Origin of the sequence: Streptomyces sp. NBC_01217 (genome assembly GCF_035994185.1) — a bacterium.
Taxonomy (GTDB): domain Bacteria; phylum Actinomycetota; class Actinomycetes; order Streptomycetales; family Streptomycetaceae; genus Streptomyces.
The window spans coordinates 6,291,083-6,347,078 of the sequence record NZ_CP108538.1 but is presented as its reverse complement, the minus strand read 5'-3'; the positions used below and the strand labels follow the sequence as shown (position 1 = coordinate 6,347,078).

General features: G+C 69.1%; 54 protein-coding genes, 5 pseudogenes and 1 riboswitch (2 of these 60 cut by a window edge). Of the genes and pseudogenes, 28 read left to right on the top strand and 31 right to left on the bottom strand.

The window, feature by feature from the left end:
- The 4 genes from ligA to OG507_RS28495 form a co-directional block, all read right to left on the bottom strand.
- A protein-coding gene (gene ligA / locus OG507_RS28510; RefSeq protein ID WP_327370007.1) for an NAD-dependent DNA ligase LigA crosses the window boundary here: on the bottom strand, positions 1–431 show its 5' portion. Its footprint begins 1,798 nt before the window's first position; only the first 431 of its 2,229 coding nucleotides appear in the window; its start codon is at positions 429–431; its stop codon lies beyond the left edge, outside the window.
- Positions 432–461: 30 nt separating this feature from the next.
- Complete coding sequence (locus OG507_RS28505; protein ID WP_327370006.1) at positions 462–1,487, bottom strand: methionine synthase; 1,026 nt, start codon at positions 1,485–1,487, stop codon at positions 462–464.
- A 68-nt stretch (positions 1,488–1,555) separates the two neighbouring features.
- Positions 1,556–2,245, bottom strand: a complete 690-nt coding sequence (locus tag OG507_RS28500; RefSeq protein ID WP_327370005.1) for an SDR family oxidoreductase — start codon at positions 2,243–2,245, stop codon at positions 1,556–1,558.
- A gap of 27 nt (positions 2,246–2,272) precedes the next feature.
- A complete protein-coding gene (locus OG507_RS28495; protein WP_327370004.1) occupies positions 2,273–2,812 on the bottom strand; it encodes a TIGR00730 family Rossman fold protein in 540 nt (179 codons plus the stop codon).
- An 89-nt stretch (positions 2,813–2,901) separates the two neighbouring features.
- On the opposite strand from OG507_RS28495, the gene OG507_RS28490 reads away from it, so the two are divergent.
- Positions 2,902–3,237: a DUF427 domain-containing protein gene (locus tag OG507_RS28490; RefSeq protein ID WP_327370003.1), complete on the top strand. Its 336-nt coding sequence runs from the start codon at positions 2,902–2,904 to the stop codon at positions 3,235–3,237.
- A gap of 95 nt (positions 3,238–3,332) precedes the next feature.
- Positions 3,333–4,133 carry an alpha/beta fold hydrolase gene (locus tag OG507_RS28485; RefSeq protein ID WP_327370002.1) on the top strand — a complete coding sequence of 267 codons (801 nt, stop codon included), beginning with the start codon at positions 3,333–3,335 and terminating at the stop codon, positions 4,131–4,133.
- Between the two features lie 84 nt (positions 4,134–4,217).
- Here the strand turns inward: OG507_RS28485 and mnmA are convergent, their stop codons facing one another.
- Entirely contained in the window at positions 4,218–5,354 is a 1,137-nt protein-coding gene (gene mnmA, locus OG507_RS28480) for a tRNA 2-thiouridine(34) synthase MnmA (protein ID WP_327370001.1), read from the bottom strand.
- A 61-nt stretch (positions 5,355–5,415) separates the two neighbouring features.
- Between mnmA and OG507_RS28475 the strand changes: the two genes are divergently transcribed.
- Entirely contained in the window at positions 5,416–6,093 is a 678-nt protein-coding gene (locus tag OG507_RS28475; protein WP_327370000.1) for an N-acetylmuramoyl-L-alanine amidase, read from the top strand.
- A gap of 33 nt (positions 6,094–6,126) precedes the next feature.
- On the opposite strand, the gene OG507_RS28470 is transcribed toward OG507_RS28475, so the two are convergent.
- The 3 genes from OG507_RS28470 to OG507_RS28460 form a co-directional block, all read right to left on the bottom strand.
- Positions 6,127–7,296, bottom strand: a complete 1,170-nt coding sequence (locus OG507_RS28470; protein WP_327369999.1) for a cysteine desulfurase family protein — start codon at positions 7,294–7,296, stop codon at positions 6,127–6,129.
- 180 nt (positions 7,297–7,476) lie between these two features.
- Positions 7,477–7,842: a DUF4190 domain-containing protein gene (locus tag OG507_RS28465; protein ID WP_327369998.1), complete on the bottom strand. Its 366-nt coding sequence runs from the start codon at positions 7,840–7,842 to the stop codon at positions 7,477–7,479.
- Positions 7,843–7,903: 61 nt separating this feature from the next.
- Complete coding sequence (locus OG507_RS28460; RefSeq protein ID WP_327369997.1) at positions 7,904–8,065, bottom strand: hypothetical protein; 162 nt, start codon at positions 8,063–8,065, stop codon at positions 7,904–7,906.
- A 136-nt stretch (positions 8,066–8,201) separates the two neighbouring features.
- On the opposite strand from OG507_RS28460, the gene OG507_RS28455 reads away from it, so the two are divergent.
- A complete protein-coding gene (locus OG507_RS28455) occupies positions 8,202–8,834 on the top strand; it encodes a TetR family transcriptional regulator (RefSeq protein WP_327369996.1) in 633 nt (210 codons plus the stop codon).
- 71 nt (positions 8,835–8,905) lie between these two features.
- On the opposite strand, the gene OG507_RS28450 is transcribed toward OG507_RS28455, so the two are convergent.
- From OG507_RS28450 to OG507_RS28405, 10 genes are all read right to left on the bottom strand, one after another.
- Positions 8,906–9,772, bottom strand: a complete 867-nt coding sequence (locus OG507_RS28450; RefSeq protein ID WP_327369995.1) for a thioesterase family protein — start codon at positions 9,770–9,772, stop codon at positions 8,906–8,908.
- A gap of 119 nt (positions 9,773–9,891) precedes the next feature.
- Complete coding sequence (locus OG507_RS28445) at positions 9,892–10,560, bottom strand: trimeric intracellular cation channel family protein (RefSeq protein ID WP_327369994.1); 669 nt, start codon at positions 10,558–10,560, stop codon at positions 9,892–9,894.
- Between the two features lie 18 nt (positions 10,561–10,578).
- Positions 10,579–11,820: an ABC transporter ATP-binding protein gene (locus OG507_RS28440; RefSeq protein WP_327369993.1), complete on the bottom strand. Its 1,242-nt coding sequence runs from the start codon at positions 11,818–11,820 to the stop codon at positions 10,579–10,581.
- Positions 11,821–11,846: 26 nt separating this feature from the next.
- Positions 11,847–12,947, bottom strand: coding sequence for an ABC transporter ATP-binding protein (locus OG507_RS28435; protein ID WP_327369992.1), 1,101 nt, complete (start codon positions 12,945–12,947; stop codon positions 11,847–11,849).
- On the bottom strand, positions 12,944–13,942 hold the full coding sequence (locus tag OG507_RS28430) for an ABC transporter permease (RefSeq protein ID WP_327369991.1): 999 nt from the start codon (positions 13,940–13,942) through the stop codon (positions 12,944–12,946). The genes OG507_RS28435 and OG507_RS28430 overlap by 4 nt, the downstream gene beginning before the upstream one ends.
- 118 nt (positions 13,943–14,060) lie before the next feature.
- Entirely contained in the window at positions 14,061–15,848 is a 1,788-nt protein-coding gene (locus tag OG507_RS28425) for an ABC transporter substrate-binding protein (protein WP_442811033.1), read from the bottom strand.
- Between the two features lie 61 nt (positions 15,849–15,909).
- Complete coding sequence (locus tag OG507_RS28420) at positions 15,910–16,908, bottom strand: ABC transporter permease (RefSeq protein ID WP_327369990.1); 999 nt, start codon at positions 16,906–16,908, stop codon at positions 15,910–15,912.
- A gap of 353 nt (positions 16,909–17,261) precedes the next feature.
- Positions 17,262–18,047 carry an enhanced serine sensitivity protein SseB C-terminal domain-containing protein gene (locus tag OG507_RS28415; protein ID WP_327369989.1) on the bottom strand — a complete coding sequence of 262 codons (786 nt, stop codon included), beginning with the start codon at positions 18,045–18,047 and terminating at the stop codon, positions 17,262–17,264.
- Between the two features lie 158 nt (positions 18,048–18,205).
- Positions 18,206–18,976 carry an enhanced serine sensitivity protein SseB gene (locus tag OG507_RS28410; protein ID WP_327369988.1) on the bottom strand — a complete coding sequence of 257 codons (771 nt, stop codon included), beginning with the start codon at positions 18,974–18,976 and terminating at the stop codon, positions 18,206–18,208.
- Positions 18,977–19,081: 105 nt separating this feature from the next.
- The gene (locus OG507_RS28405) at positions 19,082–19,759 is read right to left on the bottom strand and encodes an AAA family ATPase (protein WP_327369987.1); all 678 of its coding nucleotides are present in this window, start codon (positions 19,757–19,759) and stop codon (positions 19,082–19,084) included.
- A 162-nt stretch (positions 19,760–19,921) separates the two neighbouring features.
- Positions 19,922–20,019, top strand: a riboswitch (glycine riboswitch).
- A gap of 141 nt (positions 20,020–20,160) precedes the next feature.
- Here OG507_RS28405 and gcvT point away from each other — a divergent pair.
- The 7 genes and pseudogenes from gcvT (at position 20,161) to OG507_RS28370 (ending at position 25,856) form a co-directional block, all read left to right on the top strand.
- Positions 20,161–21,276, top strand: a complete 1,116-nt coding sequence (gcvT, locus tag OG507_RS28400) for a glycine cleavage system aminomethyltransferase GcvT (protein ID WP_327369986.1) — start codon at positions 20,161–20,163, stop codon at positions 21,274–21,276.
- Between the two features lie 91 nt (positions 21,277–21,367).
- Positions 21,368–21,745, top strand: a complete 378-nt coding sequence (gene gcvH / locus OG507_RS28395; protein ID WP_327369985.1) for a glycine cleavage system protein GcvH — start codon at positions 21,368–21,370, stop codon at positions 21,743–21,745.
- A 19-nt stretch (positions 21,746–21,764) separates the two neighbouring features.
- The gene (gene glyA / locus OG507_RS28390; RefSeq protein WP_327369984.1) at positions 21,765–23,024 is read left to right on the top strand and encodes a serine hydroxymethyltransferase; all 1,260 of its coding nucleotides are present in this window, start codon (positions 21,765–21,767) and stop codon (positions 23,022–23,024) included.
- 155 nt (positions 23,025–23,179) lie between these two features.
- Positions 23,180–24,562 carry an L-serine ammonia-lyase gene (locus OG507_RS28385; RefSeq protein WP_327369983.1) on the top strand — a complete coding sequence of 461 codons (1,383 nt, stop codon included), beginning with the start codon at positions 23,180–23,182 and terminating at the stop codon, positions 24,560–24,562.
- A 26-nt stretch (positions 24,563–24,588) separates the two neighbouring features.
- Positions 24,589–24,933: pseudogene (locus tag OG507_RS28380) on the top strand (transposase); the annotation flags it as partial.
- A gap of 141 nt (positions 24,934–25,074) precedes the next feature.
- Positions 25,075–25,254, top strand: a pseudogene (locus tag OG507_RS28375) (MmyB family transcriptional regulator); the annotation flags it as partial.
- A 38-nt stretch (positions 25,255–25,292) separates the two neighbouring features.
- A complete protein-coding gene (locus OG507_RS28370) occupies positions 25,293–25,856 on the top strand; it encodes a TetR/AcrR family transcriptional regulator C-terminal domain-containing protein (protein ID WP_327372132.1) in 564 nt (187 codons plus the stop codon).
- Between the two features lie 102 nt (positions 25,857–25,958).
- Here the strand turns inward: OG507_RS28370 and OG507_RS28365 are convergent, their stop codons facing one another.
- From OG507_RS28365 to OG507_RS28355, 3 genes are all read right to left on the bottom strand, one after another.
- Positions 25,959–26,615, bottom strand: coding sequence for a response regulator transcription factor (locus OG507_RS28365; RefSeq protein ID WP_327369982.1), 657 nt, complete (start codon positions 26,613–26,615; stop codon positions 25,959–25,961).
- 6 nt (positions 26,616–26,621) lie between these two features.
- The gene (locus OG507_RS28360; protein ID WP_327369981.1) at positions 26,622–28,979 is read right to left on the bottom strand and encodes a sensor histidine kinase; all 2,358 of its coding nucleotides are present in this window, start codon (positions 28,977–28,979) and stop codon (positions 26,622–26,624) included.
- A gap of 795 nt (positions 28,980–29,774) precedes the next feature.
- Positions 29,775–31,166, bottom strand: a complete 1,392-nt coding sequence (locus tag OG507_RS28355; RefSeq protein WP_327366649.1) for an IS1380 family transposase — start codon at positions 31,164–31,166, stop codon at positions 29,775–29,777.
- A gap of 252 nt (positions 31,167–31,418) precedes the next feature.
- On the opposite strand from OG507_RS28355, the gene OG507_RS28350 reads away from it, so the two are divergent.
- The 9 genes and pseudogenes from OG507_RS28350 to OG507_RS28310 all read left to right on the top strand — a co-directional run bounded on the left by OG507_RS28350 (position 31,419) and on the right by OG507_RS28310 (position 38,785).
- Positions 31,419–31,784: a hypothetical protein gene (locus tag OG507_RS28350; RefSeq protein WP_327369980.1), complete on the top strand. Its 366-nt coding sequence runs from the start codon at positions 31,419–31,421 to the stop codon at positions 31,782–31,784.
- 136 nt (positions 31,785–31,920) lie between these two features.
- Positions 31,921–32,241, top strand: coding sequence for a hypothetical protein (locus OG507_RS28345; protein ID WP_327369979.1), 321 nt, complete (start codon positions 31,921–31,923; stop codon positions 32,239–32,241).
- A 356-nt stretch (positions 32,242–32,597) separates the two neighbouring features.
- Positions 32,598–33,440 (top strand): annotated as a pseudogene (locus tag OG507_RS28340) (IS5 family transposase).
- 182 nt (positions 33,441–33,622) lie between these two features.
- Entirely contained in the window at positions 33,623–34,342 is a 720-nt protein-coding gene (locus OG507_RS28335) for a response regulator transcription factor (protein WP_327369978.1), read from the top strand.
- The gene (locus tag OG507_RS28330) at positions 34,339–35,088 is read left to right on the top strand and encodes a sensor histidine kinase (protein ID WP_327369977.1); all 750 of its coding nucleotides are present in this window, start codon (positions 34,339–34,341) and stop codon (positions 35,086–35,088) included. Before OG507_RS28335 ends, OG507_RS28330 begins: the two co-directional genes overlap by 4 nt.
- An 88-nt stretch (positions 35,089–35,176) precedes the next feature.
- The gene (locus OG507_RS28325) at positions 35,177–36,421 is read left to right on the top strand and encodes a cytochrome P450 (RefSeq protein ID WP_327372131.1); all 1,245 of its coding nucleotides are present in this window, start codon (positions 35,177–35,179) and stop codon (positions 36,419–36,421) included.
- Between the two features lie 23 nt (positions 36,422–36,444).
- A complete protein-coding gene (locus tag OG507_RS28320; protein ID WP_327372130.1) occupies positions 36,445–36,642 on the top strand; it encodes a ferredoxin in 198 nt (65 codons plus the stop codon).
- On the top strand, positions 36,639–37,823 hold the full coding sequence (locus OG507_RS28315) for an NAD(P)/FAD-dependent oxidoreductase (RefSeq protein WP_327369976.1): 1,185 nt from the start codon (positions 36,639–36,641) through the stop codon (positions 37,821–37,823). The genes OG507_RS28320 and OG507_RS28315 overlap by 4 nt, the downstream gene beginning before the upstream one ends.
- A 359-nt stretch (positions 37,824–38,182) precedes the next feature.
- Positions 38,183–38,785, top strand: a complete 603-nt coding sequence (locus OG507_RS28310) for a DinB family protein (RefSeq protein WP_327369975.1) — start codon at positions 38,183–38,185, stop codon at positions 38,783–38,785.
- 7 nt (positions 38,786–38,792) lie between these two features.
- Here OG507_RS28310 and OG507_RS28305 read toward each other — a convergent pair.
- From OG507_RS28305 to OG507_RS28275, 7 genes and pseudogenes are all read right to left on the bottom strand, one after another.
- Positions 38,793–38,957, bottom strand: a pseudogene (locus OG507_RS28305) (IS5/IS1182 family transposase); the annotation flags it as partial.
- Between the two features lie 289 nt (positions 38,958–39,246).
- Positions 39,247–46,197, bottom strand: coding sequence for a glycoside hydrolase domain-containing protein (locus OG507_RS28300; protein ID WP_327369974.1), 6,951 nt, complete (start codon positions 46,195–46,197; stop codon positions 39,247–39,249).
- 294 nt (positions 46,198–46,491) lie between these two features.
- Positions 46,492–47,865 carry an MFS transporter gene (locus tag OG507_RS28295; protein ID WP_327369973.1) on the bottom strand — a complete coding sequence of 458 codons (1,374 nt, stop codon included), beginning with the start codon at positions 47,863–47,865 and terminating at the stop codon, positions 46,492–46,494.
- Positions 47,862–48,506 carry an ArsR/SmtB family transcription factor gene (locus tag OG507_RS28290; RefSeq protein ID WP_327369972.1) on the bottom strand — a complete coding sequence of 215 codons (645 nt, stop codon included), beginning with the start codon at positions 48,504–48,506 and terminating at the stop codon, positions 47,862–47,864. Before OG507_RS28290 ends, OG507_RS28295 begins: the two co-directional genes overlap by 4 nt.
- Positions 48,507–48,674: 168 nt before the next feature.
- Positions 48,675–49,046, bottom strand: a complete 372-nt coding sequence (locus OG507_RS28285) for a hypothetical protein (RefSeq protein WP_327369971.1) — start codon at positions 49,044–49,046, stop codon at positions 48,675–48,677.
- Entirely contained in the window at positions 49,043–49,327 is a 285-nt protein-coding gene (locus OG507_RS28280) for a DUF7848 domain-containing protein (protein WP_327369970.1), read from the bottom strand. The genes OG507_RS28285 and OG507_RS28280 overlap by 4 nt, the downstream gene beginning before the upstream one ends.
- Positions 49,324–49,548 (bottom strand): hypothetical protein, encoded by a 225-nt coding sequence (locus tag OG507_RS28275; protein ID WP_327369969.1) that lies wholly within the window; start codon positions 49,546–49,548, stop codon positions 49,324–49,326. Before OG507_RS28275 ends, OG507_RS28280 begins: the two co-directional genes overlap by 4 nt.
- Before the next feature lie 170 nt (positions 49,549–49,718).
- On the opposite strand from OG507_RS28275, the gene OG507_RS28270 reads away from it, so the two are divergent.
- A complete protein-coding gene (locus OG507_RS28270; RefSeq protein ID WP_327369968.1) occupies positions 49,719–50,561 on the top strand; it encodes a helix-turn-helix domain-containing protein in 843 nt (280 codons plus the stop codon).
- Positions 50,543–50,830 carry a DUF397 domain-containing protein gene (locus OG507_RS28265; RefSeq protein ID WP_327369967.1) on the top strand — a complete coding sequence of 96 codons (288 nt, stop codon included), beginning with the start codon at positions 50,543–50,545 and terminating at the stop codon, positions 50,828–50,830. Before OG507_RS28270 ends, OG507_RS28265 begins: the two co-directional genes overlap by 19 nt.
- 96 nt (positions 50,831–50,926) lie before the next feature.
- Here OG507_RS28265 and OG507_RS28260 read toward each other — a convergent pair whose 3' ends face one another.
- A complete protein-coding gene (locus OG507_RS28260; RefSeq protein WP_327369966.1) occupies positions 50,927–51,352 on the bottom strand; it encodes a DUF7144 family membrane protein in 426 nt (141 codons plus the stop codon).
- Positions 51,353–51,528: 176 nt separating this feature from the next.
- Between OG507_RS28260 and OG507_RS28255 the strand changes: the two genes are divergently transcribed.
- The 3 genes from OG507_RS28255 (at position 51,529) to OG507_RS28245 (ending at position 52,680) form a co-directional block, all read left to right on the top strand.
- Complete coding sequence (locus OG507_RS28255) at positions 51,529–51,801, top strand: hypothetical protein (protein WP_327369965.1); 273 nt, start codon at positions 51,529–51,531, stop codon at positions 51,799–51,801.
- Entirely contained in the window at positions 51,798–52,190 is a 393-nt protein-coding gene (locus tag OG507_RS28250; RefSeq protein WP_327369964.1) for a type II toxin-antitoxin system VapC family toxin, read from the top strand. The genes OG507_RS28255 and OG507_RS28250 overlap by 4 nt, the downstream gene beginning before the upstream one ends.
- Positions 52,191–52,302: 112 nt before the next feature.
- Complete coding sequence (locus OG507_RS28245; RefSeq protein ID WP_274346434.1) at positions 52,303–52,680, top strand: nuclear transport factor 2 family protein; 378 nt, start codon at positions 52,303–52,305, stop codon at positions 52,678–52,680.
- Positions 52,681–52,752: 72 nt separating this feature from the next.
- Here OG507_RS28245 and OG507_RS28240 read toward each other — a convergent pair.
- A pseudogene (locus OG507_RS28240) lies at positions 52,753–53,751 on the bottom strand (helix-turn-helix domain-containing protein).
- A gap of 193 nt (positions 53,752–53,944) precedes the next feature.
- On the opposite strand from OG507_RS28240, the gene OG507_RS28235 reads away from it, so the two are divergent.
- On the top strand, positions 53,945–54,574 hold the full coding sequence (locus OG507_RS28235; RefSeq protein WP_327369963.1) for a class I SAM-dependent methyltransferase: 630 nt from the start codon (positions 53,945–53,947) through the stop codon (positions 54,572–54,574).
- A gap of 25 nt (positions 54,575–54,599) precedes the next feature.
- On the opposite strand, the gene OG507_RS28230 is transcribed toward OG507_RS28235, so the two are convergent.
- Complete coding sequence (locus OG507_RS28230; RefSeq protein WP_327369962.1) at positions 54,600–54,800, bottom strand: hypothetical protein; 201 nt, start codon at positions 54,798–54,800, stop codon at positions 54,600–54,602.
- Positions 54,801–54,898: 98 nt separating this feature from the next.
- Between OG507_RS28230 and OG507_RS28225 the strand changes: the two genes are divergently transcribed.
- Both OG507_RS28225 and OG507_RS28220 read left to right on the top strand, forming a co-directional pair.
- Positions 54,899–55,405, top strand: coding sequence for a hypothetical protein (locus tag OG507_RS28225; RefSeq protein WP_327369961.1), 507 nt, complete (start codon positions 54,899–54,901; stop codon positions 55,403–55,405).
- Positions 55,406–55,710: 305 nt separating this feature from the next.
- Positions 55,711–55,996 carry the 5' portion of a hypothetical protein gene (locus OG507_RS28220; RefSeq protein ID WP_327369131.1) on the top strand. It continues 47 nt past the right edge of the window, so 286 of the gene's 333 nt are visible here — the first part of the coding sequence; its start codon is at positions 55,711–55,713; its stop codon lies beyond the right edge, outside the window.

Here is a 55,996-nt window from a genome sequence, read left to right as displayed (position 1 = left end):
CGGGTCGCGGCCCGGGTCAGCCGCCCGTGCTCATAGGTGAGGTTGACCGCGAGACCGTCGACCTTCAGCTCGCACAGGAAGTGGTAGTCGGTGGTGCCGACGTCCTTGGCGACGCGCTCGCCCCAGGCCGCCAGCTCCGCGTCGTCGAAGGCGTTGTCCAGCGAGAGCATCCGCTCGCGGTGCTCGACGGAGGTGAATTCCGTCCGGTAGGGCCCCGCGACCTTCTGCGTCGGCGAATCCGGCGTGCGCAGCTGGGGATACGTCTCCTCCAGGGCTTCGAGCGCGCGCATCAGCCGGTCGAACTCGGCATCGCTCACGACCGGCTGGTCGCTCACGTAGTACCGGAAGCGGTGCTCCTCGATCTGCTCGGCAAGGAGCATGTGCTGCTCCCGGGCCTGTGCGGGCACTGCCGTCTGCTGTTCGCCGGCCATCGTCTCGTCCTCCCGTTACCCATTGCCCCGTTACTCAGGGTTGTCTGCGAGCGATCTCGCGGCCCGGGCGCAGTGGGCGAGCGCGGCGCGCGCGTACGCGGGCGAGGCACCCGCGAGCCCGCACGACGGGGTGATCACCACGGACTCCGTCAGAGTCCCCGGATTCAGCCCCAGCCTGCGCCACAGCGTCCTGACACCCATGACGCTACCGCCCGGGTCCGACAATCCGCCCGAGGCCGGGTCGGCGGAGGGCACCACCCCGAGGAAGAGCTGGGTGCCGCCCTCGACGGCTTCCCCGATCGCCTCCTCCTCACGCTCGGTGAGCAAGGAGAAATCGAACGAGATGCCGTCGGCCCCGGCCCTGCGCAGCAGCGCGAACGGCACGGCGGGCGCACAGCTGTGGACGACCGTGGCGCCGTCCCCGGCCGTTGCCAGGACCTCGCGCAGGGTGCCCTCCACGACCTGGCGGTCCACGGCCCGGTAGGTGCGGTAGCCGCTGGCCGTCCTGATCTGCCCGGTCAGTACGCCGGTCAGCGAGGGTTCGTCGAGCTGGAGGATCACGTCGGCGCCGGGCACCCTGCGCCGTACCTCCGCGAGGTGGGCGCGCAGCCCCTCCGCCAGTGAGCCCGCCAGGTCGCGGCAGGCCCCCGGGTCACCGAGCGCGGCCTCACCGCCCCGCCGTTCCAGTGCGGCGGCCAGCGTCCAGGGGCCGACCGCCTGGACCTTGAGCGGGCCCTCGTACCCCTGGGTGAACTCCTCCAGCGCGTCGAGGTCCTCGCCGAGCCAGGACCTGGCCCGGCGGGTGTCCCGTCCCGGCCGGTCGCTGATCCGCCAGCCGCTGGGCTCGACATGGCCGTACATCTCGACGAGCAGCCCGATCGTCCGGCCGATCATGTCCGCACCCGGCCCGCGGGCCGGCAGTTCCGCCAGATACGGCAGGCCCGCGCCGTCCCCGAAGGAGCCGGTGACGGTCTTCGCCGCCTCCCGTGCGTCTCCCCCGGGCATGGAACCGATTCCGGTGGCCGGGCACCCGCTGAACTTGCTCTTCTCGCTCACGTGGGAAGCCTAAGGCCGTGCCCGGCCCCGTCCGTCCCGTCCCGCCTGTCCCGTCCTGCCGGCGGCGGTCAGCGCCCGGGGCGCACCGTGAGGTCGTTGACCTCCGCGTCGCGCGGCAGGTCGATGGCCATCAGGATCGTGGTCGCCACCGACTCCGGGTCGATCCAGCGCGAGGGGTCGTACTCCTTGCCCTCCTGCTGGTGGACCTTGGCCTGCATGGGGCTGGCGGTGCGCCCCGGATAGACGGACGTCACCCGGACGCCGTTCGCGTGCTCCTCGTGGCGCAGCGAGTCGGCGAGCGCCTTCAGACCGTGCTTGCTCGCGGCGTACGCGCTCCACTCGGCGTGCGCGGCGAGGCCGGCGCCAGAGTTCACGAAGAGCACCTGGCCCTGGGCGACCCGCAGTTGCGGCAGGAGGAGCCGGGTCAGCTCGGCGGGTGCGACGAGGTTGGCGTTGAGCTGGAAGTGCCATGCCTTCGGCGTCAGCTCACCGACCTTGCCGAGCTCGACGACGCCCGCGATGTGCAGCAGTGAGTCGACCCGCTCCGGCATCGCCTGCTGGGCGAACGCCCAGGAGAGCCGGTCCGGGTTGGAGAGGTCACCGACGAGCGTACGGGCGCCGGGGTGGAGCTCGGCCAGCTCCTTGGCGCGGCCCGCGTCACGGGCCAGCAGCACGGTCTCGTCACCGCGCTCCAGAAGACGACGGGTGACAGCTGCGCCGATGCCGGAGCCCGCGCCGGTGATGACATGAGTGGACATGGGCCCATGATCGCACCCGCCGCCGCGTCACCGTATGCCGGACCACTCCTCCAGATAGGCCAGGGCGCCCACGCCGTCCGTCGCGAAGAACATCAGTTCGGTCAGCGGGAGGGGCAGGAAGCCCTCTTCCTCCATGCGCAGGAGCTGCTGGTGCAGTCCGTCGTAGAAGCCCGCCGTGTTGAGCAGGACCACCGGCTTGTCGTGCTTGCCGTGCTTCTTCAGCTCCAGTATCTCGGTCGCCTCGTCGAGCGTCCCGGCACCCCCCACCATGATCACGACCGCGTCGGCCTTCTCCAGGAGCAGCGCCTTGCGCTCGGCGAGATCGCGGGCGATCACCATCTCGTCCGCGTCTCTGCGCGCATGCGCGGCCAGGAAGTCGACCGACACCCCGACCAGCCGCCCGCCCGATTCCTGCACCCCGTCGGCGACGACCTTCATCAGCCCGCTCTCCGACCCGCCCCAGACCAGGGTGTGTCCGCCCCGGCCCAGCAGTTCGGCGAATTCCCGGGCGGGCCGGGTGTAGCGGTCGTCCAGGTCGGCGGCGGAGAGGAAAACACAGATGTTCATGCAGCCACCGTAAGGGCCACCACTGACACACACGGTCGAGAAGGCCGGGGAGCGGGAAGAAACCGGCCCGTGGGACGGCTGAACCAGACATGACTTCCACACGAGGACACATCATCACCGTCGAACCCGGTACCGAGCATGTACGTGTGGTCCGCGACGGGCAGGTGCTCGCCGAGAGCCGGCGGCCGCTCGTGCTGCGCGAGACGGGCTGTCCGGTCCGCTACTACCTGCCGCCCGAGGACGTCCGTACGGAACTCCTGACGGCCTCGGACACCCACACCCACTGTCCGTTCAAGGGCGACGCCTCCTACTGGTCGCTGCCGGGCGAAGCCGATCTGGTCTGGGCGTACCCGGAGCCCAAGCCCGAAGTCGCCGCGATCAAGGACCACTTCTGCTTCTACGACACCGAGACCGTCTCCGACTGAGCGTCAGACACCGCTTCGAACGGGGCATTTGAAAAATCTCAGAAATTTCTCGGCGCGGGCGATGACTTCTCGGCGCCGCCGCAGTCCACCTGTACATGGACGAGACTCTCTCCCGCGACGGCACCTCGATCGCGTACCGGCGCCGGGGTGAAGGACCGCCGGTGATCCTGGTCGGCGGGGCACTGAGCACGGCGGCGACCGAGGCTCCCCTGGCGCGCCTCCTCGCGCCGCACTTCGAGGTCGTCACGTACGACAGGCGTGGCCGCGGCTCCAGCGGCGACAGCGGGGCGTACGCGGTGGAGCGCGAGATCGAGGACCTGGCCACGCTCGTCGCCGCGGTGGGCGGCCGGGCCTCGGTGTTCGGCGTCGGAGCCGGCGGGGCACTGGCCCTGGAGGCCCGGGCCGCCGGGCTCCCCGTCGGCCTCCTGGCGGTCTACCAGCCGCCCTACACCCCTGGGGCCTCGGGCGCGCAGTTCAAGGCCTGTTGCACGGCCCGGCTGCACCGGCTGCTGTCCGCCGGGGACCGCGGCGGGGCCGTGGAGCTGTTCCTGTCCGTGACGGGCGTCCCGGCCGACATGATCGCCCGGATGCGGCGCGCACCGCTGTGGCGCGGTCTGGTCTCGCTGGCGCACACCCTCGCGTACGACGACGCGCTGCTCGGCGACGGCTCGATCCCGGCCGAGCGGTTCGCGTCCGTCTCGGCGCGCACGCTGGTGCTCTGCGGCGGCTTCAGCCCCACCCCGGCCAGACAGGCCACCCGCGCCCTGGCGGAGGCCCTCCCCCGCGCCCGCCACCGCACCCTGACGGGCCAGACACGTGACCTGGCACCCCAGTCGGTGGCCCCGGTCCTGACCGAGTTCTTCGGCACGGACATGTACGCGAGCCAGGCCTCCTGACCTCCCGGCCCGGCCCCCGCACGGCCACGCCCGTACAGGGGTCGGACGTGGCCGTGCGGGGTGTCCGCGGGGTCTTTGCGGCGGTCAGCTCGCCGCGGCCGTCTCCCTGTGCTCCCGGCGGCTCGTCGTTGCGATCGTTGCCGAGCCGACCACGCGGGTGCCGTCGTACAGCACGACCGCCTGGCCGGGGGCCACGCCGCGCACCGGCTCGGTGAAGGTGACGTTCAGTGTGCCGTCGACCAGTTCCGCCGTCACCTCGGTCTCGCCGCCGTGGGCGCGGAGCTGGGCGGTGTACGTGCCGGGGGCGGCCGGGGCCGTGCCGCACCAGCGGGGCTTGATGGCGGTGAGCGCGGTGACGTCGAGGGACTCGACCGGGCCGACCGTAACCGTGTTGTTCACCGGGGAGATGTCCAGGACGTAGCGCGGCTTGCCGTCGGGGGCGGGGTGGCCGATGCGCAGGCCCTTGCGCTGGCCGATGGTGAAGCCGAAGGCGCCCTCGTGGGTGCCGACCTTCGTACCCGACTCGTCGACGATGTCGCCCTCGGCCGTGCCGAGGCGGCTCGCCAGGAAACCCTGGGTGTCGCCGTCGGCGATGAAGCAGATGTCGTGGCTGTCGGGCTTCTTGGCGACGGCGAGGCCGCGGCGCTCGGCCTCGGCGCGGATCTCGTCCTTGGTCGTGAGGGTGTCGCCGAGCGGGAACATCGCGTGGGCGAGCTGCTTCTCGTCCAGGACGCCGAGGACGTAGGACTGGTCCTTGGCCATGTCGGAGGCGCGGTGCAGTTCGCGGCTGCCGTCCTCGTTCAGTACGACGGTGGCGTAGTGGCCGGTGCACACCGCGTCGAAGCCGAGCGCGAGGGCCTTGTCGAGCAGCGCGGCGAACTTGATCTTCTCGTTGCAGCGCAGACAGGGGTTGGGGGTGCGCCCGGCCTCGTACTCGGCGATGAAGTCGTCCACGACGTCCTCGCGGAAGCGTTCCGCGAGGTCCCAGACGTAGAACGGGATGCCGATGACATCGGCGGCGCGGCGTGCGTCGCGGGAGTCCTCGATCGTGCAACAGCCGCGCGCTCCGGTACGGAAGGACTGCGGGTTCGCGGAGAGGGCGAGGTGCACACCGGTCACGTCGTGGCCGGCCTCGGCGGCGCGGGCCGCGGCGACGGCGGAGTCGACACCGCCGGACATGGCGGCGAGCACGCGCAGGGGGCGCTGGGAAGTCTGAGTCATAGCCCCACCAGAGTACGGGGCCCCGGGAACCGAACGCTCGTGGATATGCGTTGTGGATCACATGGGCACCAAGGGGACGGCGGACGCCAAGGGTTCCGCGTGGTCGAAGTCCGGGCACGGCATCAGCCGGCGAGGGCTGCTGATCGGCGCTGCCGTCACGGCCGCGGGCACGGCGGCGCTGGCGCGGGAGAAGCTGGAGCACGCCTGGTGGCGGCTGCCCGGGGTGGACAAGCCCCGGACACCGGGCGCGGTGGATTTCGCGCGGGCCGAGTGGATATCGGCGTCCCCGGCGAACTGGCGGCGGGCCGACCGCCCCGCGGACTACCCGATCGACCGGGTCGTCATCCATGTGACCCAGGGCAGCTACCGGGGCGCGGTGAAGGTCTTCCAGGACCCGGGCCACGGCGCGGCGGCGCACTACGTGGTGCGCAAGGACGGTCATGTGACGCAGATGATCCGTGAGCTGGATGTGGCGTTCCACGCGGGGAACAGGTCGTACAACGAGCGCAGCGTCGGCATCGAGCACGAGGGGTTCGTGGACCGCCCGCAGGACTTCACGGCGGCGATGTACGGGGCATCGGCGCGGCTGACGGCGGCGATATGCGAGCGGTACGGGATACCGGCGGACCGCGAGCACATCATCGGGCACGTGGAGGTGCCGGGCACGGACCACACCGATCCGGGGAAGCACTGGGACTGGGACCGGTATCTGAAGCTGGTCAGGGCGGCGGGCGCGTGAGGTCTGCGGGGCCGTCCGCGCGGCCCCGCAGTCTCAGCTGAGTCCCGCCGTCCGCGCCCGCTCCACCGCCGGGCCGATCGCGCGGGCCACCTCGTCGATGTCCTGCTTGGTGGAGGTGTGGCCGAGCGAGAAGCGCAGGGTGCCGCGGGCCAGGTCGGGGTCGGTGCCGGTGGCGAGCAGGACGTGGCTCGGCTGGGCGATCCCCGCGGTGCACGCGGAGCCGGTGGAGCATTCGATGCCCTGGGCGTCCAGCAGCAGGAGCAGGGAGTCGCCCTCGCAGCCGGGGAAGGTGAAGTGGGCGTTGGCGGGGAGCCGGCCGCCGGGGGCCGGGTCGCCGCCGAGGAGGGCGTCCGGCACGGCCGCCAGTACGGCAGCGGCCAGGTCGTCGCGGAGCCCACCGATCTCGTGGGCGAACTCTTCGCGCCCGTCGGCGGCCAGCCGCCCCGCGAGGGCGAAGGAGGCGATGGCGGGCACGTCGAGGGTGCCGGAGCGGACGTGCCGCTCCTGGCCGCCGCCGTGCAGCACGGGTACGGGGGTGTATTCGCGCCCGAGCAGCAGCGCGCCGATGCCGAACGGTCCACCGATCTTGTGCGCGCTGACCGTCATCGCGGCCAGCCCGGACCGGGCGAAGTCGACTTCGAGCTGCCCGAAGGCCTGCACGGCGTCGGCATGCATCGGCACGTCGAACTCACGGGCCACGTCCGCCAGTTCACGTACCGGCATGATCGTGCCGATCTCGTTGTTGGCCCACATCACCGTGACCAGCGCGACATCGTCGGGGTTACGGAGGATCGCCTCGCGGAGCACCTCGGGGTGGACGCGTCCGTACGGGTCGACGGGGAGGTATTCGACGTTCGCGCCCTCGTGCTCGGCGAGCCAGTCGACGGCGTCCAGCACCGCGTGGTGCTCGACGGGACTGGCCAGCACCCGGGTGCGGTGGGGGTCGGCGGCGCGGCGGGACCAGTACAGGCCCTTCACGGCGAGGTTGTCGGCCTCGGTGCCCCCGGAGGTGAAGACCACCTCGCTGGGGCGTGCGCCGAGGGCGTCGGCGAGGGTCTCTCTCGATTCCTCGACGGTACGGCGGGCCCGGCGCCCGGCGGCGTGCAGTGAGGACGCGTTACCGGTGACGGCGAGCTGGGCGGTCATCGCCGCGATCGCCTCCGGAAGCATCGGCGTGGTCGCGGCGTGGTCGAGGTAAGCCATGGTGGGCTCGATTCTACGAGCCCGCGGCGGGGCGTACGGCGGGCGCATCGCGTCCCGGCCCCCGCGCACCGGGCGGATCACTCGGTCACCCGCCCCGATCCGGAGCCCGATCCGGTCGGGGACGGCATCGGCGCAGAACGCCGGTGGGCCGTTCTTGCAGGGCGTGCGTGTGCTGCTCGGTCAGCCGGCGAAGTTCCAGGAGACGGTGCCGGTTCCGGTGACCAGGAAGGCCAGCACCACGAGGTCGGTGATGCCGAGGGCGAGCCCGAGCCAGGCGCGGCCGCGGCGCGAGGTGGAGCGGGACAGGGCGATGATCGCCATGACGACGGCGGCGGGGCCGAGCAGGAGGTTCATGACCAGCAGGCCGACGAGCCCGAGCACGAAGGAGGCGACGGCCAGTCCGTCGGCGTCCCGGGTACGGCCCCGGCGGCTCCCGGGCCGGGTTTCGACAGCGGCTTCGGTTTCGGTTTCGACAGCGGTTTCGACTTCGGCTTCGGTGGTGTCGGCTGCCGCGTCGGGGCGGCGGACGGATGTGGCGAGTGTCATGGTGCGAGCTCCTTCGGATCGATGGTCGAGGCAGTGATCGCAACGGCAGGCGGATCGACCGTCACCGGGACCTGCGCTGTGCACCCAGTCGTTCCCGTACGGCGAAGATCAGCAGCCAGCAGGCGATCACGGCGGCGAGCGCGAGGCTGACCGGGAGCGGAATCTGGACCACCGCTCCGAGTACGACCCCGAGCAGGAGCAGGGTGGCGACGAGGACGATCATGTTCAGCCTTTCTCTGAGCTCTCGACGAACCCGTGAGCCCTCCAGGGACCTTTGAGAGCACGACTGTTCACTGACTTGTCACTCTAGACCCGGTCACCCCTTCCCCACTCCGGAGAACAGTTGTTTACTGAATGGCATGAGTCACATCGTCGGCATCCGCCAGACCCAGAAGTTGAGAACCCGTCAGTCACTGTTGGATGCCGCGCTCGGACTCCTGGAGCACCAGAGCCTCAGCAGCCTGGGGCTGCGCGAGGTGACCCGGGCCGCGGGCGTCACGCCCACCGCCTTCTACCGGCACTTCGACGACACCGCCGCGCTCGGCGTGGCGCTCGTCGATGAGACGCTGGGCAGCCTGCACGGAATGATCGCCGCGACGCTCGCCGAGACCGGCGACAGCGAGGAGCGGCTGGACCGCAGCGTCGAACTGATAGCGCGTCATGTGCGTGAGCAGCCCGCCCACTTCCGGTTCATCGCCCGTGAGCAGCACGGCGGCGTGCGCCCGGTCCGCGAGGCCATAGCGGCTCAACTGCGGCGGTTCGCCGAGGAGGTGGCGGCGGTGCTCGCCGAGGAGCCGCGGTCCCGGGGCTGGAGCGGCGAGGATCTGCTGATGCTGGGCGGCCTGTACGTCGACCACATGGTGCTCACGGCCTCGGCGCTGCTGGACGCGGGGCCCGACGGCGAGCGGCAGGTGACAGGGGTGGCCCGCCGCCGGCTGAGACTGGTCACGCTCGGCCGGCAGCACTGGCTGGACGGCACGGACGGGCCCTAGGACCCATCCCCCCCGGGGCCCGTCCGGAGTCCCGTCGGCCCTCGCCCCCTCAGGAGGGCTTCAGGAGCACATCAGGAACGCGGCGCCCGGGCCAGCTGGCGGGACTGGGCCACCAACCGGTCCGCGCTGTCCCAGACGTCCGCGTCCTCCTCCAGGAAGCCGCCCGCGAGGTTGCGGGTGGTGATGGAGACGCGCAGCGGGCCCGGGACGGGGCGGCAGCGGATGTGGGTGGTGAGTTCGATGGTCGGCGTCCAGCCCTTGAGACCCAGTTCGAACGAGGTGGGCGGCAGCGCGTCGACGGTGAGCAGCAGCGAGAGCGGGTCGGCGTCACGGCCGTCCGCGAGGCCGAACCAGCCGCGCATCTCGCCCTTGCCGGAGGGGGCGCCGATGGCCCAGCCGATCGTCGCCGGGTCGAGCCTGATGTCGAGCCGCTCGGTGATGGCGGAGCTGCCGGGGATCGCGGCCGGGCCGTCGCTCGGGCCGAGGCAGTGCTCCAGCGGCGGGATGGCCGGCGGCTTCGCCGCGGTGCGGACCTCGTCGGACAGCGCGTCCAGATCGCCATAGGTGGCGATGACGCGGATGCGCTCGACCTCGGTGCCGTCCTGCGCGTACTGGAAGAGGGAGGCCTGGCCGGTGGAGAGGGTGCGGCCGGTGCGGACCGTCTGGGTGCGGATCACCGCGGGGCCCGGTACGGATACGGTGAGGTAGTGCGCGGAGACCGAGAAGGGGTCGGGGTGCGGCAACGCCTCGCCGAGCGCCCGGCCGAGCATGGCCAGCAGATAGCCGCCGTTGACGGCGTGGATGATCGTCCATCCGGCGGAGAGCTCGGCGTCGTAGACGCCTTCCTCGCGAAGGGTGACTGCGGTGTCCCGGTCGAACTCGCTGTCCCCGATGGTTGCCTGCGCGGTCCGCGCCGCCTGCTCTGCTGCCTGTGCCATGCGATGCACCGTACACCGATTGTATTACTGAGCGGTAGCTTTTTATGGCCGGGAGATGTCGGCGCACCCGGCCGCTGTCCCGGCCGCTGTCCCCGCCGATGTCCCCGCCGATGTCCCTGTCAGGTGGCCGCGGGCCCCTCGGCCGTCGCCGACCGCCGGTTGTAGGCGCGCGGGGCACGCAGGTGGTAGCGCATCGAGAGCAGCCGGAGCACGAAGGTCATGATCACCGCGGTGCCGCTGGTGAACGCGTTGAGCGCGTCGAAGCGGATGCACAGCACGATCATCGTGGCGCCGACGATCGCGGGCACCGCGTACAGGTCGCGGTCCCAGCGCAGCAGCGAGGGCACCTCGTTGGCCAGTACGTCGCGCAGCACACCGCCGCCTGCCGCGGTGGCCAGTCCCAGGGCGGCCGACGCCGTGAGGCCGAGGCCGTAGTCGTACGCCTTGACCGTGCCCGTGACGCAGAAAAGCCCGAGGCCGGCGGCGTCGAAGACATTGACGCCCACCTGGATCCGTTCGACGTGCGGATGCAGAAAGAACACCAGGACGGCGGCGAGGAGCGGGGTCGTGAAGTAGCCGAGGTCCGTGAACGCCGCGGGCGGGACCGCCCCGATGACGATGTCACGGAACAGCCCCCCGCCCAGCGCGGTGACCTCGGCGAGTACCGCGATGCCGAAGACATCGAAGTTCTTGCGTACGGCGAGCAGAGCGCCGGAGATCGCGAAGACGAAGATTCCGACGATGTCGAGCGCATGCTGGACGGAGGGCGTGAACAGTTCGTTGAGCACCGGCCAATTGTGCCGGTACTACTCCTTGGGGCTGTCCTCCGGCTTTCCGGACGACGCGGCGCCGTCGTCGGAAGCGGACTCGGCGACGTCCTCGTCGGAAGCGGAAGCGGAAGCGGAAGCGGATTCGACGACCTCGACGGCCTCCGGCTCGCCCACCGTGACGATCTCGATCGCCTCCCGTGCCTCCGCCGTCACCGTCTCGCCCGGGACCTGGTCGGGCGCGTTCTCCGGGTGGTGGCAGGCCACCTGGTGCCCGGTCTTCAGCGCGACCAGCGGCGGCTCCTGCGTCTTGCAGATCTCCGTCGCCTTCCAGCACCGGGTGTGGAAGCGGCAGCCGCTGGGCGGCGAGATCGGCGACGGCACGTCGCCCTTCAGCAGAATGCGCTCGCTCTTGGCCGAACGCCGCCTCGGGTCCGGGATCGGGACCGCCGAGAGCAGCGCCTTGGTGTACGGGTGCATCGGCGCCTTGTACAGCGACTCGCGGTCGGCCAGCTCCACGATCTTGCCGAGGTACATCACCGCGATCCGGTCCGAGACGTGCCGGACGACCGAGAGGTCATGGGCGATGATCACGTACGTCAGACCCAGCTCGGTCTGGAGGTCGTCGAGCAGGTTCACCACCTGCGCCTGGATCGAGACGTCCAGCGCCGACACCGGCTCGTCCGCCACGACCAGCTTGGGGTTGAGCGCGAGCGCGCGGGCGATCCCGATGCGCTGGCGCTGACCGCCGGAGAACTCGTGCGGGTAGCGGTTGTAGTGCTCGGGGTTGAGGCCCACGACCTCCAGCAGCCGCTGCACCTCCTTCTTGACGCCGCCCTCGGGCTTGACGCCCTGGAGCTTGAAGGGAGCGCTGACGATCGTGCCGATCGTGTGCCGGGGGTTCAGCGAGGAGTACGGGTCCTGGAAGATCATCTGCATGTCCCGGCGCATCGGGCGCATGCCGCCCACGCCGAGGTGCGTGATGTCCCTCCCCTCGAACTCGATGCTCCCCGCGCTGGGTTCGAGCAGCCGGGTGATCAGCCGGCCCATCGTCGACTTTCCGCAGCCGGACTCCCCGACGACACCCAGGGTCTCGCCCGCGTGCACCTCGAAGTCGATCCCGTCGACGGCCTTCACGGCACCGGCGTTGCGCTGGAGCAGGCCCTTCCTGATGGGGAAGTGCTTCTGCAGCCCGGTCACCTTGAGCAGCACCTCCGGGGAGGCACCCTTCGCGGAGGCCCGCTGCGCCGGAACGTCAACGCTCTTGTCCTGGCTCGTCACCGCTTTGTCCTCGCTTTTGTCCTCGCTCACAGCTTGGGCGCAATCTCTTCGGTCCAGATACGCTCCCGCTGCTCCTGCGACAGGTGGCAGGCGGCCGAGTGCCGGCTGCCGACCTCCTGCAGCTCGGGCCGTACGGTGCGGGTGACGTCGTCCTTGGGCAGATCCGCGTAGGGGCAGCGCGGGTTGAAGGCGCACCCCGACGGGATGTTGATGAGCGAGGGCGGGGAGCCCTTGACCGGGATGAGCCGATCGGTCTGTTCCCGGTCCAGGCGCGGCATGGAACCCAGCAGACCCCAGGTGTAGGGGTGCCGGGGCTCGTAGAACACCTTCTCGGCCGGTCCGCGCTCGATGCAGCGCCCGCCGTACATCACCAGGATGTCGTCGGCGAGCTCGGCCACGACGCCCAGGTCGTGGGTGATGATGATGACCGCGGAGCCGAACTCCTTCTGCAGGTCCCGGATCAGGTCGAGGATCTGCGCCTGGACGGTCACGTCCAGCGCGGTCGTCGGCTCGTCCGCGATCAGCAGCTCGGGGTTGTTGACCAGCGACATGGCGATCATCGCGCGCTGGCGCATCCCGCCGGAGAACTCGTGCGGGTAGCTGTCGACGCGCTTGTCGGGCTGCGGGATGCCGACCCGGTCGAGCATCTCGATCGCGCGCTTGCGGGCGGTCTTCTTGTCCACGTCGTGGTGGACGCGGTACGCCTCCACGATCTGCTTGCCGATCGTGTAGTACGGGTGCAGCGCGGACAGCGGGTCCTGGAAGATCATGGCCATGTCGCGGCCGCGCAGCCTGCGCACCTCGTCGGGGTCGGCGGACAGCAGTTCCTTGCCGTTCAGCCAGATCTCGCCGGAGAGCTGGGCCTTGCGCTTGCCGTACTGGCCGGCGGTGTGCAGGCCCATGATGCCGAGCGAGGTCACGGACTTGCCGGAGCCGGACTCGCCCACGATGCCGAGGGTCTTGCCCTTCTCCAGCGTGAAACTGAGCCCGTCGACGGACTTGACCAGGCCGTCGTCGGTCGGGAAGTGCACCTTCAGATCGCGTACGTCGAGGAAGGCGTCGGGGGAGGGCGAGGCGGAGGCGACCGGCTCGCCCACGGCGGCTCCGCTCTTGCTCAGCTCGGTCATGACAGCCTCACTCGGGGGTCGATCACGGCGTACAGAATGTCCACGACGAGGTTGGCGACGATCACCGCGAGCGAGGTGATCAGGGTGACGCCGAGGATCACCGGGAGATCGCGTTCGCTGATCGCCTTGAGCACCGCCTGGCCGAGGCCGGGAAGGCTGAACGCGGTCTCGGTCAGGATCGCGCCGCCGATCAGGGCGCCGAGGTCCATGCCGAGCATGGTCAGGATCGGGGTCATGGTCGAGCGCATGGCGTGCTTGCCGATGACCACCGGTTCGCTGAGGCCCTTGGCCCGGGCCGTGCGGATGTAGTCCTCGCCCATGACTTCGAGCATGGTGGCGCGAGTGATCCGGGCGTACATCGCCGCGTACAGGAAGGCGAGTGTCACCCAGGGCAGCAGCATGCCCTGGAACCAGGCTCCCGGATTCTCCCCGAAGGCGACGAACCCGGAATCGACCCAGCCGAGGCCGTAGTCGAAGATCGCGAGCGAGAGCATGGCGGTGAAGAAGATCGGCAGCGAGACGCCGGAGAGGGCGACCACCATCGCCGAACGGTCCCACAGCGTGCCCCGCTTGAGCGCGGAGAGCACACCGGCCGCGACCCCGAACAGCAGCCACAGAACGGCCGCGCCGAGGGCGAGCGCCATGGTCACCGGAAGGCGGTCGGTGAGCACCGGCCAGATGGCCTGCTCACTGCGGAAGGAGTAGCCGAAGCAGGGCGCGGCGCACTCCGTGACGTCGCCGCCCGAGGAGTAGGTACGCCCGACGAAGATGCCCTTGAAGAACTCCAGGACCTGGACATAGATCGGTTCGCCCAGCTGGAGCTTCTGCCGGATGCCTTCGACGGCCGCCGCGTCCGAGGTCTTGCCCACGTACATCGTGGCGGGGTCGACGCCGGTCCACTTGGGGATGAGGAAGAAAATGCAGAAGACCACCACGACGATGACCACAAGCATTACTGCGACGGCCATGAGCCGCCTGATGAGGTATGTGAGCACTGCTCTCGGCCCGGCGGGGGGGCCTCGGGCCACCGGAGGTCGTCCGATGGCCCGCGACCGCACCGCTCCGGCCTTCACCTGCCTTTCGTGCCGTACGGCGGGTGTGCCGGAGGGGTGGTTACTTCACGACGCCCAGGCTGGTGAAGTCGTACATACCGCTGTAGGCGTCCGTGGTGTAGACGTTCGTCAGCCGCGGCGAGCGCCAGTTGATGAACTTCTCGAAGACGAAGGGCAGGTAGTACGCGCCCTCCATCACCTGGTGGTTGATCTCCGTGGAGATCGCCTTCTTCTTCTCCGGGTCGAGCTCGGTGGAGAACTTGTCGAAGTTGGCGTCGATCGCCTTGTCCTTGATCATGGCGAAGTTGTTGTTGCCGCTTTCGAGGATGTAGCTGCTGTCCCACAGCGGCGCGCCGTAACCCTGGACCGACGGGAAGTCCGGGCCCCAGCCCATGATGATGATCCCGTAGTTCTTCTTCTTGACCACGGTCGGGTTGCCGATGATGCCCGAGGTCTGCGAACCGTCGTACTTGTCGATGTCGACCTTGATGCCGATCTTGTCCAGCGAGGCCTGCAGCGACTCGGCGGTGGCCACCTCGACCGGCTTGTTGTTACGCACCGCGATGGTGGTCGAGAAGCCGTTCGGCTTCCCGCAGGCCTTCAGCGCGGCCTTGGCCTTGGTGACGTCCGGCGCACCGTCGTTGGCGGCGGTGCCGTACGGGTCGTACTTCTGCCCCTCGGAGCCGGGCACCGACGGGGGCAGCATGTTGGTGCCGATGTCGCCACCGGCGACCGGGCCACCGCGCGCCGTCTGGAGCGACTTGTGGTCGGCTCCGTAGATCACGGCCTTGCGGCACTCGATGTTGTCGAACGGCGCCACGTTCTGCGGGAAGACCGCGTAACGGATGTAGCCGGAGACCGGGTTGTCCAGGTTGGCCTTGTGCTCCTTGAGCGCCTTGATACGGCCCTGCGGGGAGAGACCCGTCTGGTTGATGTCCAGGTCGAAGTCGCCCGCGATCAGGCGGTTGTCCATGTCGTCGGCGTTGGAGAACAGGTCCAGCGTGATCTTGTCCGGCAGCGCCTTGCGGACCGGGTCGGAGTCCTGCTTCCAGTTCTCGTTGCGGACCAGCACGAGGGACTTGTTCGGGGTGTACGACTCGAACTTGTACGGGCCGGACGAGAACGGCTTGAGGCCGTACTTCGACTTGGTGTCCTTGTCCTGACGGACCGGCGAGGACGAGGTCAGCGCCAGGATCTCCTCGAAGTCCGAGTTCGCCGTCGGCAGCTTGAAGATGATGGTCTTCGCGTCCGGCGTCTCGATGGCCTTCAGGCCCAGCTTGTCCTTCGAGGTGTCCTTGTACGGACCCTTGTACTCGCCCTTGGGGTCGAGGATGTCACGCAGGTAGACCGGGCCGCCGGACAGCACGTCCTGCGCCCACTGGCGCTCGATGCCGTACTTGATGTCCTGGGAGGTGATCGGCTTGCCGTCCTCCCACGTGATCCCGTCGCGCAGGGTGTACGTGTAGGTCTTGCCGTCGTCGCTGATCTTGGCGCGCTCGGTGGCGAGGTCCGGCGTGAGCTCCGTACCGGCGGCACCGGGCTCCGTCTTGCTGGTCACGAGCTGACGGCTGTAGTAGCGCATGAAGTTCCACACGAAGCCGTAGTAGCCACGCGTGGTGTCCCAGGAGTCGGCATCCTGCGCACCGGCGTACTTGAGCGTGCCGCCCGTCTTCGTCGAGGCATTGGCAATCTTGTTGTTGGCGGCGTCGAAGCCGGCCGCCGCGCTCTTGCCGTCCTTGCCCTTGCCATCGTTGTCTCCGCCGCCGCACGCCGCCGTGGAAAGCAGCGCAGCGACCACGGCAGCAGCGGCCACGGCCTGCTTGCGCCGTGCATTCCGTCGGGTAGTCACGATTCGGATCCTCCGTGTGTAGAAGCGGCCCGTGCGGTGCACGGGCTCCGCGGTACGGCAGTTAACGAGTGCCCTTCGGGTCGAGCGCATCGCGTACGCCATCGCCGAAGAGGTTGAAGGAGAGCACGGTGATGAAGATGGCCACGCCCGGGATGATCATGTACATCGGGTCGGACTCGTAGTAACTCAGAGCAGCCGACAGCATCTCCCCCCAGGAGGCGGAGGGCGGCTTGACGCCGACGCCCAGGAAGCTCAGGGCCGCCTCTGTGAGGATGTTCGTGGGGATCATCATCGTGGCGTACACGATGATGGGCGCGATGAGGTTGGGCATGAGCTCCTTGAACAGGATGTGGATCCGCCCGGCCCCGAGACTGCGGGCCGCGTCCACGTACTCGCGTTCGCGCAGCGACAGCGTCTGTCCGCGCACCACACGGCCGACGTACGGCCAGCCGAAGAAGCCGATGACCAGGATCATCACGAACAGGCGGACCCCGCTGCCCGACAGACCGAGCATCTCGTTCGGCATGACGGAGACCAGCGCGATGATGAACAGAAGCTGCGGGAAGGAGAGCAGCATGTCCATCACCCGGCTGATGAGCGCGTCCAGCCAGCCGCCGAAGTAGCCGGCCAGTACACCGAGCACGGTGCCGACGACGATCGCGACGACGGCGGAGAGGAAGCCGACCAGGAGCGAGACCTGGGCGCCGTAGATGATGCGGGCGAAGATGTCGCGGCCGCTGACGGGCTCTACGCCGAGGAGGTGTTCGGAGCTGATGCCGCCGAAGGAGCCCGTGGGCGTGGAGAAGAGCGGGTCGATCAGCTCTTCGTGGTGGTCGTTGGGCGACTGTCCGACGAGGTCCGTGATCACCGGGGCCAGCAGTGCGATGACAATCAGCACCAGCACCACAACGCCCCCGGTGAGGGCCAGCTTGTCCCGCTTCAGGCGCTCCCAGGCGATACGGCCCAGGGATCGGCCCTGCACCGCCTTCTCAGGGACTCCGGCCTCGAAGCCCTCGATGGGGGCCACCTCCGCGGTCGGCTCGTGCAATGGTGCCGTCATCGTGGCAGGGACCCCTCTCAACCGGCGGTGGCCGGTACGCACTTACCGCTGTGGCGGCATGACTCTGTCCATCTCTGTTCAGGGATCGGAGCATCCCTGTTGCGGGAGTCTTCATGGACGCCTGGATCTGTAGCCAGACTTGGCGGTGAATGGATGCCTAACCGTGATGATGACGGACTGATCCGTTATCCGGACGTGAATGAACGGCGGCCGGACGGAGGGAAGTTGAGTCAGAAGAGGTCACGTAGGGCCATCAACGCCACCTTTGTGTCCACCTGCCACCAGAGCGGACATGTGCACCACAAGGACTCATCTGCCCCCAAGCCACATGGACCGCCCGGCCCCTGCGTCCTCTAGTACGGAAGAGCGGGCGGCGGATAGCCGTAGCCCGCCACCGGGGCAGCCGGGGCGGCGTGGGCCTCGCGGTCGTAGAACGGGCGGGAGTTGGCGCGCAGCCACATCGCGACCGGGTCGTACTCGTCGGACATCGCGACGGTGGAGACGGGCAGCCCGTCCGGGACCGCGCCGATCGACTGCTGCATCATCGCGCGCACCGCGTCGACCGAGCTCTGGCCCGTGTCGTAGAGGTCGAGTCCGATGGCGAGATACGGGACGCCGAGCGCGGGCTGCACCCAGGCTCGGCGCAGCGAGCGGATCGCGGGGGTGTGGTGGGCGTTCTGCGTGAGCAGGGCGTAGAACTGCGGGATCTCGATGGCCGGCTCGGTGAGCCGGAGCGGGCCCGCGGGCATCCGGTCGAGGCCGGTGGCGATCCGGCGCAGATCCAGCCAGGGGATGCCGACGCCGCCGCCCGGGGCGTGCGGGTTGAGCCAGATGCCCCAGCGGTCGGGGAAGAGGGCGCGGGCGATGTCGCGGCCGGAGACCAGTTCATGGGCGCGGTTCCAGCCGCTGGCCGAGAGCTCCTGGGCGGAGGTCACACAGGGGGCGTAGCCGAGGCCGTCGATCTCCATGTTCCCGTACTGGGCGTCGGGAGAGCCGGCCTGGCCGTGCCAGAGGAGCATCCAGATCCGGCCGTTCGCGAGGGCCTGCAGCAGCGCCTCGTAAGCGTCGTAGCGCCCGGGCGTCACTTGGCGCAGCATGTGCTCGACCTGCCCGGCCGCCGCGGTGCCTGACGCACTCACCTGGTCCCGCCCCTCTTCGATCCACTGTGTCGGCCCGCCGCTCCCGGGGCACACGGGTGCGGCATGATGCCGTCACACCAGCCATCAAACCAGCTTATGCGCCAGTCCTGACACCGACTTGACGCCTTGGACCGACGCGGCCCCGGCGCCCCCGGGTGCTACCGGGCCGCGCGCTGGTAGAACGGCCGGAGCTTCTCCCGCATCCATTCGCCGACCGGGTCCTGTGCCACGTCGAGCAGGACCAGATTGACCGGCCAGGGCACCTCGACCCGGCCGAGCGCGCGGCCGAGGGCGTCCATCGGAGCGTTGCGCCCGGCGCCTTCCCAGGTGGAGAACTCGACGCCGATGAAGAGGACGGGTTCGCCGCCCTCGATGCTGGCCAGCGCCCGGCGGGCGGTGAGGACGACGCCGCTCTCCTCGAATTCGCCGGCCGCGGCGGCGAGGAAGTCGACGGGCTCCTCCTGCCAGGCCGGCTCGTACAGCCGGACCCTGCCTCCGCTGGCCGGCCCGTCCAGCGGGGTGCGTCCGGTGCGGCAGAGCTCGGCCACGGCGGGCGGCGGCAGCGGCATCCCCACGGCGCCGCCGGGGTTCACGGCGATACCGAGCTGCGGGGGCAGACCGCGGGCGAACTCGCGGGCGGGCGCGACCGTGAAGGACATATGGGCGCCGACACAGCTGAGGAACTGCTGTTCGGAGCTGAACACGGGGACGTACACGGCGCCCTCGATCTCCAGCGTGGGCAGGTCCAGGTCGGCGGAATCGGGTCCGCCGCCACTCGGAAGGGGCACCCAGACGTGGCTGCGCCCGAGCACCTCGACGAGCCGTCCGCCCGCCTCCGGGCTGCCCACCGAGGCCATCAGCACCTCTTCGAGCTCATTGGCCGGCCATCCGCTCTGCGGATGGGACCGGACCTGTGCCGGAATGTCCACTGCTTCCCGCTTCCCCTTCTCGCCCGGGCCTTCCGGTTCCCGCCCGGGCCTTCCGGCAGAAAGATTAACGTCCGGCCACCGCGCCCCTGGGCTCCTCGCCCCTTCCTATACGTCCGCGAACGAGATCCGGCCCAGCTTTCCCGCCGCTTCCCGGTCCAGCAGCACCGCCGAGGCGCAGCCGGGGGGCAGCAGGCCCGTCTCGGTGTTCCGCAGCAGCCTGCCGACCGCCTTGCGGTGCCGGGCGAACGCGTATCCGGAGACGCCTCGGCCGCGCTCCCGCTGGCCCTCCCGTGCCGTCTGCGGGGTGACGTCGAGCAGGACGAGGTGCAGGACGCGGCCGCGTCGCCGCGCGTCCCGGGCCAGCCAGCCGCGCACCCACGCCTGGGTTCCGCAGTCGTGGACGACGACGGACTCGCCGGAGCGCAGCGCCCGCCACAGCCCCCAGTAGTGGGCGGCGCGCACGAGGGGACGGTAGAGGGCGTACGGAAGTAAACGGGGCATCCGCCGGGCCCAGCGGTCCCGGGTGTCCTGGGAGTCGATGGCGCGGACCGTGGTGACCGCCCGCCGGATGAGCGTCGATTTGCCGCTGCCGGGCAGCCCGGAGACCACCACCACATCGCCCGGCGCGAAGTGCAGGCTGCGCGGGCTGCGCCCGCCCCTCTGCCGCAGATCCCGTACGACGGGCGCGTGCGTGCCCAGCGCATCCGTGGCCGGAGCCCCCTGCTGTGCGGGCATCGCGCCCTGCGCGAGCCCTGCGGTCGTCGCGTACCGCTGCAACGTCATCGCCCCTCCCCCTGTCGCCCTCACCCCACGTATGCCCATGAAGTGTAAAGAAAAGGTAATGCGGCACAACCGTCCACGCCGTTGTTTTCCCATGACGGGACCGGGGCACCGCTGCGGCGCGATGCGTGCGATGATGACCCGGCCAACTGCATAAAGGCCGCTTGAATCCGCGCGGGAGAGTTCCGGTCACTGCATGTGCCGGGCGCCGAAGGAGCAAGTTCCTCCCTTGAATCTCTCAGGCCCCGTACCGCGTGGATGAGGCAGATCTGAAAAGCGGGCCGCTCTGCGGCTCCACCCAAGGTGCAAGCCGAACCCTTCAGGGGGCTCTCGGCGAACCTCTCAGGTTCCGATGACAGATGGGGAGGGATCGTCCTCGTCGTCATGCCCTGGGAGCCATATCCATGAGCACCGCCCCCCGTCTCACCGCCCTCGACAGCCTGCACCGTTCGCTGGGCGCGACCATGACCGACTTCGCGGGCTGGGACATGCCCCTGCGGTACGCCAGCGAGCGCGACGAGCACAACGCGGTGCGTACCAAGGCCGGTCTCTTCGACCTGTCGCACATGGGCGAGATCACCGTCACCGGCCCCGAGGCCGCGGCCTTCCTGAACTTCGCGCTGGTCGGCAACATCGGCACGGTCGCCGAGGGCCGCGCCCGCTACACGATGATCTGCGCCGAGGACGGCGGCATCCTGGACGACCTGATCGTCTACCGCCTCGGTGAGACCGAGTACATGGTCGTCGCCAACGCCGGAAACGCCCAGATCGTGCTGGACGCGCTGACCGCGCGGGCCGAAGGCTTCGACACCGAGGTGCGCGACGACCGCGACGCGTACGCGCTGCTCGCTGTCCAGGGCCCCGAGTCCCCCGCCATCCTGGCCTCGGTCACCGACGCCGACCTGGACGGCCTGAAGTACTACGCCGGTCTGCCCGGCACGGTCGCCGGTGTGCCCGCGCTGATCGCCCGTACCGGCTACACCGGCGAGGACGGCTTCGAGCTGTTCGTCGCCCCCGAGCACGCCGAGCAGCTGTGGCAGGCCCTCACCGAGGCGGGCGCCTCCCACGGTCTGATCCCGTGCGGGCTCTCCTGCCGCGACACGCTGCGCCTGGAGGCGGGCATGCCGCTGTACGGGCACGAGCTGACCACCGGGCTGACCCCGTTCGACGCCGGTCTCGGCCGGGTCGTGAAGTTCGAGAAGGAGGGCGACTTCGTCGGCCGCAAGGCCCTCCAGGCCGCCGCCGAGCGCGCCGAGACCGCCCCGCCGCGCAAGCTGGTCGGCCTGATCGCCGAGGGCCGTCGGGTGCCGCGCGCAGGTTTCTCGGTCGTCTCCGCGGGCGAGGTCATCGGCGAGGTCACCTCGGGCGCCCCGTCGCCCACCCTGGGCAAGCCGATCGCCATCGCGTACGTGGACGCCGCGCACGCCACGCCCGGCACCGCGGGCGTCGGAGTGGACATCCGGGGCACCCACGAGCCGTACGAGGTCGTGGCGCTGCCGTTCTACAAGCGCCAGAAGTGACATCCGCGCATCTCGGAAGTGACGCATTCGCGTCTCACACCGTAAGACCACCGTTCATCATCACTCCCCCGCGTACAGGAGAATTCAGACCATGAGCAACCCCCAGCAGCTGCGTTACAGCAAGGAGCACGAGTGGCTGTCGGCCGTCGAGGACGGTGTGGCCACGGTAGGTATCACCGAGTTCGCCGCCAACGCGCTCGGCGATGTCGTCTACGCCCAGCTCCCCGAGGTCGGTGAGACGGTGACCGCGGGCGAGAGCTGCGGCGAGCTGGAGTCGACCAAGTCGGTGAGCGACCTCTACTCGCCCGTGACCGGTGAGGTCACCGAGGCGAACCAGGCCGTCGTGGACGACCCGTCGCTGGTGAACTCCGCTCCCTTCGAGGGCGGCTGGCTGTTCAAGGTACGCGTGGCGGAGGAGCCGAAGGACCTGCTCTCCGCCGACGAGTACACCGAGTTCTCCGGCAACTGAGACCCAAAGGGACCACCTGATGTCGCTTCTCAACTCCTCCCTCCACGAGCTGGACCCGGACGTCGCCGCCGCTGTCGACGCCGAGCTCCATCGTCAGCAGTCCACCCTCGAAATGATCGCCTCGGAGAACTTCGCTCCGGTCGCGGTCATGGAGGCCCAGGGCTCCGTCCTCACCAACAAGTACGCCGAGGGCTACCCGGGCCGCCGCTACTACGGCGGCTGTGAGCACGTCGACGTGGTCGAGCAGATCGCCATCGACCGGATCAAGGCGCTGTTCGGCGCCGAGGCCGCGAACGTCCAGCCGCACTCCGGTGCGCAGGCCAACGCCGCCGCGATGTTCGCGCTGCTGAAGCCGGGCGACACGATCATGGGCCTGAACCTGGCCCACGGCGGTCACCTGACCCACGGCATGAAGATCAACTTCTCCGGCAAGCTCTACAACGTGGTCCCGTACCACGTCGACGAGACCGGTGTCGTGGACATGGCCGAGGTCGAGCGTCTGGCCAAGGAGTCCAAGCCGAAGCTGATCGTCGCCGGCTGGTCCGCGTACCCCCGTCAGCTGGACTTCGCCGCCTTCCGCCGCATCGCGGACGAGGTCGGCGCGTACCTGATGGTCGACATGGCGCACTTCGCCGGCCTGGTGGCCGCGGGTCTGCACCCCAACCCGGTGCCGCACGCCCATGTCGTCACGACCACCACGCACAAGACCCTCGGCGGTCCGCGCGGTGGCGTCATCCTGTCTACGCAGGAGCTGGCCAAGAAGATCAACTCCGCGGTCTTCCCCGGTCAGCAGGGCGGTCCGCTGGAGCACGTGATCGCGGCCAAGGCGGTCTCGTTCAAGGTCGCGGCGACCGAGGAGTTCAAGGAGCGCCAGCAGCGCACCCTGGAGGGCGCCCGCATCCTCGCCGAGCGTCTGGTCCAGCCGGACGTCACCGAGGTCGGTGTCTCCGTCCTCACCGGCGGTACGGACGTCCACCTGGTCCTCGTCGACCTGCGCAACTCCGAGCTGGACGGCCAGCAGGCCGAGGACCGGCTGCACGAGCTGGGCATCACGGTCAACCGCAACGCCATCCCGAACGACCCGCGGCCGCCGATGGTCACCTCGGGTCTGCGGATCGGCACGCCGGCCCTGGCCACCCGCGGCTTCCGGGCCGAGGACTTCACCGAGGTCGCCGAGATCATCGCGTCGGCCCTGAAGCCGTCCTACGACGCCGACGACCTCAAGGCCCGCGTCATCGCGCTGGCCGAGAAGTTCCCGCTGTACCCCGGTCTGAAGTAGTCCGGGTCGCCTCTTCGTACGTTTGGGGCGGGGCACCACGCACACTGGACAGTGAGCGCGGTGCCCCATCCCTTGCCCCGCCGCTCTTCGGGCCGACCGGCCCGTACCGCACCACCCGGCAGACAACGGCGTCTACCAACCCTTAGGAGTCTCCCGTGGCCATCTCGGTCTTCGACCTGTTCTCGATCGGCATCGGCCCGTCCAGCTCCCATACGGTCGGCCCGATGCGCGCCGCCGGTATGTTCGCTCGCCGGCTGAAGAACGAGGGCCTCATCGCCCACACCGCCTCGATACGCGCCGAGCTGTTCGGCTCGCTCGGCGCCACCGGCCACGGCCACGGCACCCCCAAGGCCGTCCTGCTCGGCCTGGAGGGCGAGTCGCCCCGTACCGTCGACGTGGAGTCCGCCGACGAGCGGGTGGAGCGGATCCGTACCACCGGCCGGATCAATCTCCTCGGCATGCACGAGATCGACTTCGACGCCGACGAGCAGCTGATCCTGCACCGCCGCAAGGCGCTGCCGTACCACGCCAACGGCATGACGATCTTCGCCTTCGACCACGAGGGCGCCCTGCTGCTGGAGAAGACGTACTACTCCGTCGGCGGCGGCTTCGTCGTCGACGAGGACGCGGTCGGCGAGGACCGGATCGTCCTCGACGACACCGTGCTGAAGCACCCCTTCCGCACCGGCGACGAACTGCTGCGGCTCTCCCGGGACACCGGCCTGTCCATCTCCTCGCTGATGCTGGAGAACGAGAAGGCCTGGCGCACCGAGGACGAGATCCGCTCGGGTCTGCTGGACATCTGGCGCGTCATGCAGGCCTGCGTCTCGCGCGGCATGTCCCGCGAGGGCATCCTGCCCGGCGGCCTCAAGGTCCGCCGCCGCGCCGCGAACACCGCCCGCCAGCTGCGTGCGGAGGGCAACCCGCAGACCCTCGCGATGGAGTGGATCACCCTCTACGCGATGGCGGTCAACGAGGAGAACGCGGCGGGCGGCCGCGTCGTCACCGCGCCCACCAACGGCGCCGCGGGCATCATCCCCGCCGTGCTGCACTACTACATGAACTTCGCGTCCGGCGGCGCCACCGAGGCCGAGAAGGAGGACAGCGTCGTACGCTTCCTCCTCGCCGCGGGCGCCATCGGCATGCTCTTCAAGGAGAACGCCTCCATCTCCGGCGCCGAGGTCGGCTGCCAGGGCGAGGTCGGCTCCGCCTGCTCGATGGCCGCGGGCGCCCTCGCCGAGGTCCTCGGCGGCACCCCCGAGCAGGTCGAGAACGCCGCCGAGATCGGCATGGAGCACAACCTCGGCCTGACCTGCGACCCGGTCGGCGGTCTCGTCCAGATCCCGTGCATCGAGCGCAACGGCATGGCCGCGGTCAAGGCCGTCACGGCGGCGAAGATGGCGCTGCGCGGCGACGGCAGCCACAAGGTCTCCCTCGACAAGGTCATCAAGACCATGAAGGAGACCGGCGCGGACATGAGCGTGAAGTACAAGGAGACGGCGCGGGGCGGGCTCGCGGTGAACATCATCGAGTGCTAGGAAAATAGGCCCTGACCAGCGCATTCGTGTCTTTCAGCGCTGCCAGGGCCTTCCCTTCTTACGCGGCGGAAAGTCCCCAGAAACTCCCCGGGACAGGCGTGAAAGTCCCCGAAGAGTCCCCGGGATGCTCCCGAGGCACTTCGCTACTGCGGGAGCGTGCGCCAGGCGCGGTGGACCGCCCGTGCGCCGTGTCGAGGACCTTCGACTATGACTGCCCCGCGAAATATCCGCCGGAGTTGCGTGAGCGTGCGGTCCGGATGTACCGCACCACCGAGCCGAAGCCCCTGCTCAAGCGGATGGCCGCCGAGCTGGGCGTCCGTCCCGAGGCACTGCGCGGCTGGATCGGCCAGGCCGAGGCCGATACCGGCAGGCGCGAGGACCGGCTCACCACCGACGGGCTGCTCCTCGGGTTCGCGCCCCAATCGTCCTGTCCCTCGTCGGCGGTCAGCCGCGCACGTGCAGCCCGAAACCCGTGCGGCCCGCTGGCTCCAGTCTCTCCTTCAGGTGCAGCGATCGGACTGCTGGAGCTGCACCAGGAGAACTTCGCACTACCGGACGAATCAGGCATGGAGCTGCTGGTGCTGTCCGCGGCCCCCGGCAGCCCCGCCGAGGACGGGCTGCGCCTGCTCGCGGGCCTGGGCGCGGACAGCGGTGACGCGCATCCCACAGTGAACGCTCAGGTCCGCGAGTAACTCAACGACGCCCACCCACCGCCGGGAACGCCTCAACACTGACGGCTTTCCGGTCCCCGGCCTGCTTTGCGGCTGGTGATTCGGGCGGGTCCTGGCCACCCCTGGCAGGCACGTTCCAACGTCTCGCCGAGGACGGACTGCTGCGGATCGACGAGCCGCGCCTGGCCGCCCACCGCTTCTCCGGCCTGCTGCTGTGGATTCCGGTGAACCAGGCCATGTTCCACGGCGGTCCCCAGTACGACCGGAAATCAACTCACGTACCGCCCTCTGACAGTGGGGGCGCCAACGACTGCGTGGAGATTGCCGAGTTGGGAGTGTTCGTTGCCGTACGGGACCCGAAGAGAGGAGACCTGCGACCCCTCGTGTTCGGGTGGAAGGCGATAGAGATGCCGGTCGCTGAAGTTGTGCTGTCGCGCCGCTCTTGCGTCCACTCCCCCGGCAGCACAGCCGCTTCCTGGCCCCGGGGTGCCCGAATCAAATCTGCAGAGCCAGAAGTTCGACGTGCGCCGCGATCGCGGCGGGCGACGATTGAGACGTGGTTGCACAGCGGTCCGGGCGTGCCCCGGTTCACACGATCCGCGGCGCCAACACCGGAATCATGATCTTCGATCACGCGAGGATGGTTCGTCGACGGGGTGGATGTCGTCCACGGTGAGCATCAGTGGGCGGCGAGAAGTGAGGTTGTCCGTCCCCTTTGCCCTCGCTCAGAGGTCGTCCACGTCGACCAGCCCGTCCTGGATGGCGCGGGCCACCAGGCTTGCCTTGGTCCGCGCGGGGCGGCCGACGTTCGCGTATTTGATCCGCACCCGGTCCAGATACGAGTTGACCGTCCGTACGGAGATGCCGAGACGCTGCGCGACCAGCTCCTTCGACTCCGACTGGAACCACTCGATGAGCACGTTCTCCTCGCGCACGGAGAGCTGGGGACGGTCGGCTCGGGTGTTCGTTCCCAGCGCGCCGGCCAGCGCGGGCGGCATGTAGGGCCGCTCATCGGCTGCTGCCAGCGTCGCCTCCACCAGGTGCTGTCGGCCCTCGCTCTTGGTCAGAAAGGTCGCGGCTCCCAGGTCCAGGCAGCTGAGCGCTGTCTTCTCGTCGTCGCGCATCGAATAGACGACCACCTGCCGACCGGCGTCGACGAGTCTTCGAAGGCTGCCGAAGGCGGGGCCGCCCTCGCCCAGTTGCAGATCCAGGAGGACGACATCGGCCGTGCTGCCCGGCGCGGTCCAGGCTTCCCGTACGGAGCCGCCGGACGCGACCACGGTGATGGGCCGCCGCGATGCGGCGTACCACGCCTCCACGCCCGAGAGGATGGCGGGATGGTCGTCCACGACGACCACACTGACTGGTGCGTTGTCACTCATGTCAGGTCAACTCCCGGAGGCCGCCGGTCGTCTCCAGCCGGCCTCCACCCACACACTTCCGCCGCGCGCCGTTCTGGCCACGGTCACATTCGCGTCCGTGGCACGGCCGTGCGCCTGAGCGACCTCTGCCGTGCCAGGGCCGTCGGCGCAGTCCTCGCTGACCACGCTCACACGTACCGCGCGGGGTGTCCACACGACAGTCACCCGCGCGGTCGAGCGGGTACGGCCCAGAATCACCGCCACCGGGTCGGCCAACTCCCTGCGTACCTCCACAGGCACCTCACCCGGCTGCCCTCGTACAGCCAGGCTCACCGTCACCCCCTGGTGCTCGGCCACCTCCACGCACGCCCGCAACTCGTTCAGCAGCGGGTCCAAGACGGCATCGCTCTCCGCGAACAGGCGGCGCATACGGGCGGCTTCCACGCCGCACCGCAGCCTCACCTCCTCATCGTGCGGGCTCAGCACACCATGGCCAAGGCCCACGAGCAGCGGCACGGTCGTCGCCGTCAGGGCGCGGTAGCGCTCCTTGTGATCACGCTGCATGTCCTCGTGGATACGTTCCCGGGTACGCAGTTCCTCCTCCCGCGCGGCCGCGGTCCCCGCCGCCGGTGCCGTACCGTGGAGCAGGTACGTCATCAGTACACCGACGGAGAGCTGGAAGCCGCAGCTGCCTATCGTGGAGATCCCCATGGTGGCCCACTGGGCGATGGTCGGCGCCCCGGACAGGGACACAGCGGTCGCGTTGAGCCCCACATGCGCCCCGAGGAACGCCGCGAACACCCTGACCCGCAGGTCTGCCAGCAGGAACAGCGCATGCCAGCCGACCACTCCGAACGCCCAGTCCGGCGCACCTGTCGACTGCTCCGGCGGGAGCGTGAACGCGCATATTGCCGAAACGGCCAGCACCGAGCCCAGGCTCCACCAGCGCACCCTCGGAGGGATCTGCCTGCCACGCAGCAGATAGGCGCCCCCGATCACCGCGACGGCGGCAAGGCAGACGAAGGCAGCCGTCTGTGCCCACGCGGGGCGGTATACGTCCTGGTGGACCGCGAGCCGACGCAGCGAGATGGTGAACTGCCACACCAGGCTGATCAGCAGCACGGCCAGTTGGGCCCCGTAAAGGAGCCGCCCGCGGATGAAGCGGACGTCGGCCGTGTGCTGTACCTGGGCGCGGGGCGGGCGCGGTACGCCGGTCGCCTGCGCTCCGTCCCCTGCCTGTGACGCCCGGGCCGGGCCGTGCCAGCGCCACTGCACGCGGGTCCCGGTGTCCGGATGGGAGGTGACGGAAGCGGAGCCTCCGACCGCGTGCATCCTGCCGATGATGGAACCGGAGATGCCCCGGCGCCGTGCGGGGACGGACTCCGGGTCGAAGCCCCGTCCCGCGTCGGACAGTTCGACGACGGCGCTGTCCTCCTCCGCCCATGCCCTGAGCTCCGCTTCCCGCACCCCGGCATGGCGTGCCACATTGGTGACGGCCTCCCGGACCCCGTTGAATATCGCGAGCCCAGGGCCGGACGGAATCGCGAGCGGGCCGTCGATGCGCGTCCTGAGCCGCACCCTGGCCTGTTCCTCACCCTCGGGCACACAGCCGAGAAGCTCCGCGAGGTCGACGCTCCCCGTCTCGAATCCGGGCATGGCGGACATGGCCTCCAGATCCTGCCTGGCACGTGGAGGCAGCCACGACCAGTCCCGGCCGTCGCCCTGGGAGACCATCAGCAGCGTCGCGCTCGCCGTGTCGTGCAGGGTCGCCAGGTACTCGCGCTCGGTCGCCCTCCGTGCGGCGGCGACTTCCATCTCCCGGCGCGCCGCCGCCCTGACCGCGGCCGACCGGTCAGCCGCCCTGGCCAGCGCCCGAACGATGAGGTAGGCGGCCCTCGACAGGCCCACCTGGATCAGCATGCGCACCAGGGGTACCAAGTCGGGGCTGTGCCCGGACGAGGAGAGGACGTCGCCCAGCGCACAGACGACAACCCCCAACGCGGCCAGGGCAGCCCCGGCCACCGGCCGCGTCGCCCACTCGTACTGGAAGGCGACGACGCTGATGCCGACAATCGCCTCCACCATCACATCCGCGGCCTCGCCGCCGATCACCGGCCGAGACAGCCCCGTCAACACCACCACGGCCGCGTCCAACGTCCACAGCAGGGCGAACGGGAACAGGCTCGGGCGGCGCAGCGAGTAAAGGCGCACACCACAGGCGAGGAAAGCGGGCACCAGCAGAGACAACGCCAGGGGAATCTCCGCGGCATTCGCCGAGACGACGCCCAGCGCACCGCACAGACAGACCACGATGGACCGGAGCCACACCCCGAACCGCTCAAGGGCCAGGATCACCAGGCGCTCGCTCGACCTGGGGCGGTCCATCGGCTCAGCGGCTCCGTCCCTGTTCCCCTCGTATCCCCCATGCCGCATAGAAACAAGGGTAGTTGACCCACGATCAAGGTTGAGCGCCCCTTCGCCCCCGGCCTCGGTGCGATGAAGGCGTCGGGGTCGACCTTCTGATTCCAGCTGCCGAACGACAACCGCTTCGCCAGGGGGCACGCTCCTGAGCCGGGGTGCAGGAGTCTGGGACGGTGCGGCGACCGCCTGCCACTTCATGGACCCCAGCCATCCCGCGGAGCCGCCGATCGACTCGCCCCAGCACTCGTGATCTCCTGGACGACCGCCACCAGTTGCCCATTTCGCGCCGTACACAGTCTCGTCGGTCCCACACGTCGGGGCACACCGTTGCTGGGGAGCCGAACCAACACCCCAACCCTCCGCACTCCGCGGTGCCCCGCGCCTTCCCTGTGAGCCACGGATCCGACGGACCTGTAGGCGGCTTCTCGTGGTCCCAGCAGTAGCGGCAGTCGAGCTCAAAAAGGTCACGGCTGTAAACCGGAGGCGGTCTCGTCCGCCGACTTGCACGTATTCCCGTATGTGCGGCGGCCGTTCCTTGTGGGGCAAACGACCGGCACACTCAGCCCGGATCCACCGGCTGATGTTTCCGAGGTCCGATTTCTCGCCGAGGGCTGATGGTGGTGTGGGGCTTGGGTTCGAGGGCGGGCGGCGCCCGCCGCGCTCGGGTCGCGGCCTGTCCGAGGTGTTTTGCGAGTCGGGGCTGGGGCGGTGGTGCCGGTGGCCGGTGCGGCCGTCAGGGTGCGGTGTCGATGGAGGCCGTCAGGGTGTCGACGGTGGGTGATGGACGGCCTCGAACAAGTCCTGGTAGGCGGCCTGCCAGGGCCAGTTGGCGGGCAGGTGGGCGGTCAGCTTGGTCCTCGCGGTGCGGGCGAGTCGGGCGGGGACGTGGATCAGGTGGGCGCGGAGTGTGGCGGTGGTGGCCTTGGCGTGGAAGGCCGAGGCCAGGGCGCCGGCGGCCCGCAGCAGGTTGTGCGACATGGCCCACAGGATCAGCCAGGCGGCGTTCGCCTGGAAGTTTCCCGAGGGCAGGTGGGCGAGCGCGGAGGACTTCCCGTCCGCGATCGCCTGTTCCACGACAGCGTGTTGCCGGTGGTGCAGTTCGGCCTGAAGCATGCCGAAGGGGCTGTTGGTGAAGATGGGATGGTAGCGCCAGGAGTCGAACAACTCGCCCTGCCCGGTGGCTGCTTGCGGGTTCAGGCGTCGCACCCGTCGCACGATCAGACGGGCGGTGACCTGCTCGGCCTTCTTGCGTCCGGTGAACGCGGTGTACTCGGTCTCGGCGACCTCGGCGTCGGAGACCATCTCGCCGGTGTCGGGATCCACGAACGCCTCGGGGTAGCGGATCGGGATCCAGGCGTCCTCGGTGATGCGGCCGATCGCGGCGGCGATGGAGGGGTTCATGCCCGTGGTGAGGGAGAAGTGGGCACCGGACCTGTGGCAGGCGGCGGCCACATCGGCGGTGTAGAACTTGCTGTCCGCCCGCACCATCCGGATTCCGGTTCCGCCCGCGTCCTTCGCGATGGCCAGGGCCTGGGCGACGAAGCTTTTCGCGCCGCGGACGTCGGCGGCCTTGCCGCGGCGCAGGCGGACCGCACCGATCACCGGCCGGGCGAGCGGGGTGGACAGGGTGGCCATGATCGGGTGCAGGGTGCGCTGCCCCTTCAGGCGCCCGTGCTCGGCGCCTTGCTTGGCCCGTCCGTAGACCCGGCGGTGGGTGGGGTCGATGTCGATGAACATCAGCTGCCCGGCGCCGGGCAGCAGCGGGGTACGGGTCGCGAGGCGGGCCAGGAATTCCCGGTGCACACGGTGGAGTTGCCGGTTGTGGCCGTGGGTGAAGGAGCGCAGGAAGGTGCCCAGCGTGGACGGGGCGCGTATCCCGGCGAAGGCCCGGTCCATTGCGCCGTGCCGCAGCCGGTCGGCATCATCGATGGAGTCGGCCCCCGAGCACATCGCGCCCAGCAGCGACATCACCTTGGCCGCCGGATGGGCGCCGCCGCTGTTGTCGGCCGCCTCGATGCGGACCTGGGCGGCCAGACCGGGCAGGCCGACCCGTTCGGCGAGCGCGATCAGCGGAAGCAGCCCCGCATCCGCGATCAGATTCGGCTCGTCGAAGAGTGCGGAGACATGGACGGCGGCATGGGAAGATTGCATCTCGGAAGAGCCTTGTCATCGTGCGTGCTGGAAGCCTCAAGAACTCCCATCATCGCAGGTCACAAGGCTCTTCCTCGTTCCCGGAGAAGTTGTCCACAGAGGTCAGCCGGTGGATCCGGGCTCAGCGACCGGGCCGGGCTACTGTGCCCGTCGTACGGGGCTGAACACCGGCCGTGGCGGGCGCGCATGACCTCACTTTCGGACGCGCCCAATTCAAGCAGCTCCTTCTTGGAGCGGTCATCGGGAGATTTCATGGCGATCACGAAGAACACCGTAAGGAAAGCCCGTCGCGGTGCGGGCAGCGTCGCGCTTTCCTTGACCACCGTCGCCGGCTCGCTGCTCGGCTTCTTCGCGGTGTCGGCGGGGACTGCCCAGGCGGTGCCGACCAGTTGCAGCTGGACGTTCGAAGACGGCGGCAGCTACTGGACGTGGGCGCAAGTGAAGTGCCTCGGCGGATCGGGCTACTACCGTGCCTGGGTCAAGTGCCCCAGCACCGGCGGTTACGTCTACAAGTACGGGCCCACCGTGTCGCCGGGACACGCGTCGAAGGCTGACTGCGGTTCCGCGTTCGGGGTTGATTACGGCAAGAACGTCTACACCTACCCGCCGGGTGTGTGACGGTCGCACGAGTTGCCGAAAGGTATGCCGGAATCGATCCGACGGGCGTTTCAAGAGCCGAAGCGCAAAAGAAAAAAGCCCCTTGGCGGTGGGCGCCACGGGGCTGGAAACACGCATTCGACTTGAAGGAAACGAGATGCGCACCGACAGCACAGTAGTGAAGTCGGTCAGAACCCTGAGGAACAAGCTCACCGCGGTCGCCGTCCTCGCCGCCACCGCCACGCTCGGCCTGGCGACGGCGCCCTCCGCCTCGGCGAATGACCCGCTCGAGAACCCCGGCATCACGGTCATGGCAGGCTGTGCCGACGCCCGGGCCCAGGTGCAGATCGGCGGGAAGACCACGACCACCGCCGGCATCCACTGGACGTTGACCGACACCAACGGGGCCGACGGCACAAGCGCACCTCTCCCGTGGCAGCTGTTCAGGTCATCCGTGTGGCTGAACGCAGCCCCTTGACACGCGGCGTTGTCGCGGCGAGCGCGGGGCACGGTGGCACCGATTCAATGCCGGCACACCTGACGGTGTACTACCACTCCGTGACCTGATCTCCACCCTTCCCGCAAGTTTCGATGAGACTCCGTGTTGCGGCATGTCGGTTGCATCGGGCTTTTCGAGGGCGGCCTTACTCAGGTGTTCGCGAGGGGCCGACAGGGGGCCGCTCGTCGGAGCAGAAGGTGTTGATCATGCAACAGCCCAACTCAAGTCACTTAGAGGTCGCGCAGATGGGCGCGCTGGCAGTACCCCGGCAGCAGTACGGGCACAGGTCCTGGTGATCATGGAGTTGCGACGCTCTGTGATCACTGAGGAGACCTGTGCCCGCGCTGCCATCATGGCTCACCGAACCGCTCTGGGACCAATTCGCGGCCCTGCTGCCCGAGCGGCCGAAGTACCACCCGGACCATCCGCTCGGCTGCCACCGCCCGCGGATCAGCGACCGGATCATCTTCGACAAGCTCCTGCAACTGCTGCGCTTCGGCTGTTCTGACGAGGCGATCGCCGACACAACGTGCTCGGCCACCACGATCCGCAACCGCCGCGACGAGTGGATCCGACTCGGCGTCTTCGCCCGGCTCAAGCAGATCGCGCTGGAGTCCTACGACCGGATCGTCGGCCTCGTCCTCGACCAGATCGCCGTCGACGGCTCCATCACCAAGGCTCCCGGAGGCGGCGAGGTCGCCGGACGCTCACCAGCCGACCGCGGCAAACAGGGCCTGAAACGCTCAGGCATGACGGACGGATACGGCATTCCGCTGGGCCGTGTCCTGGCCGGCGCCAACCGCCACGACTCACCCCTACTCGCACCGACCCTCGACCGCCTGGACGACCTGGGACCGTTACCCGACGGCATCACCGTGCACCTGGACGCCGGCTACGACTCGGACAAGACCCGCGCCCTACTCAACGAACGCGGCCTGCACGGCCGCATCGCACACACGGGCGAAAAGGCGCCCATCCAGGCCGGTCAGAGGTGGCACGTTGAACGCACCCACGCCTGACAGAACGCCTTCCACCGGCTCGCCCGCTGCTACGAGCGGCGCGCCACCGTCATCGACGCCTTCTTCGGCCTCGCCGACACCATCATCACCGTGCGCAGCCTGATCCGACGAGCATGGACGACCCACCGCTGGGACGAACGCCCGAACCGCCGACCATGACCGCACGCCTATCCGCGCGACCTCTTAGACACCACAATGATCACGAAGCCCGTGCCTGCTCTGCTATGCACCCCAACCGGTCACAACCCGACCAGCCGCACTACCCCGGAACTTGCAACCACCCTGGAGGCCGTGCGCCCTCGTACCGTCGGTTCGCGTAGTGTCATGGTGTGTGCAGGAACGTGAGCGAGAAGCTAGCGCCGGCCCGTGGCAACGGGCAGCAAATCCTGGTCGTCGATGACGAATCGAGAATTGCCGAACTCCTCTCGACCACACTTGAGCTGGCCGGTTACCGCGTCAGTACCGCGGCCACCGGTGGGGAAGGACTCGATCGGATATTGCGGGAGCCGCCTGACCTGGTGATCCTCGATGTGATGCTGCCTGACCTCGACGGCTTCGCGGTGTGCCGTCGCTTGGTCGCGGCCGACGAGCACCATCCGCCAGTTCTTTTCCTCACCGCCTGTCACTCAATGGACTCGCTGGTCACCGGCCTCCGTATCGGCGGCAACGACTACGTCACCAAGCCGTTCCGGATCGCCGAGGTGCTCGCCCGGGTACAGGCACTGCTACGCACCCACGAAAGGCGGCGAGAGGAGTCCCCGCGTTATGAGGATCTGGTGCTTCACGACACGACCCGTCAAGCCTCGCGCGGCCCTCACGCGCTCAAGCTCACCCCTGCGGAGTTCCGGCTGCTGCGCTACCTACTGGTCAACACGGGGCGAGTACTGTCGAAAGAGCAGATTGCCAGCCATCTGTGGATGGCATACCACAAACCGTATGGAGACAACGCTGTCGAGAAGCTGATCTCCCGTCTCCGCCACAAGGTCGACGCCAGTGGGCCTGCCCTGATACATACCCGTCGTGGCTTCGGCTACTGGCTCGGCAGGCGCACCGCCGAATGAGCATGGATGAGAGTCCTGAGGAGGAGATCCGCCCGGACGGCCGAGGCCTCGGCGACGAAAGCCGTCAGCCGTTGGAGGTGTTGATGCATGAACTGCGCACCTCCCTGACCACCATTCGCGGCTGGGCCGATTTGCCGCTGCAAGACCTCAGCGATGAACCGGAACTGATGGTGCGCGCCCTGCGCCGCATCCGTGACGAGGCCGACCACATGCACCAAGCGGTCCAGAACGTGTTTCCCCGTCGGCACTCCTTCTGGCCGCGGCCGCTGGACCCGAAGCCAATGAATCTCGGCGACCTGGCCGACGAGGTAGTAGCGGATCTGAGGCTGGCCCACCCCGAACGTCTCATAACCCGTGAGACCTTCGGTCGGACGGTCATCGTCGCCGACAGGCGCATGCTGCGGCACGCCGTCCGCAACCTGCTGGGCAACGCGCTCCGGCATACCCCGGCCGGAAGCCCGGTGACCGTAACGGTGCGCGGACCGTCGGCCGACGCCGCGGGAAGGTCGCTCGTCTCGCTGTCGGTTCGCGACCAGGGTGCCGGTTTGAGTCCGCGTGACATCGCGCGGCTTACCGCCCCGCGGTCGGAGTACGACCGACTCGAGTTGAACGGCGGTCTTGGTCTCTCCATTGTGCGCTTGGTGGTCGACCTGCACGGCGGCGAGTTGAGCGCGGAAAGTGAACTGGGCCGAGGCACCGTGGTCACGATGGCGGTCCCCACTGTCAGCGTTCCGTCAGATACCTGACCGCTGGCAGTCAGGGAGAGCGGGTTCACTGCTCATGACATTCCCCGCACGTGAAGACTCACGCTTTGCATCCCCCACCGAGGACGCCATGACTGACACGTTGACACAGCCCCCAGCCGGGGGGGAAGGACCGCTCCCGGAGTTTCCGATGCCCCGGTCGGCCGGATGTCCCTTCGCCCCTCCTCCGGCCGCAAGCGCACTGCGCAGCGAGCAGCCGGTCGCACGAGTGAAACTGTGGGACGGGAGCACCCCCTGGCTGGTGACCCGGTACACGGACCAACGCTCCCTGCTCGCCGACCCACGGGTCAGCGCCGACGCCACGTTGCCGGGATTCCCGCACGTGAGCCCGGGCCTTCGCGAGGTCGCCGCACATCGCCGGTCCTTCCTCACCATGGATGACCCCGAGCACGCTCGGATCCGCCGGATGGTCACCGGTCCGTTCGCCGTCAAGCGGGTCGAGGCGCTGCGGCCCGACATCCAAAAGATCACGGACGACCTGATCGACACCATGCTGGTCGGGCCGGCCCCGGTCGACCTAGTGCGCGCACTCGCGCTGCCTTTGCCGTCGCTGGTGATCTGCCGACTGCTCGGGGTGCCGTATGAGGACCACGACTTCTTCCAGCAGAACAGCTCGATCATGGTCAATAACACGTCCTCCGTCGAGGACGTGTCGAACGCCAACGCGGCGCTGACCGAATATCTGGATAATCTGGTCACGGCAAGAATTTCCGACCCCGGTGACGACTTGCTCTCCGAGCTGGCCGTAAGGATCAAGGCTGGAGAGCTGACCTCGCGGGAGGCCGCCACCATAGGCGTACTCCTCCTGATCGCTGGCCATGAGACCACCGCCAACATGATCGCCCTCGGCACCGTGGCCCTGCTGGAGAACCCCGACCAGCTTGCAGCTCTGCGGGAGACGAATGACCCGAAGGCGGTCGCCAAATCCGTTGAGGAACTACTGCGTTACCTGACCGTCGTGCACAACGGCCGGCGCCGGGTCGCGCTTGAGGACATCAAGATCGGCGGCGAGACGATTCACGCCGGGGACGGAATCATCGCCTTCACCGGCACCGGCAATTGGGACGCTGAAATCTTTTCCGAGCCGGAGCGGCTCGACATCGGCCGCGACGCTCGTCGCCACATCGCGTTCGGCTTCGGCGTCCACCAGTGCCTGGGCCAGCCACTCGCCCGGGTGGAACTGCAGGTGGTCTACAGCACGCTCTACCGCCGCATCCCCAGCCTGCGGTTGGCGACCGCCGTGGAGGAGCTGTCGTTCCGGCATGACGGTGCGGTCTACAGCGTGCGCGAGCTGCCGGTTACCTGGACATCATGAGCGACAAGGGCAAAGAAGTCACTATGCGTGTGGAAGTCGATGTACCCAAGTGCGTGGCATCGGGCCAGTGCGTGATGATCGCGCCCGACGTGTTCGACCAACGGGAGGATGATGGCCTGGTCATCCTGCTGGACGACCGGCCCGCGTCCGAATTCCACGCCGACGTACGTGAGTCTTCGGTGGTCTGCCCGGCAGCGGCGATACGGGTGATCGAGAAGTGAGACACGTGGTGGTGGTCGGTGCTTCCGCCGCCGGACTGGCGGCGGTGGAGACGTTGCGTCGTGAGGGATACGCCGGCACGATCACACTCATCGGCGATGAGCCGCACCCCCCGTACGACCGGCCGCCGCTGTCGAAGCAGATACTCAGCGGGCAGTGGAACCCTGACCGGATGCCGCTGCGCCCGCTCGCCGATCTGGACGCGCTCGACATCGATCTGCTGCTCGGGACCGCCGCGACCGAACTCGACCTTGCAGGACGCACGGTCGCGCTGTCCGATGGGGCGCGGGTGCCGTACGACGGTCTGATCATCGCCACTGGCGTCCGCCCGCGCCGGCTGCCCGGCGCGGGCGCGACAGGTACGCATGTGCTGCGCACCCTGGATGATGCCCTCGTTCTGAGGGGTCGGCTGGGTCCTGGGAGGCGACTGGTGGTGGTCGGTTCCGGGTTCCTGGGCACCGAGGTGGCCGCCGTCGCCCGCGAGCTCGGTACCGAGGTGACGCTGCTAGAACCGGCGCGGGTGCCACTGGCCTCCGCGGTGGGCGAGCGGATCGGGCGGGTGCTGAGCCGGGTCCACCAGAACCACGGGGTCGATCTGCGCACCGGCGTCACGGTGGCTGAGGTGGCCGACGGTGGTGTGTGGCTGGCTGACGGTACGTTCATCAAGGCTGACGAGGTGCTGGTCGCGATCGGCTCGGTGCCGAATACCGCCTGGCTCGAGGACAGTGGCCTCAGTTTGAGCGACGGTCTGGTATGCGACGAGTACAGCGCCGCCGCGCCCGGTGTGTACGGGGCAGGAGATGTGGCCCGCTGGCACAATCCGCTGTTTGGCACAGCAATGCGGATAGAGCACCGAACCAACGCCACCGAGCAGGGTATGGCAGCGGCCCGCAACCTCCTCCATCCGGACGCGCAAAAGCCGTTCGCCCCGATACCGTACTTCTGGTCGGACCAGTACGACCTCCGGCTCCAGGCGCATGGTTATCTTCGCGGGCACGAGGAGGTCGCGGTCGTGGAAGGTGACCTGGAGGAACACAAGTTCCTGGCCATCTATCGATCCGGGGACCGGGTCGTCGGTGCGCTGGGCGTCGGGATGCCGCCGAAGGCGATGCGTACGTGGCGGCAGAAGGTCGCGACGCAGGCCGCATGGCGGGACACGGCACGAGAGCCGACAGGAGCGTAGTCGGCGGATTGGCGCCGGTCACCGCCCAGCGGTGACCGGCGCGGTCTTGTCCAGTAACCGCCTCTGGTTGACGGTGCGTCCGGTGTTCAGAGTGGCGGAGCGCAGGTGGGCTGCCGGGCCGGTCTCCGATCCGCGGGCGGGCCTTGCCGTCCACGGCCAGGTGTCGACTTCCCACGGGGGCACATTGAGGTTCCCCCTGCCGGCCGGACAGCTTGATACTGGGACGGATGGTCCAGGAGGAAGCAGTCACAGGTCCACCAGTAGGCGGTGAGTTGTGGCTAAGCGGCTTCGGTCAGGTTCATCGACGAGTGCTGGTCACAGGTTGAGCCCGTCAGCAGCGCATGACAGGCTCGTGCCCCATGATTGATGACTTCGCGAAGGGCTACCTGCACAGCGACCTGCGAGAGATTCGCAAGGCGATGCTCTGGAAGCTCGACGGGCTCGGCGAGTACGACATCCGCCGCCCCCTGACCTCGACGGGCACCAACCTTCTCGGCCTGGTCAAGCACCTGTCGATTTTGGAGTCCAGATACTTCGGTGAGGTCTTCGACCGGCCGTTCCCTGAGCCTCTGCCCCGGTGGGACGATGCCGGGGATCGCAATGCCGACATGTGGGCGACCGGGCACGAGACGCGCGGCGAGATCGTCGACCGTTACCGTCGCGCCTGGGAGCACTCAGACGCAACGATCACCGCCCTCGCCATCGACTCTCCCGGCCACGTGCCCTGGTGGCCACGCCCCAACGTGAAGCTGTTCAACATCTTGGTCCATATGCTCACCGAGACCAGCCGGCACGCTGGACACGCCGACATCCTGCGCGAACAACTCGACGGCTCGACTGGGACAACAGCCGAATACGCGACTGATCAGCGCGACGCAGCCTTGTGGGATGCCCACCGAGCGACGATCGAGCGAGCTGCCAAAACTGCCGCCGAGAAGGACCAGCACTTGACTTCGTCGTAGCCGCTTGGCGGATGCGGGGGCCGGCGGGCCGGGTGTCCCAGCGGTGGGTGTACCAGGCCCTGCGGATGAGGCTGCGGACGGTGATGATGGCGGTGGCCAGTTGAAGGAAGAACCCGGTGCAGGCGCAGCGGCGTTCGGTGTTGCGGCGGAGTCTGCCGAAGTTGTTCATCCACTGTCGGTCAAGTACAAGGAGACGGCGCGGGGCGGGCTCGCGGTGAACATCATCGAGTGCTAGGAAAATAGGCCCTGACCAGCGCGTCCGTAACTTTCAGCGCTGTCGGGGCCTTCCTTGCCCACGCGGCGGAATCTCCCCGTGCCGCACTGTCCTTAGGCGTCCGTGACGCCGACGGCCCCTCCGGGTGAACAGTACGTTCACCCGGAGGGGCCGGCCGGCGGCGGTGCACCTCTTGAGGGTCAGCGGGATCCTGCCGCGGCCCCCCGGGGCACGGCTGGTCCGGCGGTCACATCGTGCCCCGCACTCCGGGGATCCACATGGGCTCCGCCCACTTTGTCGCGGAAAGAGGCCGCCACAGACCGGATGCTCCGGCGCTGCGGTCACCGTCGTTGCCGCCGGCCGCGACCGGCCGGTCATCGCGGTCCGTACGCTGGAACCCGACCGTGTAGGTCCGGGTGACCGAGCCGTTGGCCGAGGTCACCTTGATGGTGCGGGTGGTGAACCGGTGCCCGGTCGACGAGAGGATCGGACTGCCGTCGGTGACCTTCACCCGCGCGCCGGACTGGGCCGGTGCGGCGGAGAGGGCCGGGATCTTCTTGTTCTTCGGCCAGTCGACGACGTACGTGGACACGTCCGGATCGAACCCGTCGATCGCGACACCCCCCACGGTGATCGAGGCGGCGTCGGCGACACTGGCCTTGGTGGCGTCCGCGAAGTTCGTCACCGTGACCGACCCGTCGGCGTTGACGACCACGTGCGCCGCCATCGCGGCCGCCAGGTTGATCCGCTGCCAGCTCGCTCCGCCGTCCGCGGTGAGGTCGAGCGGGTACCCGGAGTCCGTCGCGGTCTGCTCAAGGATCTGGGTGCGCTGCTCGGTGGTGAGGTCCGGGAAGGCCGTGATCAGCAGGGCCGCCGCGTCGGACGGCGTCTTGAAGGTCTGCCCGGCCTTCCCGACCTGGGAGAACCCGTAGGTCAGGCGGCGCGTGTACAGGTCGATGTGCTGCGCCGTGCTCAGGCCGGCGTAGGAGTCGCCCTCACAGGCCGCGAGCGTGTCGCCGTATCCCTCCTTCTCGCACTGCGCGAGCAGCACGTTCTCCATTTCGGTGTGGGCCTGCATCAGCAGTTTCCCGAAGTCGGGGTCCGCCCACCGGTGTGCCACGGTGGCCTGTCCGGTGATGCGGCCGCCCATGACGTCGAGCGGGTAGTGGAACCCGAGGACGATGCGGTTGTCCCCGTACTCCGAGGTGCGCGCGAGGATCGACGGTGCCAGCTCCGGCAGAAGCGTGGCGAGGATGGTCCCGGCCTCGTAGCCGCCGTAGGTGTGGCCGCTGGGGTACGAGCCGCTGGTGGTGAGGCTGCCGTAGGAGCCGTCCTGCGACTCGTAGATGTTGCCGCCGTCACCGACGAACCCGAGCCGCACGTACGGGCGCTGGTAGCCGTAGTGGTTCTTCGCCGCGTCGCCCTTGTCGAGGTTCTTCGTGACGCGGGAGAACAGTGCGCTGGTCTTCGGCAGTCGGCCCCCGTTCAGGGCGTCGCTGTAGATCTTGCCGAGCCGGGAGCCCAGGCCGTCGGCCATCGTGACGGTGGAGCTGTTCGTCGCGTCGACCTCGGCCCGGTCCACCTCCTTCTGCGTCGCCGCGTTGTTGATGCGCACGGCGATCCGGTCGTTCTCAGCGGTGAGCGCGGTGCCGTGGGGCACCTTGGTGTCGGCGCCGAGGATGTCGGAGTCGAGGTCCTCGAAGCCGTTGAGCAGGTCGTAGATGTAGTCGGTCCCGTCTCCGGTTCCCGGCCACTTGTCGGACGCGTAGGTCGCGTTGAGCGTGTCAGCCGGGAAGGGGGACGGCTCGTACGCCGGGTCGGAGGCGTCCGCCGAGGCGGTCGCCGAGGTGGTGGCCGGGACGGTCGCGGCGGAGTCGTCCGAGGTTCCGGCCAGGGTGACCGCAGTGACGGTGGCCGTGTGCGCCCTGGTCTTGCCCGTGGTCGTCAGCAGCGCCGTGTCCGTCGTGGCGGGAACGTGCGCGGTGGTTCCGTCGCCGAGGGCCACGGTGTAGCCGATGACCGGGAATCCGCCGTCGCCGGCCGCCCGCCAGGTCACGCGGACCTGCTTGCCGTCGGTGATCACACCCGTCACGGCCGGCTTCTGCGGCTTGCCGCCGCCGGTGACCACGGGTGCCGTGGCTGCACTCTGCCGGGAGGTGCCGACGGCGTTCACCGCCTGGACGCGTGCCGTGTACGACCTGCCCGACCGCAGCCAGGTGAAGGTGGTGCTCCGGCTGTCCGGATCCTCGATCTTGATCTGGTGGCCGTCGCTGAGGGTGATCCTGTAGCCGGTGACCGGCGAGCCGCCGGTGTCCGCGGGTGCGGACCAGGCGACGGTCACGCTCGTGCCGGACGACGTCGCCGACACCGCGTCAGGCGCGGCCGGAACCGTCCTGGGCTTCGTGACGAGCGCGGACATGGCGTGGCGCAGGGCGTCGTACCGCGCGGTCAGAGTCCCGTCCGTGGCCGTGTCGTCCGCGACCGCGGTCCTCGCCGCGGCGAGTGCCGCGGTGAACGCCTTCCACGACGCGTCCGTGTAGCGCGCGTTGTCGAGGGCCGACGCGGTCGCGACCAGGTCCTCCAGTCGCAGCCTCGGCACCGGGATCAGCTGCTTGGCGGCGAGGGTGAGGCTGCGCGTCTGTGTGTCGACTTCGAGCTGGGTCGCGTCGTCGGCGTCGACGAGGGCGCGCGCGGCCGCGAGTTCGCGACTGTACACACCGAAGTCGATCGCGTCGTAGCGCTCCGCGTCGCCGGAGAGTCCCTCGTGCTGGTCGATCGCCTTCCGCAGGGCGGACTTGTCCGTGACGGCGGGCGTGTCGACGTGGTTGAAGGTGATCCGGCCCAGGTTCGCGACGTACGGGTGCGAGGAGTCCGGGTTCGTCGTCAGCCGCAGGTGGACGGCGTGTGTGCCGGTGATCGCCTTGGGCAGCGTCAGGCTCGTCGTCCCTCCTGACGACCACGCGCTGCCCGTGACCGGCAGCGGCACGGTCGCGTACGGCGTGCCCGGGTTGGCCGCGTCGAAGGCATCCAGGTAGAGCTGGACGGCGGAACCGGTGCCGCAGCGGGCGGAGTTGTTGGCGTAGGTGATCGTGACGGTGCTCTTCGGGGAGCCGCCGAAGTCGATGTCCCCGTAGTCGAGCCAGGCTCCGTCGTAGGTGCCGCCGAGGTCGGTGGTGGAACCCGCGCCCGGCCAGCCGACCGGCTCGCTCTTGAGCCCGCCGCCGCTGTGGGAACGGAACGCGGTGGCGTCGAACGCCACGGGGGCGTCGGCGGTCTGCGTCAGGGCCAGCGAGTAGACGTTGCCCACGTAGGGCTGGGAGGCCGTCTGCGTGCTGGAGACGAACGCGGCGTACACGTCCTGGACGCCGGTGAAGACGCTCGGGTCGAGGTGCACGCTCGTGGTGGCGATGGTTCCCCAGCCCGATCCGCTGTAGTCGAGCGGGATGTCGACGTTCTTCGCGCCGTCCTTCGAGCCGAGGTGCAGCTCGATGTGCGAGTCCGACGCGGCCCGCGACTGGGGCTTGTCATAGCGGACGGTGACGGTGTCGGCGCCGCTCTGAAGGTTCGTGTCCTTCCACTGCGCCCACGCGCCGTTCGTCACGTTCTCGAAGATGCCGTTGCCGAGGTTGAGCGGCAGCGAGCCGTTGCCGGTCGTGGTGCTGTTCACCGCGGTCAGCGTGGCGAGCGTGGTCGAGGGGGACGAGGAGACCTCGTACGGCGAGAACTGGTGCCAGTCGAAGTTCGACACCCACTGCTGGCCGGACGGGGCGTGGAACACGAACGTCGCGCTCGACGCGGCCAGCAGGGCGTCCGGGTCGGTGACGGCCGCCTGCACCGTGGAGTAGTACTGCCAGCCGCCGGTTCCGGGGAGCTGGACGGTGGCGACGACGGGGCCGTCGGCGGCGCCGGCGTGGATGTCGACGCTGCTCGGCTTCGCGTTCGTCGCCTGCGAGTTCGCGTAGCGGACCGAGATGCTCCGCGGGGCGACCCCGCCGAAGTCCAGCTTGGTGAACCGCTCCCACGACCCCTCGGTGACGCCGCCGAGGTTGCCGTCGGAGTTGTTCCGCTCGCTGACGAGGCTGGGGCCCTCCTTCTGGTCGGGGTCCTCGGCCTGCAGGACGGCGTAGCCGCCCTCGTCGATGGTGAGCGCGTCGATCGCGGAGTGCAGCGCGTCGTCCGCGGCCATGATCGTGCCCGTCGCGGAGGTGGTGTCCGCGAGGACGGTCCGCGCGCGTTCGAGCGCCGACCGGAACAAACTCCAGGAGCCGTCGGAGTAGTTGCCGCTGCGCACCAGGGACGCCTGGTCGACGAGTGCGCCGAGGGCCTTGCGATGCACGGCGGCGGCGGAGATGACGAGCGGGTCGGTCGGGGATATCCCGGTGCCGCGCACCGTCGAGGCGCGCACGCCGTGGGCGAAGGCGGCGTCGTGGAACGTGATGCCGAAGCGCGCGTCGACCTTCGCGGTGCCGGTGAGCGACAGCGTCGCCGTGCGCGAGCCGCTGACGCGGAGGTCCGCCGTGACACCGCCCGGCAGGCCGGTCACGGTCGCCGCCCCGGTCTTGGTGAGGCTCGTTCCCTTGCGGGCGGCGAACGACGCCGGTCCGTCCAGGGTCAGCTTCACACTGCCGTCGACGGTGCCGTCCGCGGCGGTGTCGACGGTGCCCGGGTGGGCGGAAACGACGGTGTCGCCCTTGCCCGTTCCCGTGCCGCCGTCACCCGTGTCGCCCGAGTCGGTGCTCAGCGAGTACGCGGGCTTCGTGTGGGCGCCCCACTGGGAGGGCTTGGAGCCCATGGTGAAGTCCAGCGTTCCGCCGGAGATGATCTGGGAGTAGTCGAGCCAGGTGTTGTTGAACCGCGAGCCGTTGAGGGTCGCGCTCTGCACGTAGTAGTTGCTCGGCGACACGCCGTCGGCCTTCACCGTGAACCGGGTGCCGTTGGCGTAGGTGATCGTCGTGGAGTCGAAGAACGGGCTGCCGATCTGGAACTGGCTGGAACCGGCGGTCACCGGGAACAGGCCCAGGGCGGCGGCGACGAACATGGTCGACATGGTGCCGGCGTCGTTGTCCATGGTCGGCAGGAAGCCGTTCGGGGAGAGCTTGTAGACCTGGGTCTTGACGGGCGGGGTGAACTGGCCGCCGGAGCTGGGGGCCTCGTTCGTGGAGCCCGTCGCGATGTAGCGGTTCCAGGTCGTGCCGGTGTAGATGGCACGCACCCACTTCTGCGTCAGGCTCGGCTCACCGACGTAGTTGAAGAGGTACGGGGCCTGCAGATCGATCTCGTTCGCGTTGGAGTGCAGCATGGTCGAGCCGTCGTCGACGCCGGAGTCCTCGCCGAACATGTGCTTGATCGCGGCCTTGCCGGCCTTCTGGCCGCCCATGGCCTCGATGAGGCCGTCCATGTCGTACGCGTCGTACCAGTGGTACTGCCAGAGCGTGCCCTGGTAGAGGCCGGCCGCCTCGAACTTCTCGTAGTCGGCGCTCTGCCAGTCGCCGCCCGCGGCGCGCGGGGTGAGCAGACCCACCTCGGTGCCGTCGGCCGCGGTCCAGGCGCCGGACTTCACGAGGTTGTCGATCGCCATGGTCGACTGGGCGCGCAGCTTCTTCGCGTCAGCCTCCTTGCCGAGCGCGTCGGCGATGACGGACAGCGCCCACTGGTCGTAGCCGCGCTGGACGGTCGTACCGGGATCGCCCGTGACGTAGCCCTGCCGCAGCTGCGCCCCCGTGTAGTACCCGGAGTACGACAGCAGCGCCGGGTACGCCTCGTCGAGCCGGTCGAAGTTCTTGTAGCCCTTCGACAGCGCGTCGGCGACCAGCACGGCCGAACGCTCCCAGCGCACGGTCGGGACCGAGTGGGTGAGACTGCCCAGGCTCTTGCCCGAGGTGCGCGCGTCGGCGAAGAGCACGATCAGCGACTGGATCATGTCCCGGTAGGTGGCCGGGTCGATGTACGCCTCGACGGAGTACTTGCGGAAGTCGTCCCAGGTGGACCAGCCGTCGTAGTACGTGAAGCCGTTCGCCTTGTGCACCGCCCCGTCGGCGCCGCGGTACGTTCCGCTGGTGCTGGTGGCGTTCACCGGCAGCGCGTACATGCGGTACAGGTGCGTGTAGAACTCCTTGGTGAGCGTCGACCCGGGGTCGGACTTCGCCGAGGTACGCACGGCGACGGCGCCGAGCGCGCTGTTCCAGGCCGCCTTCGTCTGCGCGCGCGCCTGGTCGAAGGTGAGGTCGCCCACCTCGTTGTGCTGGTCGGTCGTGGCCTGCTCGGCGCTGATCGGCGACAGCGTGATGCGCAGTTCGATGTCGTCGCCTGCGGACTTGTCGAACCCGAGGACGGCGCCGGTGTCGGACCCGTCCTGCGCGGTCGCGTCGCTCAGCTTGCCGTCGTTGCCCCAGCTCTTCAGGGAGGTCACCGGGACGTTCGTGGTGGCGTCGTAATACAGCTGGTACGAGGCGCCGTTGAACGACCCCGCGATGAGCCCGGTGATCGAGGTGGTCCCGTCCGGGAGCGTTGTCGCCTTCATGGTCGAGCGGGTGCGGCTGGTGAAGTTGTTCGCCAGGTCGAGGACGAGCTCGGGGTCCGACCCGGAGGGGAAGCTGTACCGCTGCAACGCCGTACGCGTCGTCGCGGTCGTCTCGGCCTTGATGGTGCCCGGGTCCTGCTTCACCGACGACCCGGTTCCGGAGACGGCGCCGAGTCCCACCTGGTAGTAGCCGGGCGTCGCGGTCTCGTCGTCGTGGCTGTAGTTGTGCGCGTACGTGCTGGGGGCGGGGCGCTTGTCGTACTGCACGGAGGTCGGGACGACGAGCAGGTCGCCACCGCCTCCCGAGCCGCCGACGCCGTCGAGGTTCGTCGCGGTGAACCCGGCGATCTGGTCCTCGTTGTAGTCGTACCCGGTGTGGTTGCGGTTCGGCGTGGTCAGCGGGTTGACCTTGGCGAGGCTGTGGGGTGCCTGTGCGCCCGGCAGGTCGTTGCCGTCGTCACCGGCGGTCGACACGAACGGGTCGACGAGCTTGGTGTAGTCCGTGCCGCCGGATGTTCCTGCGGACCCCGCCGACGTGGTCGCGACGGGCACTGCTGCGGCCGCGCCGCCACCCGCCAGCGCGGTGAGGCCGAGCGCCCCGGTGAGCAGCGCGGCGACCGTCGCGCGCAGTGGCCGGCGACGCCGGCGGGCGGTTCTCGGAAGGTCCTCGCGGGGCAAGGGGGGATGGGATCTGATGGACACGTAACCTCTCCAGCGTCGCGATACGCACGCACGACCCAGCGGAAGACAACGTTGTCAACCCCCAACTGGGCGTGCACCGGGGCGAGACGGCAGTGGACGCACGGGATCGCACCCACCGCGTTCACGACCGTCCGCGATTAAACACGGAGAAAGCGCACAACGGGCAAATAAAATTCATACAGTACGCGCGCGGGCCGGAACGGTGCTCCTCAAGTTCTTGAGCGCATCGACTTTCTGACACCGTTTTCTACGGGATTGTCGGCCCCGGTACTACTGACCGTCATCTGATTGACGGGGGTCGGAGCCGACGGTGCTCGGGAAGGACGGCACGGTGTGCGGCTGGGCGGTTGCCGCCGGAGTGGGGGGTGTGGGCCCGCTTCGGTGGACCCACAGGAGTGCTCCTGCCAGGAGCGCGGTGCCTCCCAGCAGCCAGGGCAGCGGGCCCGGCGGGAGGACGCCGACGATCAAGCCGGTGAGAGCCCCTACCAGTTGCAGGGCAAGCGACTGGACGGACAGCGCGGTGGCCCGGCCCGCGCCGGCGACACGGCGGTGCAGGATGTCGTTCTCACTCGGTCCCGCCGCGCCGAGCCCGAGGTAGACCAGGCCGTAGGCGGTGGCCGCGAGGACCATGGAGCCCACTCCTGTGAAAGCAGCGGTCGTGCCGAGCAGAAGCAGGCCGCTCGCGCTGATGCCGAGGCTCACCAGGACCGCGCGCTCGCCGCTGCCCGCGAGCCGGGCGGTCAGCGGTGCGAGGTGGCTGCCGATACCCGAGCAGATGAATCCGGCGCAGGCGAGTGCGGCGAAGAGCACCGCCCCCGACTCCGATGCGCCCGTGAGGGCCGCGGCACGGCCCGGCGTGAGCAGTTCGATCGTGGCCAGGGCGCTGCCGGCGGCCCCTGCGCTGAGGAACACCCGGCGGACCAGCGCATCGCGGCCACCCAGGCGCAGCCCGCCTGCGACGGTCGCCGGGACGCCTCGGAGTACGTCGCGCAAGGTGGCCGCCGGCCGGGGCGGCTCCCGCAGAGCGGTCAAGACGTACAGCACGAAGGCGACCTCGACCGCTGCGCCCAGCAGCAGCGGGACGGAAAGGGGCAGCACCAGTCCGGAGGTGGCTTCGCCCAGCCGGGCGCCGAGGTCGGGGCCGAGTCCGAGCAGCCAGGGAAGGGCGCCGCCGAGCAGGGTGCCCGCGGCGAGCGCGGCGGATGTCGCGGAGGAGCCTCGGGCCAGGCCGGTGCGCAGTTCGGCGCCGGGGCCGGAGTGTGCGTGGACGGTGTCGACGTACCAGGCTTCGGCCGGTCCGCTGGACAGGGCGCGGGCCGTACCCATCAGCGCCATGCCCAGGCCGAGCAGCCAGGGAGTAGTGCCCAGGCCCTGAAGGGTTATGGCAGCCAGGTTCAGCAGGCCGGCGGCGGCCAGGACAACGCGGCGTCCCAGCACGTCGGACAGTCCTCCGGTGGGCAGTTCCAGCGCTGCGGCGGTGAGGGAGTGCGCGGCGAAGAAGCCCGCGATGGCCGCCATGGTCATGCCGCGCTCGGTGAACAGCAGGATCAAGGGGGCGATGGTCAGTCCCACAGGCAGCCAGAAGAGCACGCAGACCGTGACGTAGCGGCGGCGTGCGGTGGGTATGTCCAGCGCCCTGGTCATGAGGCGCTCTCGGCATCCGTCTCCGCAGGGGCGGACGTGTCCGGCTCCGCGCCGGGGTCGCGCGGTGCCAGGGGCAGCCCGGCGGTGAGGAACACGACCTGCGCCGCGCGCGGATCCTCTGCGTCGCGGGTGGTCAGCTCCTCCAGCTTCCGGTCGATCACCTCCCAGAGTTCGGAAAGCGACTCGGGGGTCAGACGCGGCATCAGGTCGCTGATCCCGGACGGCTCCACCCACTCCTGGCCCAGCCGCCCTGCGGTGATGTCGGCCTCGTGCCGGACCAGGGATGCCTCCAGGTGCTCGATCTGGGCCCTGCGCGACAGGCCGACCCAGGCGCGGCTTCCCGGCGCGGCCTCCATTGCCGTGTTGTTCCAGGACGTCACGGCGTGCACCGCCTGCCAGCGGCGCTCCCGCCCGTCACGGTGCTCGGCCTCGGCGATGAACGCGTACTTCGCCAGGACCCGCAGGTGATAACTGGTCGAAGCGGACGACTCCCCGGTCCTGACCGCGAGTTCGCTCGCGGTGGCCGGGCCGTCCTGCCGCAGCATCCCGAGCAGCCGGATACGCAGAGGGTGCGTAAGGGCCTTCAGGGCTGCCGCGTCCCGCTCAGGATCGAGTACGCGTCTCTGTTCTTCGCTGACCATGGCAGGAGGCTAGATCCCCCAGAGCCTTTCCAAAAGTATTTTTGCAGAATTTCTTCGGGAAAGTTGGCCGGCAGACCCCGTAGCCGTCAGTCGGTCCGCGGCCCGGGTGACGTTCACCTGGCCAGGAATGTGTGGGGGCGGTCCTGTCAGCCGTGTCCGGCCGGGCTTTCACAGATAGAGCTGTTGCTCACAGACGCGGCAGTGGGTCTTGCCGTCGCGGTTCTCGGTCTGCCGGTGTTCGCACGCCTCGTTCTTGTTCCTGGCCCTGGCCTTCTGCCTGGTCTGCGTCCCGGCGGGTGCGTCCCTGGCGTGCGACTGGGTGCGCACCATGTGGTCGAGTTCCGCGACGCACGAGCCGCACGCGTACAGGTCGCCCGTCGCGCCCGGGGTGTGCACGGAACCTATCCACAGCACGCGCACGCCCTCGCGGCGGCAGTACAGCCAACAGGCCCCCGTCACCCACGCGTTGCCGTCATCCGTCCGAGCGACCAGCGGCCACGCGTCGCGCCACGGGCGTTCGACGGCCGGAGCGAAGTTCACACCGTGCCCCCGCCCGCCCGCACCGGCTCGGTCGGCTCACCTGTCTCCGCCGTCGGCCGCATGACCGCGTAATCGCGGAAGTCGCGGTGGTAGCGCCGGTGTCGGGTCTCCTGGGTGTGCCGACGCTGCCACTCCTCGACCGGCGCCGGATGGCTGTACGTGCCGGAGCGCGCGCCACACTCGGTTTCGTCGCCGGACACACAGCGGGCCTCGTACTCCGGCTCCGCCGTCGCGTCCTGCTCGATGGTGAACGGTACGTAGCGGAACACGCGCCGGGTCACCGCGCCGCTCCCTTCTCGATGACCGCCGCCAGCGCACAGGCCACGGGCGCGGAGCACTCACCGAGGGTCACCAGGGCGTACTCGGAGCCTTCGGTGCGCGACACGGGGCGGACGTCCAGCGCGGGGAGCTGGATGCCCGCCCGCCGGAGCGCCGCACCGAGCACGTCGCGGGCCTCCTCGGCTTCGTTGATCTTCCTGACCGCTCGCCGCTGCGTCGTCATGAGTTCGGCTCCGTTTCGCCCAACACCGGTGTGAGATGTGGGGGCTTGGATTACTGTGCGTGTTCCGGGCATTACGAGAATGGACCCGGAACGGGGAACGGACACCACCGGCACGCTCTACTTCCCGGCCGTGCGGCGGTAGTTCCACACCTTCCACGGAGGAGTACGTCATGCCGCCGAGACGGGTGGTCACGGGTCGGAGCCAGCAACCACGTCAACGGTTCGTCGAGGAGCTGCGGTTACTCCGCTCGCAGAACGGCCACAGCCTGCGCAAGCTCGGCGAGGTGCTCGGCTGGGACTGGTCGTTGTTCGGCAAGATGGAGAGCGGGGAGACCCTCGGCGGCCCGGAGGTCGTGCAGGCGCTGGACCAGCACTACGGGACGCCCGGCCTGCTGCTCACGTTGTGGGAACTCGCGGTCGGCGACCCGATCCAGTTCCGGGAGCAGTACCGCCGGTACATGACCTTGGAGGCCGAGGCGGTGAGCCTGTGGCAGTACTCCGTGAGCGCGCCACCGGGCCTGCTCCAGACAAGCAAGTACGCGCGCGAGGCGCTCGCGGCGGGCGGCACCAGGGGCGAAGAGCTGAGCCAACAGGTCGAAGCGCGCATAGGGCGACGAAAGCTGCTGGAGGGGGACGACGCACCACCGTTCCGCGTCATCCTCTCCGAGGCGGTGCTGCGCACCCAGTTGCGCGACTCCCAGGCGTGGCGGGAGCAGCTGGAGTATCTGTCCGAGGCCTCGGACCGCCCCAACATCACCCTGCATGTACTGCCGTTCAGCGCCGGTCCGCACGGCCTGATGAACACCGAAGTGTGGTTCCTGCGGCTGTCGGACGGGCGTACGGTGGCCTACACGGAGAACGACGTACGCGGTGAACTGATCGAGGAAACAGCCAGGGTCGAGCGAGTGCAGCGCAGATATGATGCGGTGCGTGACCAGGCGATGTCCCCGGTCCAGTCACGGAAGTTCATCATGCAGATGTTGGAGGAAGTACCGTGCGAGCCATCGACCTGAGCAACGTCACGTGGCGCAAGAGCAGCTACAGCAACACGGACGGCGGCGCGTGCATCGAGGTCTCCGACGACTTCCTGAGCGCCGCCGCCTGGCGCAAGTCCAGCTACAGCAACACAGACGGCGGCGAGTGCATCGAGGTGGCCGACGGCTTTCCCGCCGTCGTGCCCGTACGTGACAGCAAGAACCCGGGCGGCCCCGCGCTCATCTTCGAGTCGGCCGCCTGGTCGTCGTTCGTGACCGCCGCCAAGAGCGGGGATTTCGCCGTCTGAGCCACGCAACAGCCCCCGTACGAACCGGCCCTCGCCAAGCGGCGGGGGCCGTTGCCGTGGCTGACGGGCCCTGGCACGACTGTGTCACGCGTTGGTTCAACGTGCCTCGCGTGCGGCCGATTCGAGGCCGTGGACGATCAGACACCAGAGGACGAAGACGTCCAGGGCGATGATGAGCGTGGACCACAAGGGATAGACCGTGAAGAACAGCAGCTGCCCCAGCACGTTCAACGCGACCACGGCGACCGCCGCCTTCGTGGCCCAGCTGCGCCCTGCCATCAGGCCCAGGCTGATCAGAATCTGCAGGGCTCCGATGATCAAGTGGATCCAGCCCCAGGAGGTGAAATTGAAGATCAGGATTCCGGATCCCGCATCGACGAAGACGGCCTCCTTGAAAAGCGCGGCCAGGCCCTCGATGACGTTGAACGCACCGATCAACAGGAGCAGAATCCCGGCGAAGAAGAGCCGCGCGTTCCGGGCTGGTGCGGTGCTCGCCTGCGGCGTCGGCGCTGTGCGGCTCACGCGGCTCCCTGGGGGATGTGCGGTCGGACAGAACTGCCACCAGTTGAATCGACCCCCGCCGAAACCGCCCCCCGAGCTGCGGCGATCGGGTGACACCCCGGCCGCCCGAGCCGCCGTACCCCATCCCCCGGTCGACCCCTCTCACCAAATAACAAGAATTTTGTTAAACTCGCCGCATGGCTACCTCCCCGACTCCCGGCGAAGGCCCCGTCCGCCCGGTATCTGTCTCCCTCCACGAGGGCACCATCGCGGCCCTCAAGGCACGTACCGGCAAGCGAGGCATGTCCGCCTACGTCGAAACCCTCATCCAGCGCCAACTGGAACGCGACCGGCTGCGCGAACTCATCGAAGACGCGGAAGCCGAACACGGACCCGTCGACCAAGCTGCCGTCGAGGCCAAGCGAGCCATCCTGCGCGGCGATGCAGCCGACTCTGCGGACGCCGCGTGAGCGGCACACTCGTCCTGGACTGCGAGGGCCTGTCCAAACTCGTACAGCGCGCGCCCGAACTCACCGAGTGGCTGGCCGCCTCCGAGTCCGAAGACATCCGCGTCGTCACCAGCTCCGTCACTCTCGTCGAAGCCCGTGACCCCAGAACCAAGCAGGCCCGCTTCGACTACGCCGTCTCCTGCGTGAACATCATCCCGCCCACCGAAGCCATCGCCCGCCACGCAAGCAAGCTCCTCGCCGCGGCCGGCCTGCACGGCCACAAGTACGCCCTCGACGCGATCGTGGCCGCCACCGCACTTACCTCGCCCTCCCCCGTGACCGTCCTGACGTCGGACCCCGAGGACCTCCTCATGCTGTGCGGCCCTGGCGTCCACGTGATCAAGATCTGACGCAGTGCGAAGCCGGGCGAACCACGACCAGTGCTGTGACCGGGATGGTCCACCGTGATCGGAAGGCGGCTCGCGGAACAAGCGCACGCGCAACGGCTGGTATTACTGGGGCATGCAGGAAGAGACGGCACGCTCCGCGATCGACACGTTCATCTCCGCGTTCAACGCCTCGGACGACAGCTATGTGACTGCCCTGCTCTCCCAGGCCCTGACCTCAGACGTGGTCTTCTGGGGGCCGTTGGGTCGCAGCGAAGGAATCGCCGCGGTCGAGCAGTTCGTGCTGGACATCCGGCGCCACCCGGCGGGGACCGGCACGATGGTGCGCTGCTCAGCGGTGGACATGCCTGACGAGTGGGCCCGGTACCAGTGGGTCTTCACCACGCCGGACGGAGGCCCCCGCCTGGCGGGAACGGACGTCGTCCATCTGCGGCGGAGCCTCATCGACCAGGTCATCGTCTTTGCGGGGGAGATCGAGCCGTCCGCCTCCTGAGTCGTCCCTCTGTCGCTGTCCTTCTCGTGAACTTGTCCCTTTCGGCACTCCGGGGCTGCGGTTCGCGGTCGGTCAGGCTGCGGCGTCGAGGGGGCGTCCGCCCCTGCGGATGCCGTTCTCGCTGCGGATGCGGGCGCGTTCCTTGCGTTGGGCGGCAAGTACGTCGGGGTGGCGGGCGTTGGCGTTGCGCCAGGGTGAACTGCCGCAGCGGGCCGAAGTGGGCCTCGATCGGGTGGCCCAGGATGCGTAGGTCGGGGTGAAGCACAGCTCGACCTTGTTCTTCTTCGCCCAGCGGCGGATGTCGGCGCCGGTGTGGGCGGAGAGGTTGTCCAGGATGATGTAGATCGGGGCGCCGTCGGGTCGGGCGGCGCGGATCGACTTCAGCGCGGCCAGGGTGTTGGCGGTGCCCTTGCGGCGGCGGTTGACGCCCCACAGTCGGTCGTCGCCCACGGAGTAGCAGCCGTGGAAGTAGGTGACGCCGTGGGTGCGGCGGTAGGTCGCCGGCAGCCGGTTTGGCTCGAAGGCGAAGACCCGGTCCGGGAAGCGGTCCAGAACCTGCTCGATCCGGTCGAGCTCGGCGTCGCGATGAGGGTCGGGTGATTCCTTCCATGTCTCGGTGCGCTGGAAGGTGATGCCGCGGCGCCGGAGCAGGCACCGTAAGGCTTCACGGCCGATGCGGATGACACGTCCGTGCACTTCCCGCGGGTAGGCGGCGAGTTTGCGGATCGACCAGCGGGTGAAGGGCCGGCCGAGCCTGGTGGGGCGGGTGGTGGCCGTCCGGATGACGAAGTCCTCGTCGTCAGGGGTGAGCAGGCGGGGACGGCCGCCCGCCCACTGAGGGTCCAGGCAGGCCAGGCCGATCTCGTTGAAGCGGTGGATCACGTCGCGCACGGTGTCCTCATCGGCCTGGACCAGCTGGGCGATCACCGGCACCCGGTTTCCGCCCGCCGAAGCGAGCAGCATCATCGCCCGCCGGTAACGCACCGAACTCGTGCTGCCCCGGCGCACGATCTGCTTCAGCTTCTGCCCCTCCTTGTCGGTCGATCTGCGTACGCGGACCGGCTCAGCCACCGCGCCTCCAGCGATCGAATGGACGTCAGCGCACATCCAACCGTCACGACCACCAACCCGGCGAACCTACGCGGTCACAGCACCAGCGGTCGGCCGAGCGAGGATTCCGCCCTGTCCCGACCGGCGGTGGTCGCCGGTGGCGTATCGGATCCAGGTCCCACAGCTGCGAACGGCGGGTGTTAGCTTCCTTCCCGTGGTGGAGCACCAGGATGAGACCAGGGCGGCCTACGACGGGGTCGTCGAGCTGTATGCGTCGATGTTCGCTGATCGGCTGGAAACGCAGCCGTTCTCGCGGAACATGATCGGCACCTTCGCCGAGTTGGTGCGCGGGACGGGGAACCCGCGGACGGCCGACGTCGGCTGCGGGCCCGGACATCTGACGGCCATGCTGCACGGCCTGGGGCTGGACGCCTTCGGGCTCGACCTCTCCCCGGCCATGGTCGAGCACGCCCGGCGGGCACATCCGGCGCTGCGGTTCGACGAGGCGCGGATGGAGGCCCTGCCGGTCGAGGACGGCGCGCTCGGCGGCGTGCTGGCCCACTACTCGATGATCCACACCCCTCCCGGGGAACTGCCCGCGCTGCTCGCCGAGCAGGCGCGTGTCCTGGCACCGGGTGGCCTGCTCCTGGTCTCGTTCTTCGGGACCGACGGGCCCGAGCCGGTCCGCTTCGACCACAAGGTGACGCCCGCCTACAGCTGGCCGGCGGACCGGTTCGCCGAGTTGCTGGCCGGGGCCGGGCTAGTCACGTTCGCCCGGCTGCTCCACGACCCGGCCTCCGAGCGGGGCTTCCTCGACGCGCACTTGCTGGCCCGTCTCCCCTAGAGCATGGCCTTCGGTACTGATGGCCCTACTTGAGGGGTTGCTGACTCTTCAATGTCAGGCCCGAGCCACAGGTGATGGGGTTGCCACCCGGGCCGGCCACACTCACGCGGTAGGGGAGGGCGAGGTCACCGATCTGATTCGCCATGGCCAGGCTCGTGGTCACGCAGGCGATGTCCAGCAACTCGGCTGCTTCGTAGGCGACGATCACGATCCGGCGTTCGTCCACGCGGCGACCCTATGCCAAAGGGACCGGCACCCCAAGGTTCCAGACGTCTCATGGGGCGGCGCCTTCTCGTGGGGACCGGACGGACCAACAGTGGAGCCATGACCGACACCATCGCTTCGGGAGACCACCTGATGATCGGCTCCGCTCAGGACGACAGTGCTCCGGCCAGGGTCGGCCGGGATGGTTCAAAGACCGCCGCCTCCGGCTTTGTGAACACGCTCAAGCACCGCTGGCCCACTTGGCTCGCTCTCGCGTTGGTGGTCGCCACGTTCGCGGACGGCCTCCCGGCCCTGGAACTCCTGGCGTGGCTCCTCGCAGCCATGCCGGTCTGTTACCTGGTCTTCGGGGCGTTGCGCGGGGAGCTCCGCAGGCCGGGCGTGCTCATGCTCCAGACGGCAGGGCTGCTCGGCTTCGGTGTCCTGGCCATGGTGGCGCCGACGATCGATGACGGCCTGGGCTGGTACGTCCTGGCTGCCGGCTGGCTCGGCCACGCCGTCTGGGACTTCGCCCACCACCGGGCCAAGGCGGTCGTGCCTCGGGCGTGGGCGGAGTGGTGCTGCGTCGTCGACCTGTTCGTCGCTGCCGCGATGGTCTTCATGTCGTAGCCGCGTTCTTCCGTGCTGCACGGGTGCGCCGGAGTCTGGATGCGGGCGGCGGTGATGTCGAGCGGGGCCCGTGCGTACGGAGTGGAGATCGGCTGGAGATCCTCGGGAGGCCGACCGCGACGGGGAGGCCTCCTGGCCGCTGCGGCCGGGACAAGTGCTCCGTCGCTGCACTTCGTTACCGCAACGGGTCGTCGGCAGCTCTGTCACAGCCTGTCCACAGCCCTGAGGCACTCGATTGCTTCCGGCACCATGGAGTTGATAGGCATGGAAGAACATTTGTTTGCTCAGCTCGGCAGGGGGACTGGATGAAGTTCGACATGGGGGCGCAGGTTCTTTCGACGTTGTCGTCGAAGTCGCGTGGGTCGAGCACTGATCTGGGGACGTTGATTCGGCAGTTGGTGCAGGCTGCGCAGCCGTTGGAGGGGAAGTTCAACGGTGCGGGGCGTGCGGCGTTCGATTCGTTCAAGGGTCGGTCGGATGAGATCACGGCGGCGTTGAACGGTTCGTTGTCGGCTCTTCTGGGTGGTCAGTCGGGGATGGAGTCGGCGTTCAGTTCGGGTGATCAGGAGCAGGGTGACAACGCGCGGCAGC

What these genes read in the sequence shown, in the direction of transcription:
- OG507_RS28500 (WP_327370005.1), bottom strand. Translation starts at nt 2,245, where the DNA reads ATGTCCACTCATGTCATCACCGGCGCGGGCTCCGGCATCGGCGCAGCT.
- mnmA (WP_327370001.1), bottom strand. Translation starts at nt 5,354, where the DNA reads ATGACTCAGACTTCCCAGCGCCCCCTGCGCGTGCTCGCCGCCATGTCC.
- gcvH (WP_327369985.1), top strand. Translation starts at nt 21,368, where the DNA reads ATGAGCAACCCCCAGCAGCTGCGTTACAGCAAGGAGCACGAGTGGCTG.
- OG507_RS28470 (WP_327369999.1), bottom strand. Translation starts at nt 7,296, where the DNA reads ATGGCTTACCTCGACCACGCCGCGACCACGCCGATGCTTCCGGAGGCG.
- OG507_RS28460 (WP_327369997.1), bottom strand. Translation starts at nt 8,065, where the DNA reads ATGATCGTCCTCGTCGCCACCCTGCTCCTGCTCGGGGTCGTACTCGGA.
- OG507_RS28320 (WP_327372130.1), top strand. Translation starts at nt 36,445, where the DNA reads ATGCGTGTGGAAGTCGATGTACCCAAGTGCGTGGCATCGGGCCAGTGC.
- OG507_RS28485 (WP_327370002.1), top strand. Translation starts at nt 3,333, where the DNA reads ATGGACGAGACTCTCTCCCGCGACGGCACCTCGATCGCGTACCGGCGC.
- OG507_RS28225 (WP_327369961.1), top strand. Translation starts at nt 54,899, where the DNA reads ATGACCGACACCATCGCTTCGGGAGACCACCTGATGATCGGCTCCGCT.
- OG507_RS28350 (WP_327369980.1), top strand. Translation starts at nt 31,419, where the DNA reads ATGGCGATCACGAAGAACACCGTAAGGAAAGCCCGTCGCGGTGCGGGC.
- OG507_RS28295 (WP_327369973.1), bottom strand. Translation starts at nt 47,865, where the DNA reads ATGACCAGGGCGCTGGACATACCCACCGCACGCCGCCGCTACGTCACG.
- OG507_RS28325 (WP_327372131.1), top strand. Translation starts at nt 35,177, where the DNA reads ATGACTGACACGTTGACACAGCCCCCAGCCGGGGGGGAAGGACCGCTC.
- OG507_RS28255 (WP_327369965.1), top strand. Translation starts at nt 51,529, where the DNA reads ATGGCTACCTCCCCGACTCCCGGCGAAGGCCCCGTCCGCCCGGTATCT.
- OG507_RS28360 (WP_327369981.1), bottom strand. Translation starts at nt 28,979, where the DNA reads ATGGACCGCCCCAGGTCGAGCGAGCGCCTGGTGATCCTGGCCCTTGAG.
- OG507_RS28345 (WP_327369979.1), top strand. Translation starts at nt 31,921, where the DNA reads ATGCGCACCGACAGCACAGTAGTGAAGTCGGTCAGAACCCTGAGGAAC.
- OG507_RS28245 (WP_274346434.1), top strand. Translation starts at nt 52,303, where the DNA reads ATGCAGGAAGAGACGGCACGCTCCGCGATCGACACGTTCATCTCCGCG.
- OG507_RS28355 (WP_327366649.1), bottom strand. Translation starts at nt 31,166, where the DNA reads ATGCAATCTTCCCATGCCGCCGTCCATGTCTCCGCACTCTTCGACGAG.
- OG507_RS28275 (WP_327369969.1), bottom strand. Translation starts at nt 49,548, where the DNA reads ATGACGACGCAGCGGCGAGCGGTCAGGAAGATCAACGAAGCCGAGGAG.
- OG507_RS28455 (WP_327369996.1), top strand. Translation starts at nt 8,202, where the DNA reads ATGAGTCACATCGTCGGCATCCGCCAGACCCAGAAGTTGAGAACCCGT.
- OG507_RS28365 (WP_327369982.1), bottom strand. Translation starts at nt 26,615, where the DNA reads ATGAGTGACAACGCACCAGTCAGTGTGGTCGTCGTGGACGACCATCCC.
- OG507_RS28450 (WP_327369995.1), bottom strand. Translation starts at nt 9,772, where the DNA reads ATGGCACAGGCAGCAGAGCAGGCGGCGCGGACCGCGCAGGCAACCATC.
- OG507_RS28270 (WP_327369968.1), top strand. Translation starts at nt 49,719, where the DNA reads ATGCCGCCGAGACGGGTGGTCACGGGTCGGAGCCAGCAACCACGTCAA.
- OG507_RS28495 (WP_327370004.1), bottom strand. Translation starts at nt 2,812, where the DNA reads ATGAACATCTGTGTTTTCCTCTCCGCCGCCGACCTGGACGACCGCTAC.
- OG507_RS28290 (WP_327369972.1), bottom strand. Translation starts at nt 48,506, where the DNA reads ATGGTCAGCGAAGAACAGAGACGCGTACTCGATCCTGAGCGGGACGCG.
- glyA (WP_327369984.1), top strand. Translation starts at nt 21,765, where the DNA reads ATGTCGCTTCTCAACTCCTCCCTCCACGAGCTGGACCCGGACGTCGCC.
- OG507_RS28420 (WP_327369990.1), bottom strand. Translation starts at nt 16,908, where the DNA reads ATGACGGCACCATTGCACGAGCCGACCGCGGAGGTGGCCCCCATCGAG.
- OG507_RS28310 (WP_327369975.1), top strand. Translation starts at nt 38,183, where the DNA reads ATGATTGATGACTTCGCGAAGGGCTACCTGCACAGCGACCTGCGAGAG.
- OG507_RS28490 (WP_327370003.1), top strand. Translation starts at nt 2,902, where the DNA reads ATGACTTCCACACGAGGACACATCATCACCGTCGAACCCGGTACCGAG.
- OG507_RS28465 (WP_327369998.1), bottom strand. Translation starts at nt 7,842, where the DNA reads ATGACACTCGCCACATCCGTCCGCCGCCCCGACGCGGCAGCCGACACC.
- gcvT (WP_327369986.1), top strand. Translation starts at nt 20,161, where the DNA reads ATGAGCACCGCCCCCCGTCTCACCGCCCTCGACAGCCTGCACCGTTCG.
- OG507_RS28330 (WP_327369977.1), top strand. Translation starts at nt 34,339, where the DNA reads ATGAGCATGGATGAGAGTCCTGAGGAGGAGATCCGCCCGGACGGCCGA.
- OG507_RS28435 (WP_327369992.1), bottom strand. Translation starts at nt 12,947, where the DNA reads ATGACCGAGCTGAGCAAGAGCGGAGCCGCCGTGGGCGAGCCGGTCGCC.
- OG507_RS28475 (WP_327370000.1), top strand. Translation starts at nt 5,416, where the DNA reads ATGGGCACCAAGGGGACGGCGGACGCCAAGGGTTCCGCGTGGTCGAAG.
- OG507_RS28405 (WP_327369987.1), bottom strand. Translation starts at nt 19,759, where the DNA reads ATGACGTTGCAGCGGTACGCGACGACCGCAGGGCTCGCGCAGGGCGCG.